This window comes from Gaetbulibacter sp. M240 (genome assembly GCF_043876815.1).
Lineage (GTDB): Bacteria > Bacteroidota > Bacteroidia > Flavobacteriales > Flavobacteriaceae > Gaetbulibacter_A.
Window position 1 is genome coordinate 1 of record NZ_JBAWKA010000003.1, and the last position, 57,671, is coordinate 57,671.

The window sequence follows — 57,671 nt, forward strand, 5'->3', positions numbered from 1 at the left end:
ACCAAAGAAGACGGTACTACCGATATCATCAACAAAGCCGATCTGACCGATAACTTAGATGGCACGTATACCTTTACCAACAACGATGGCACTGACGTGACCTTTAATGCGGGCGGTCTTGTAGATGCTACAGACGATAACGCAGCTACTGAGATCAAGAAGATTGCGACGATCACCAAATCAGATGGTACAGAGGTAGATGTTGAAGAAACGGTAACCAACCTTGTAGACAATGCTGATGGTACCTTTACCTATACCAAAGAAGACGGTACTACCGATATCATCAACAAAGCCGATCTGACCGATAACTTAGATGGCACGTATACCTTTACCAACAACGATGGCACTGACGTGACCTTTAATGCGGGCGGTCTTGTAGATGCTACAGATGATAACGCAGCTACTGAGATCAAGAAGATTGCGACGATCATCAAATCAGATGGTACAGAGGTAGATGTTGAAGAGACGGTAACCTCAGTAATACAAGCCATAGGTAATGAGGACACGGATGTGACCAACGGCGATGCCAAAACCATAGCCACCTATACCAATGAAAACGGTGATACAGCTACGGTGAACGAAACGACAACTTCCTTAAATCTGGTAACCAATGACAACACAACCCCGGGTGATTTGACGGACGATTTTGAAGAGCTGACCTATACAGATGAGAATGGAACGGCAAATGTGATTATGAGACGTACCACCGTAACAAAAATGGTGTTTAACGCAGAATATGCCGGCGCTGTAATACAGGCAGACGGTACAGATAACAGCCTGTCTATTAATACAACGAATTCAGGTGCCCCTACTTTTATGAATTACTACGAAGCGAGTAATTATAATCAAGACGGTGGTTTCAATGATTACAATGTTGTGTTGCGGGTAACCCTTCCTGATGATTTTGATAGTTGGTCTTCAGATACCGATGCTATAGTAATTGATTTTGAAGGTACGTCAGATGCCACTTTTGAAGCTGATATCTTTGAGGAGGGCAATGCTATGGTCTTGAAAGATAATATGCCAGTTTTAGGTACGGGTGTAGGCGGTTTTGGATTTGCCGAAACTACTATTGCGGTAGCTGGAGACCTGACCGACCTCGTAGCAGAAGATACTTTTGTGATTGTGATCAAGCTAACTGTTACTGATGTAGCCATTATGGGCGATAGTTTGATCCGTATTGGTGACATCACCCTAAACTACAATAGAAAAAGATTCTAACAACCTCCAACGTTCATGATGAATATACATATTACAGAACGAATATGGAGTGCTATTTTCTATAGTAGCACTTTTCTTAATACACTCAAACAAAGAACCCAAGGTCAGCTTTGGCTTGGTACCTTTGTCGTATTGATATGCCTGTTAGGCACAACTAGTGTTAGTGCCCAGGATAATGATGGTGACACAATTTCGAATCAATTTGATATTGATTCCGACAACGATGGTATCATAGATGCCATAGAGTTAGGATGTGAACCCAATTTTGTAACGGATGTAAGCAATGCAAATGAAGCCTATTGGCCTTTTGACAATAATACAAACGATGCATCCGGTAACTTACACAACGAAGTAGGCTCGGTGGGGGCAGTATATTCCACTAATGCAATACAAGGAACACACGCCATCCGCTTTGGTAGTGGTGCTACAACCAGTCCTATCCAGTATAGTGATGGTACTTTTATGAATTCAGGAGGTACTACCTTCAGTTATTCGGCCTGGATTTTACCCGACCCCGCTTCGTTTACTGGAAATGTAGTTATTATAGAGGAGGGGTCGAGTAGGCATGGATTAGCACTCTATTTAGATGATGGAAAACTGGCATTTTCAACCTTTAATTCCGATAACGGAGCTACAGTTATTCACTCGGGAACGGTTTTAAATACCTGGCATCATATAGCAGCCACTTTTGATAGCGGTATACTCACAGTATATTTAGATGGCGTACCGGAAACTAATACCGCGAGTTATAGCAATATTCCGGGTTATGGCAATCCCGGTGGTATTGGTGGGGTTATAAATTCATCGGCCGTTCCGGGAAATAATGGAGTTTTCTATGAAGGCTTAATAGATGCTTTCAGGTACAGTAGTTCGGAGGTTTGGAGTGCAGCTAATATTGATACAGAAAGTACTCTGAATTGTGCAGCCATAGATTCAGATACTGATGGCGTTCCAGATTATTTAGACCTGGATAGTGATGATGATGGTTTACCGGACAACGTAGAAGCACAAGCGACCCAGTTATATGTGGTACCCGGTGTTTTTTCTGACACCAATAGTAATGGTATGAATGATGCGTTCGAGGTGAGTAACCTGAGCATGGTACCTGTAGATACAGATGGAGATGGTATGCCCGACTATTTAGATCCCGATTCTGATGACGATGGACAATCTGACTTATTAGAAGGTCTTATTACCACGCCAACCGGTTCTAAAGGTTTAAATGGTTTATTTAATGATGCTGAAACTTCCGATGATTATAATGATGTAAACGGAAATGCTCATAATGATACGAGCTTCTTATTAAAAGACACAGATAGTGATACCAATACCAACGGAAGTAATGCAGATCCCGTCAATGATATTGATTTTGATTATCGCGATAAAATTTCCGATGTAGATACCGACAGTGATGGTATACTTAATCGCTTCGATACTGATGACGATAATGATGGTATTTCAGATGCCATTGAGTTAGGATGTGAACCCAATTTTGTAACGGATGTAAGCAGTGCAGATGAAGCCTATTGGCCTTTTGAAAATAACACCAACGATGCATCCGGTAACGGAAACGATGAAGTAGGTTCCGTAACAGCAGTATATTCAAACATGTCAATGCAAGGTCAGTATTCCATTCACTTTGGCAGTGGTGCCACAACCACCCCTGTGCAATTTAGTGACGGTACTTTTATGAATTCGGGAGGCTCTACCTTTAGTTATTCGGCTTGGATTTTACCCGATCCCACTTCGTTTACCGGAAATGTGGTTATTATGGAGGAGGGTTCGAATAAGCATGGATTAGCACTCTACTTAGATGATGGAAAACTGGCATTTTCAACTTATAGCTCAGATATCGAAGCTACAGTTATTCACCCGGGTACGGTTTCAAATACCTGGCATCATATAGCAGCCACCTTTGATAATGGTACACTCACGGTATATTTAGATGGTGTGTCGGAAACAACTAATACGGGGGGTTATACAAGTATTCCATCTTTTGCAAATCCCGGTGGCATTGGTGGGGTTTTAAGTTCATCGGCCGTTCCGGGAAACAATGGTGTTTCCTATGCAGGTTTAATAGATGCTTTCAGATACAGTAGTTCTGAAGTTTGGACCGCTGCCGATATTTACACAGAAAGTACTTTAAATTGTCCTTGCGTAGATACCGATACTGACGGTGTTACGGATGATTTAGATCTGGATAGTGATAATGATGGTATCCCTGATTCTATTGAGGGAAGCCTTGATAACGATGGCGATGGTATCTTAAATTTCAGAGACATAGATTCCGATAACGACGGCATACCTGATAACATAGAAGCACAACCTACCAAAGATTATATGCCATCATCTGGTAATGACATGGACGGTGATGGCTTGGATGATTTATATGATGCTACCCCAAATGGCGGTATTGCAGGTTCTAATGGTCTTTCACCGGAAAATACAGATGGAATAGACAGTCCAGATTACTTAGACCTGGATTCTGATAATGATGGTATTTTCGATATCATAGAATCCGGCAGTAATTTACCGGATGCCAATACGGATGGAATGACGGATGGTGTCGTAGGTATTAATGGTTTGGATAATACCGCAGAAAATAACGATAATTATGCCGATGTGAATGGTACTGCCTACACCACCCAATTTGAACTTTTAGATACAGATACCGATATCACCTTATTTTCTACCATTGGAACTACCAATACCATAGATCAAACGCTTGCCAATCGAAATGGCAATACCAATGTAGATCTGGATTATCGTGATACCATTGCTGATGTGAATACAGATGGAGATACTCATAGTGCAAACAACCATGGTTTATACGATCGTTTTGAAGACATCGACGATGACAATGATGGGATTTTGGATGTTACAGAGGATGCGACCTCTAATGGTGATGCAGACGGATTACCAAATAGATTGGATTTGGATAGTGATGATGACGGCATTCCTGACAATATAGAAGCACAACCCACAAGTGGGTTCATGCCAAGTGGTACTGATACGGATAGTGATGGTTTAGATGATACCTATGATGCTACCCCAAATGGTGGTATTGCAGGTTCTAATGGCCTTACACCAGAAAATACGGATGGAATTGACAGCCCTGACTATACTGATACAGATTCAGACAATGATGGGATATTAGATACTGATGAAACGACCTCTGATTTTGATAGTGATGGTGTACCTAATTATAGAGATATTGACTCCGATAGTGATGGTATAGTAGATAGTGAAGAGGGCGATCCTAATTATTTAAATACCGATTCCGATGGCGATGGTATCTCTGATAACGTAGAAGCGCAACCAACCATTGGGTTCAAAGCGCCAAGTGGGAATGATACGGATGGTGATGGCTTGGATGATGAATATGATGCTACCTCAAATGGTGGAATTGCAGGTTCAAACGGTCTTACAACGGAAAATACGGATGGGGTAGACAACCCTGATTTCACTGATACAGATTCAGACAACGATGGGATAAATGATTCTATTGAAACAACGATTGATACAGATAGCGATGGTATTTTAAATTATAGAGATCTAGACTCTGACAATGATGGTTTACTCGATCAAACTGAAGGTGAGGTGAATTCTGATACTGATGCGCTGCCCAACTATTTAGACTTAGACAGTGACAATGACGGGATTACAGATAACGTGGAAGCACAGCCTACCAATTCTTATAGAGCACCATCCGGAATCGGCGGTACGGTAAATTTCATTGATAGTAACTCCGATGGTTTAGACGATAACTTTGATGCAGGCGTTGGGGGTGGTGCTGCTAGCGGGGTTGGTTTTACACCTTACGATAATGATTCTGATGGCACACCGGATTACATCGATAACAATACTGATAACGATACAGGTAATGATATAGAGGAACGCGGTGACGGGGCTCCAACAAGCCTTACTTCAACATCAGACACCGATAGTGATGGACTTTTAGATATTTTTGAGGGAACTAATAATAATGACGGTTATGATGTAAACGATGAAAATATTATTGGTGATGACGGAGGTGCGGATGCTAATTTTGCTAGCTTTAATCTTCAGGCGAATTCGCAGTTGAATCCTAATGGTTCTAACGCCATAACCCCATTTACCAGAGATCTGTTGTTCAGACAATCCGGTTTAGACACAGATTCTGATGGTATAGCTGATATTACCGACATTGACGATGACAATGACGGGATATTAGATGTTACGGAAGGTATGGTTGACACGGATGGTGATGGGATAATTAACTCACTTGATCTGGATAGCGAGAATGATGGGATTACAGATAATGTGGAAGCTCAGGCCACCAATGCTTACAGAGCACCATCAGGCCTTGGAAGCACGGCAGATTTTATTGATAGTAACTCGGATGGTTTAGATGATAATTTTGATGCGGGTATTATTGGCGGAGGTGCTGCTAATAGCGTTGGTTTTACTCCTTACAATAATGACTCTGATAGCACACCGGATTACATCGATAATAATTCTGATAATGACACAGAAGGTGATGATATTCAGGAACGCGGTGATGGGGCTCCAACAAGTCGTATTTCAACAACAGATACCGATAATGATGGACTTTTAGATATTTTTGAGGGAACTAATAATAATGACGGTTATGATGTAAACGATGAAAATATTATTGGTGATGACGGAGGTGCGGATGCCAATTTTACCAGCTTTAATCTTCAAGCGAATTCGCAGTTGAATCCTACTGGTACTAGCAGCATTACGCCATTTACAAGAGACCTTTTGTTTAGGCAATCTGGTGTAGATACTGATTTTGATGGTATAGCGGATATTACAGATATAGACGATGATAATGATGGGATAACAGATGTTACCGAATCAGCTAATGTTGCTAGAACTGGTGTTGCATCACAAAGTAGTACGGGAAGTTTTCCTGCGAGTAGAGCCATCGATGGCAATACAACAAGTAACTTCGCTTCAACTACCGGGTCCACAACAACAGATTATTGGCAAGTAGACTTACGCAATGCCTATACTATCAATTCAATTAACATCATTAACAGGGATTGCTCGGAAGGCTGTAAGGATAGATTGAGTAATGTTTATGTAATGGTTTCAGATATGCCGTTTCCTTCGGATCTTGCCGGTTCTCTTGCTATTGCAGATTTTGTTTATCAGATTCCTGCTCCAACGGGAAATGTGGATGTGGTCGTTGTACCTGTTTTCGCCAATTTGACAGGCCGCTATGTTCGCCTTCAAAAATCGGGAAATAATGTGCCTGATAATGTATTGGCTACTGCTGAGGTACAAGTAATGTCACCTCGTGATTTTGATGGTGACGGTGTTTATAATCATCTTGATATAGATTCTGATAATGATGGTATCCCTGATAATTTGGAAGCTCAAAACTCAAGTTCATATACTGCGCCTAATCCTGATACTTCTTCGGATTATGTTACTAACTCCGGAATGAATTCAGCATATATTGGTATTGGTGGCCTGACCCCGGTAAACATTGATGCTGCTTTAACACCAGCCGACGTGTTTCCGGATTATCTGGATATTGATTCCGATAATGATGGTGTTTATGATAGAGAAGAAAGCAGAACAACAACAGTAGCATATGCCCTAGGTGATTCTGATCAAGATGGTCTGCAAGATGTCTTTGACATGGTAGTTCTGAGTAGCTCTACAATAAATTCTAATTCCAGCGAAGGAGTTACCAGTTTTGCTACTTCATTTTTGACAGATGAAGCTAATCCCGGTGTTGAATATGATTTTAGAAAACAATTAGATTCTGATCATGATGGCATACTTAATATGGTTGATATTGATGACGATAACGATGGTATTCTTGATGATAACGAATTTTTAGGTTCGGTTCAGTTAATCAATCATGCATTAAGTGGAACAGCAACCCAAAGTTCCACTAACAGTACATTTCTAGCCAGTAACGCCATTGATGGCAATACAGCAGGTACAAGTGGTGCCAGCAATATAGCTCATACTAGTGGCGCAACATCATCAGATTGGTGGCAAGTAGATCTGGGTAGTAATCAGAGTATTAGTAAAGTTGAAATTTTTAGTAGAGACGGTTGTTGTGATGATAGATTAGGTAATGTTTATGTTCTCATTGCTGACACCCCATTCCCCGCAGATCCTAATGATCTTGCCGGCTCTCTGGCTAATGCAGATTTTGCTTATCAGCTTCCTACTGTAGTAACAGGAGATGAGATTGTTGAAGTCCCCAAAACAACAGGCAGATATGTAAGATTACAAAAATCGGGAAATAACCCTGGTGGCAATGTATTAAATCTTGCGGAGGTTGAAGTATCTGGTCGTGTAGTTAATCTTGCAACAAATGGGAATGCAACCCAAAGTTCTACTCAGAGTACATTTTTTGCGAGTAATGCCATCGATGGCAATACCGCAGGTACAAGTGGTGCCAATAATATAGCGCATACCAGCGGGGCAACATCATCAGATTGGTGGCAAGTAGATCTGGGTAGTTATCATATTATTAGTACAGTTAACATCTTCAACAGAGACGGTTGTTGTGGGAATAGATTGAGTGATGTTTATGTTCTTATTGCTGATACACCATTTCCTGATGATCCTACTGATCTTGCTGGTTCTCTAACTAATGCAGATTTTACGCATCAAATTCCTTCTTCAATATCAGAGGAAGAGGACGTGGCTGTTGATGTCCCAAATATTTCAGGCAGATATGTAAGGTTGCAAAAATCAGGGATGAATACGCCTGATAATGTAATAAACATTGCTGAAGTTGAAGTGCTTACTAATATTCAACTTTTTGACATCGATGGTGATGGATATGACAATTCGGTGGATATTGATTCAGATAATGATGCTATACCCGATAATGTCGAGGCACAAAATACGCTGGAATATTTTGATTCTGATCTCGAAGATGATGATAATGACGGTTTGTTAAACAATTTTGATGAAACTCGCAGTAGTGGTGCTAGTGGCTCAATTGGATTAATACCTATTAACACAGATGAACTTGATCTACCTGACTTTTTAGATACGGATTCTGATAATGATGGTATTAGTGATAATGATGAAAGTGGTGAGGCCGGCATGCTCTCCAATTCAGATTCTGACAGAGACGGTCTCGATGATAGTTATGATGACGTACTAACCACAGGTGCCCCGTTTGATGTAAATGATAATATGGATGACCCTAGAGTTGATTTACCGGATGCAGACGAAGATTTATTTTTAGGAGGAGGGTCAGATTATAGAGATGATACTACTGATCCTATTCAAGATCATGATGGTGATGGAGTTAGAGATAATTTAGATATTGATGATGATAACGATGGTATATTAGATATCGATGAATGTGTTAACCCACGGCTTACCTCTCAATTAATCAATGGTAGTTTTGAAGAACCAATACTAGGTTATAGTTTCCCTCATAACGATGCGAGTCAAGTAGCAGGTTGGCAAACTACTGCTTTAGATAATAATATTGAAACGTTTGATAATTCCAGGTGGTCATCTTATACTGGAGTTACCAATACCGTTACAAGTGCTCAGGATGGACAATGGGCTGCAGAAATAAATGCTACACAGTTTTCTCAATTATATCAGGATATTCCAACGGTACCCGGTGATATTGTGGAATGGTCGGTATATCATTTGGCTAGAGAAAGGGGTGATGCACCTTTTAGAGATGCTATGGTTATTGAGTTTGGGCCGCCTTCAGGTCCACTTGTAGTGCAGGCCGTTGCTACTTCAAATAATCTTAGCTGGCAAAGGTATTCCGGTACGTATGTAATACCGGAAGGTCAGACGGTCACTCGATTTGGCTTTAGAGCTTTATATACAAATTCAGGTGGAAGAAGTACGGGTAATATCATTGATAATGTACAGTTTAATGTAAAGGAATGTTTAGACACGGATGGTGATTTGATAATTGACTATGAAGATCTAGATAGCGATGACGATGGTATTCCCGACAACGTGGAGGCACAAACTACTAAAGATTACATAGTTCCATCCGGTGCGGCTGGAACGGTAGATTTCATCGATAGTAACTCGGATGGATTGGATGATAATTTTGATGACGGTATAATTGGAGGTGGTGCAGCTAATAGTAAAGGTTTTACACCGGTAGATACCGATGGTGACGGAATCCCTGATTTTTTAGATGAAGACTCTGATGGCGATATGCTGACGGATTCGCTAGAAAGTGTTTCTCCGCATCCTTCAGGTTTAGTAGGAACCAATGGCTTGTTTAACAATGCCGAAGCCAACGATGATTATAGCGATGTAAACGGCAAGGCCCATGACGGCTCCCTGTTTATGCTTCTCAAAGACAATGTGATTTTAAATCCCGATGGTACGAATGCCATTCCTCTGATTACAGACTTCAACTATCGTCAGGGACTAGATACCGATGAAGATGGGATTGCAGATGTAGCCGATATAGACGATGACAACGATGGGATTTTGGATCAAATAGAGGGAATTCCAAATTTTTCGACTTATACATTTTTGGGAATTCGCAATGGTAGTGCCTACTATGTATCCAACAATACAACAAATTGGACGACGGCTAATAACGCAGCCACAACAGCTGGTGGTCATTTAGCAGCCATATCTAGTGCTGAGGAAAATGATTTTATTCGTCAGGCACTTAATAGTAATGGTTTTAGTACAGCTAGGGTTTGGATAGGATTTAATGATGTGGCCAACGAAGGCACTTTTGTTTGGACCAATGGAGAACCTGTAGTTTACACAAACTGGAATACAGGTGAACCTAATAATTCTGGAGGTGAACAGGATTTTGGTCAAATGCAAACAAGTGGTAAATGGGATGATGGCAGTGCTTCTACAATTCAAAGAGCTGTATTGGAAATAGCCATATTAGACACAGATGGCGATGGTTTAGCGGATGTATTAGACCTAGATTCCGACAACGATGGTATACCGGATATTATTGAAGCCGGTGGCATTGATACTGATCATGATGGTCGAGTAGATGATTCTACAGATACTGATGGCGATGGCTGGGCAGATACCTTCGATAGTGATAACGGAGGAATAGCATTAGCAGATGAAGATCAGGATATTGATGGTCTAGAGAATAGACTTGACCTTGACTCCGACAATGACGGTATACCCGATAATGTGGAAGCTCAAGCTACAAATACTTATATAGTACCTGCTGATGACAATAATATTACTTACGCGGCTAACAGGGGACTAAACTCTAACTATATAAATATTAATGGCATAAATGGTAATAATGGATTGACGCCTGAGGATACTGATTTAGACGGAATCCCCGATTATCTGGATACGGATTCTGATGACGATGGTTTTTCGGATCAATTAGAAAGTTTTGAAATAACTCCAACGGGTAGCTTAGGAATTAACGGTTTGTTTGATAATGCTGAAGATGGCGTTGACGATTATTCGGATGTAAACGGTAAAGCTTTTGACGGCATTAATTTTTTATTGTTGGATACGGATAACGATACTAATGATGATGGAAGTAACGCCGATAACAACTTGGGTATAAACTTCGATTTTCGTGATAAGTTATTTGTCGTACCTCCTGTAATGAGACACGGTAAGTACTTCGGTAATGGAGAACTGCAACCTAAGAAGCGTGGCAATCAATAAAAACACTTGAGTAATGATGAAAACTTTTAAGAAGTAAGGCCACATTTTTCATTAAAGATTATGAAAGAGACTAATTATGCTGATTCAATTTTTAGAAAAAAACAAACTATGGAAAGGATATTTAATTTAATAATATTTACAATGTTTTTCGGGGCAACAGCGAGTAAGGCCCAGACTAGTAATATAGGGTTATTTACGGTAAATCCTGATACACAACTTAGTGTTATAGGTAATTTTGATAACCAAAGTTCAGGGGCATTTATCAATGGAGGAGAGGCCTACTTTTATGGTCATCTAAATAATAATGGCATGGCAGATTATATTGCCAAAAGTGGGACTGTACACTTAGTGGGAACTTCCCAACAGCTTGTAACCGGTTCAGAGCCCTTTTACCTGTACAATTTGATAATCAATAATGTTTCAAACCTCGAGAATGCCATTAACATGTTTGGAATATTCAATGTTGAAAGTAACATAAATTTTCAGGAAGGTATTGTAAATACCATTGATCATGGTGGAACCCTCATCCTGGAGAATAATGGAACAGTTAGCAATGTGAGCGATTTTAGTTTTGTGGATGGTTTTATCTCCAAACAAGGTAACGATGAGTTCATCTTTCCTATTGGTGATGATGAATTATATCGCTTCGCTGGGATTAGTGCTCCATCTGGAATCAACTCAGTTTTTAATGCAAGATATGTCTATGAGGATCTTGAAAACCCCTATCCCGCAAATAATAGAATCGGTAATATAATTTTTATTGATGATAATGAATATTGGATTTTTGAGTCACTTGGGGGAATTGAAACAGTTGATGTTACCTTATCCTGGGACCAAGTAACTACGCCGTTTAAGATTTATTCTAATCCGGAGAGAATTCGTATTGCAAGGTGGGATTTTGAAGAGGGGGCTTGGACGAATGCTGGTGGTACTGTAGATATTGAAAACCAAACGGTAACATCCCGGCAAACGATTGATGGGGTTGCCATATTTACCATCGCAGGAGCGGATTTAAATATCATATTACCCGATGATGTGGTGATATGGAATGCTGTGTCTCCAAATAGCGATGGTAAAAACGATTACCTTATAATTGAAGATATAGAATTATTACCTAATAATTCGTTGGAAATATTTAACCGCTGGGGAGCAAAGGTCTTTTCTACCTCAGATTACGATAGTAATGGAAATGTGTTTAAAGGCTTTGCCAACGATAGAGCAGATAAGCTTTTACCAACAGGGACATACTTTTACATTCTTAAATACGATGGGTCTGATCAGCGGGTTGAAAAGGTAGGGTATTTATATTTATCAACAGATTAAACCAAAGTAAAAGTATGAAATATAATAACCAAAATTTGACACTTTTACTGGTAATCATTTGCATTTTGTTTGGTTGGGACCAAAATGACCTTAATGCACAACAGGACACCCAATATACCCAATATATGTATGCCGCTAATATTATTAATCCAGCTTATGCAGGGTCCAGGGGGGTTACTACTTTGACAAGTCAATATCGCGCACAGTGGACGGGTATTGAAGGAGCGCCGCGGACCATGAACCTGAGCTCCTCAGGGCCCTTGGATTACCGTTTCGAGCATATGGGGCTTGGTGTCAATATCATATACGAAACTATAGGCCCCTCAATTGAAACAGCCGTAGCAGGAGATTTCTCATACCAATTATATATAGATCGCTATACCTTTTTAAATCTTGGAATAAAGGCTGGCCTTGAGCTTATTAATGTCGATTATACTAAATTGGAAATTTATAATTCGACGGATCCTACCTTCCAAAATAATATCGTAAATCGCGTGAGCCCCATTATAGGTGCCGGTGCGTACATTTATAGTGACATTTGGTATGCAGGAATATCAGTGCCTGATTTCTTAACCACAAAATATTATAATGATATTTCGGTATCAACTGCAAAAGAACGCGCTAATATTTATGCCATGGGCGGATATGTATTTGAATTAAACCCTTATTTAAAATTTAAACCAACAGCACTTGTTAAATATGTTTCCGGAGCTCCTCTGGGGGTAGATTTATCAGTAAATTTTTTGTTCAATGATATCGTTACCGCAGGTGCCTCATTTAGGTTTACCAATGCTTTTAGTGCTATTACCGGTTTTCAGGTAAATAACAACCTGTTTATTGGTTACTCCTATGATATAGATACCACAGAAATAAGACAGTACAACGGTGGATCTCATGGGTTGTTTATGCGATTTGATATTGGAACAAATAGAGATTTGAGATTATTAACCCCTAGATTCTTTTAATAAGTATTAAATATGAAGTGCGATAGTAAAACTTATCTTTATGTTGGTTTTTTAATCTTCCTTACATCAATAACTTTTGCACAAAGGAAGGATAAAAGCATAGATGCCATTGATATTTACACAAGGGTTGTAGAGAGTGGTGTGGAAGATGAAAACCTGATTTACAGATTAGCCAATGCTAATTACTTTAATCGTGATTTTGTCGCTGCAGCAAAGTGGTACAAACGATATTTTGAGATGCCTTTGGTGCAGCCAAGCTTATTGGATAATTACCGATACGGACAAGTTCTTAAAACCCAAAAAAAATACAAAGAGGCCGATAGTTTGTTGCTAACCTATTATAATTTTAAAGGTGTTCGGTATGAAAGTATTTCTGATGCTAATGAAGGTATCATAGGAATTGATAATGATGGGGTTTTTGAACTTCAAAACGTTAATTATAACACACGATTATCAGAATATCCGGCATTTATTAATGAGAATGAGCTTTACGCTGTCGGTTATGGTTTAAACAGTAAAAAAAGAGTTAAGAAAAAAGATGTGACTTCCGACATCTATAAACTGTCTACTAACGGGCAGTTTCTTCCATTATCCGAATATATAAACTCTGAATATAACGAGGGCCCAATAGCCATAACTAATGATGGAAAAACCATGTACTTCACCAGGAACGCCTATTTAAAAGGACGAGTAGAACGAGACAGTAATGATTTGGTGACGATTAATATATACATTGCGGAATTCAAAAATGGTAAATGGAAAAACATTAGGGAATTTCCTTTTAATAGTCCAGAATATTCGGTAGGTCATCCTGCTTTAAGTAAAGATAATAAAACACTGTATTATGTATCTAATATTCCAGGAGGAAAAGGCGGGACCGATATTTATGAGGTACCCATTCTAAAAAATGGCCTTTTAGGGAAACCAAGAAACATGATTGAACTTAATACTGTTGGCAATGAAATGTTTCCTTTTATAGATCCTTATAATGAGAGCCTTTACTTTGCTTCCGATGGTTCGGAAAGTTTCGGGGGACTGGATATTTTTATTTCTAAAAAAAGCCCTGACAACACGTATAAACGAAGTTATAATCTTGGCCGGCAGATCAATAGTTCGTATGATGATTTTTCATTTATGATTGGGTCTGATCGAACGGGATATTATGCCTCCAATAAGGATAGCGGTGTTGGCTCAGATGATATTTACAGTTTTATGGTTCGAAGAGATTTTGAGGTGCTGCCCTATATTAATTTTAAGGGTATTGCCAGAGAATTTGATTCTAATCTGCCTTTGGCCCGAGTAAAATTAGCCCTATTTGATAAAAACGGGAACCTTATTGATTCTACTTTTTCCGGTGAAGATGGCTATTATGAGTTTCCGGAGATAAATGGTAATGAAGTGGACTATATTAGGATAGAAAAAGATCAATTTCAATATTCTGAAAAAAACATCACAAATGCCATGCGAAAAGGTAAAGAGCCACTCGTGATACGCCTGGTAAACCTAGAGCGGAATGTGCCTGATGAGATTGGTGTTACAGGAAAAATTATAGACAAAAACGCACGTAATACTTTAGCGAATGCAACGGTAACAGCTTTGGATATTGATGGTAATATCCTAGGGACTACCAAGACAAAATGGTATGGATTTTATACGCTAAAGAATGTGCCCTCTAAAAATATTGCCTTTCTAAGAATAGAAAAAAACAGTTACCAAACGGAGGAGGTCCCTGTGGGTCTAAAAGACTTGGACGAGAGCGGTTATTTAAAAATAGATCTCAATATGATCAAGAAAAATGTACCTCTTGAGCTTAACAATGATATTGCCTCTATCTTAAACCCTATCCATTTCGATTATGCCAAGAGCGAGATACGCCCGGATGCGAAAGTTGAACTGGATAAGGTTGTAGAAGTTCTTAAAAAGTTTCCGACTCTGAAAATTAGAATAGAATCCTATGCCGATAGCCAGGGAAGTTACCTCACCAACATCAAGCTATCTCATGCCAGAGCTTACGCCACATACAATTACATAATAAGTCAGGGCATAAGTCCGAGGAAACTTGAGTATAGAGGTTATGGCGAATTTTACTTGTTAAACAAGTGCGGCAATGGGGTAAAATGTTCTGATGAAGAACATCGAGTAAATCGCAGATCCAGCTTTAGGATTATAAAAATTTAATTGTACAATGCATTTACAGAGGTTGTGTTTAATAAAGTAAAAGGGTCGTTATGCCTACCTGCTGTTATTTAAGAACCTAATTTAGAAAATACAAACCAAACCGACTGAAAATCGGAAGCCCGTAAACAAGTAACAAACATTTGATTAGTTAAAGCCAACAATGTTTTAATACGGTGATGTGTATAGGCCTTTTTATTCCAAAGGATGTGCGTCATTTCTTTTTATCAGGAAACCAAGTGTCCCTTAAAATTTTCCATTCCCGATCATCTTTCTTCCAAACCAATAAATATCTTCCGCTACTTTCTGCTCCTCCGCTTTTGTGTGACCAAACCGCTTTACCTTCCTCTACAAGTAACTCATCATTTCCCCACAAATGTGTAGTTTCAAAAGTTCCTATGGTACCATTTTGAATCATTTTGCTAAAAACCTTGATTATATTTTCCCGACTCACTATTGTTGGAATTACTTCTGCATCTTCAGTGTACATATTTCCCAATGCTATTGAATCACCTGCTTCCAAGTAATTTTCATATTCACGAAGGCGTAATTCGATTTCTTTTTCAAGAATTGATAAATCAGTTCCTTTGGTACCTAGATTCTTTTCGGTGGATTTCTGATTGCAACTTGTACTAAAAATTAATGCCACTAATATTGCTAGAAAAACAGGCGATCTGTATTTTATTTTTTTCATTGTTAGACTTTGTTTTAATTATTTTCCAAATGCAGATAAAGGTACTTTTGCCGGACTAAATGAAATTCCTAAATCTCTAATTGATTAGTTATGTTTTTTCAAATAAAGGCTAATATCTAACTGTCCCATTTACTATTCTTAATTAAGTTTAATTCATTCGAATTATTTTCCAATTTCTCGGTTCTCATAGTCACTATTAGCTCTTGTTTTGCCTCTTTAGCTTTAAGCTTTCTCTAAAATATTTAACAGTTTTTCAATGCTATGTCTCATTTTGTTGTTTTGGTCGGTTCGGAAATAATAAGTTCGTAAAATAGTAAGTGCTCTATTGTTAAACAATCTGTATTGTTCTGATTTTAAATCAAACCTCCAGTCATCGAAGTTTTTGGATCCACCGGTAGGAGGATCACTAAATGAAAGCATGTCTACAGCATTTTCAAACTCAAGATTACTTAAAACCCACCTTTGCACCACTTCACCTCTGTTTTTTTGATAAAATTCCTGGTTGGCTTTAAATTCCAAGATGGTATGTTTAATTTCTTTGTTAAAAAGTTCCAGGTTTCCCGTATTAATAATATCATCAATAGTATAGGTAATACTTTGGAAGAAGTCCCCGTAATAGGTAACGCTATCCATACCCTTAATGACTACTTTGACTTCTCTTTCCGGCTTTTTAAAATATGAGAGATAATTATTGATTTTTCCCTGTTGAGCCCTGTTTAAACTGTCTAATGAATTCAACTGGATTAAATCAGTCTTGAGTTCAGTTATTAAGGTTTGTTTGTAGTTATTAGCTTTTTGTTTCTGTTTTGAAACTTCATTCGCATTGTTGATTTGTAGTGCAATCAGAATTCCTATAACGACTAGTATAATTTCTCCAAAGGCATAAATAATATATTGGCTGAATTTGTTTTCAGTCAGCATCTTTTGTCTAATTTTTCGGAAGAATTTTATCATTGATCGGTGGTTGGTTATAATGAAGTACAACAGTTTGGTTCTGATCCTGTTGCGACATTTAAGAACCTAATTTAACAAATAAAACCGAACCGTAGGAAATTCCGCGGAATTTTCAAGATAAGCGAAAACAAGCAATTACGTATAGCTGTTGCTATACTTTCGTTATTCATTATATAACATTATTCTCTTTTACTCCATATTTCATAGATTGGATCACCCTTGCTAGACAATCCTGAATGGTGCCAATTACCATCCACTAAATCAAATTCAAATTTTAGGCTTGCTCCAACTCGAGAATCATCCCTTGAAAAGAATTCAATATTTTCGGTATATTCTGAATTGGTAGTTGTATATGTTCCACCCCCTGTACCCATGAATTGTTTTGTTTCTGTATTATAGGCTATCCATTGAAAACGAGTTCCTGATAAGATTTTCATCGTTTTTCTTGGTCTACTTGTATCATTCATTTGTGTTTGGCCATCTTTTACTCTACCAGACATTAACCATGCGCCATTTAATTTTCCGGGCTCACCGTTATCTATTCTTTTAAATTTCCTGTCCCAACCAACGATTCCCATGATAGAATCATTTAGAAACACTTGAAAACTCACTTCTGTACCAACACGCTCGGGATGCATTGAATCGAATTCTGCTGTTTCTGTCATTGTATCGCCAGATAATTTCCAGGTTCCACCCTCTGTGCTTATAAACTTACCTGTTATTGAATCATAAGTGCTTATCACTTGATATCCTTCAGAAAAAATAACAATACTTTTAAGTTTATCTCCATTTTCAGAAGTATGATAACTTTCCCAGGCTCCAATAAAACTTTGTGCATTAAGTCCTAATGATAAGAATGCGCAAACGAATATTACAGTTATTTTTTTACTCACAACACTTCTATTCTTGTTTTTATATTCGTGATTTTTCTTTGAAAAGTTCATGAGTTCATATTTTTAAAATGTTATTCTTACAAAATTGGGAAGCTATTGGTTAAACATAATGAAGCACAACATTTATGTATAAGATAGGTTGTGTATTTTAACAACCTAATTTAACAAATAAAACTGAACCCTAAGAAGTTCCGCAAGATTTTCTATAGAAACAGTTACGAAGCTATTAAAAATACACAAGGATGTCTATAGCTCTATTTTAAAGGGATCTCGAATTTATTTCGTAGAAATAATCAGAAATTGTAATAAAGATATATTATTTAAACTATCTTATAACAAAGCCCTAAATCTGATAAATAGAGGGGGTAATAATAAATTAGAATGGAAACATTAAATCAAATTTTAGAATTTGAAATCTTTACTTTTCGGAGCTATACACTAAAAGCTTCTCAATTGGTTAGTATTTTGGTAATCATTGTGGTTACTAGATTAATTCTTTGGGTCCTTAAACAAGCATTTTTTCATAAAAAAAAATCTACCAAAATAAATACCGGAGGTACCTATGCCTTATTAAAAATTATTAAATATGTTGTATGGGTTATTGCAATTGCCTTGGTATTAGAATCCATTGGTATTAAAGTCACCTTACTCATAGCAGGTTCGGCCGCATTACTAGTAGGGATTGGTTTAGGGCTGCAGCAAACATTTAACGACGTCATATCTGGTATTATATTACTTTCAGAACGCTCTATAGAAGTGGGAGATGTTTTAGAAATCGATAATGATGTCGTGATTATTGAAAGTATAGGTTTAAGAACCTCCAAAGCCATGAATAGGGATGATATTTCTATTATCATTCCAAACTCTTTAATAACGACCAGCAAAGTAATTAATTGGAGTCATCAATCACATCAAACCCGTTTTAAAATTCATGTTGGTGTAGCTTATGGAAGCGATGTTGATTTTGTGATAAAAAATTTAGAAAAAAGTGCTTATGATCATCCTGAAATTCACAATAAAAACTTGATTGAAGCTCGTTTGTTGAATTTTGGAAGCTCATCATTAGATTTTCAGCTTTTATTTTTTACCTCGAATATTTTTAGGATAGGTAAAATGAAAAGTGACATTCGAAGATTGATCAATAAGAATTTCACTGAGAATAATATAGTAATTGCATTTCCTCAAATGGATCTGCATCTTAAGTCTAATAGCATCGAAAAAAAATAAGTGCTCATAAATAATCTTCAGAACTAATATTTTATGTCTTTATAGATTGTTTTTTGAGTGAATAGCGGTTTTTTTAGTAGTGAAGAACGGGTTGGCTATGCGCAGTAACCTACAGGATATTGTGTATAAATGTGTTGGCCAAGGTTTTTAGGGTCACTTTTTATTTATCCAATCAATTACAAAAGGCAAAAGATGTTGAGGGACAATATGACCTCCATCAAATGTTTTGTAAGTAACATCATATCCATTATCAATCAGAAGATCACGTGCTGCTTCAGCATATTTAATTGGTACAGCCGTGTCTTTTTCACCTTGAATAATCAGAGTTCTTACACCCTTGCCGTCTTCAATAGCATCTGTGCCTAGCCAATCTTCATCAACTACAGATGAGAAGATGATCATCCCATCAATTTTGTCATGATGATGGATGCCACTTAGGTAGGTAATAATGCCACCTTGAGACATCCCTAAAAAATAAACTTCCCCAATGTTGTACTTCGCTTTTAAATCTTCAATAACCTTATCCATCTGCTTTTCAGTGGTTACCCGCATAGCAGATATTTCTAATTCGGATGCAGGTCTTTCGAGCATGATAAAGGACGAGATATCATACAGAAACCACTCATAACCTAAAGTTCCGTCATTTCTTAAATAACTGTATGGTGCTTCGGGTGTTGCATAAATATATCCGGCATCGGTAAATGGTTTGCTTAAACTTTGAAAATGTTCAGCCGTACTGCTAAATCCATGAAGCCCTATAACTAGAGTATGGCTTTTTGTTGAATCGAAGCTATTTGGCAGCGTAACAATCGTAGGGGTAATGGCTTCTATCTTGCTCCAAATAACCGCAGAGTTACTCGTCGTGTCGGTTTGTGCATATACAACGCTGCATACTGCATTTAAAAAGAATAAGAGGGTAAACAATTTAAAGTGTTCTAACATATTTTGCCTATTAATTCATTATTAATTTGTAACCCAATCAAAATCCCAATAACAACAAGAATAATTTCACCAATAGCATATTTAAAATACGTTCCAGTTTTTCCTTCTGAAAGTAAGTTTTGACTAATTTTTCTAAGGAATTTTATCATTGGTTGGTTATTTCTCTAAAGTTAGTATAATTATTTAATTCCGTGGGAATGAGAAATACTAAACAGCTCAACTTCTCGGCTACGAGAGTTCTGCTGTTTAGTATTTAACTTTACAAGTAAACAAAAAACCGAAAATTCCTTAGGAATTTTCAGGATATACGATAACAAGCAATTACCTATAGCCGTTGTTGTGTGAAGGTAATTTTGTTTTTCCAAAATCAATTTTACATCTAAAATCGACTAACTTTAAAACCATCTGGGAAAGATCTACATTTTTAAATACTGTTTCCCAACCATTTGGAAAATGAGCTCCCGGAATATATCTTTTACACTTACAAACTTCTGATGATAGAAACGGTATTCGTAAGCTTATTAAACAATAAAATTAAAAAGTAAAACCTCCCTAGGTAATGATTAATAGCGTTACCAATATTAGAATGCATGTTAATAAAAACTAGCAGGCTTTTTAATTATGGTTTGTTCTGAGGAGCTGCGCATTATCTCATTTGAAATTTTATTTTAGTTAATTTTCTTAATAATACACACATAGCAAAGAAAAAAATTGCACGAATTTTGAGGTGATAATTTATATTAATTTAAGTCGACCAAAAACGCTTTGAGTGTTTAATGAAAAATTTATTAAAAACAGTATCCTATTAATTAGAGAGTTTTTTTAATAAAATTCGGGTAATTTTTTTTTAATTGTTTATTATTGGGTCTTGTTTAATTGAAAATGAATAGTGTAGATTCAAAAATCTTAAAACGTCTTCAAAAGAGCGATAAAAAAGCGTTAACAGAACTGTATGAAAGTTACTGGAAGCCCTTATTTATTTCGTCTTACAATCTTTTAAAGGACAAAGAACTTTCCGAGGAAATTATTCAAGATGTATTTATTGATCTTTGGAAGAATCGAGAAACACTTCAAATTAAAATTTCTATAAAATCTTATTTATATGCCTGTGTTCGGTATAAAGTTTTTGGAGAATTCAGAAAAAACAAAGTAAAAAATGTTGAGCTCTTTGAAGACCTGAACCAAAGATTTCAATATGCCACTCCAGAGACCAAACTCATGCACGAAGAACTCGTGAAGCAGGTAGATACCATTGTTAATACACTTCCTAAGAAATGTCGGGAGGTATATATTTTAAGCAGAAACAAACAACTTTCCCATAAAGAGATCTCCGAACAACTCGGAATATCTACAAAAACGGTAGAAAACCATATCACTATGGCACTTAAAGTGTTAAGGAAATCCCTTGGTCACTTATTGAGTATCGAGCTATTATACCACCTCTACTAAAAATCAACCCTTCATTTCGAATCGTATCTATCTATTTTTCAATAGTTTATATGATATAAAAAGAGTAAGCTTAAAAAAAAACGAAAAATTTATAACTTTTTTTTAGGGGATAAGCTCATTATTATACACTCTATAGATAAACCGGTAAACTGCAATTATTACTTCTATGGATAATAATGATATAAATAAAAAGTTTTTTCGAAAATTAATTGAAAGATATTTAGATGGAGAAACAACTGCTGACGAATTAAAGCTACTCGTTAATTATTACGAGAGTTTTCAAAAAGAAAATGAATGGGTTGAAGCTTTGGGGCCAGAGAATATAATAAAAGAGCGAATGCTTATTAATATTTTGGATGCCATCAAAGAAGAAGAGAAAGAGTCTTCAAAAGTAATTTCATTATTCACCAGAAACCTAATTAAGTATGTGGCAGCAGCATCTATAGCTGTTTTTATGGCTTTCTATTTTTTCATGGATAAGGGTACCACGATTACAGAACCCAATAATAATATTGTAAATACAAGTATAGAAGTTGGAACAGACAAAGCAACTCTTACCAGAGAAGACGGCTCTAACATTGCTCTTGAAAAGGGTAAGAATTATGCTTCTGATAATATGGTTAGCGATGGTAAGGCATTGGTTTATTCCGAAGCGAAACAAACTACGGCAGACGTTAAATACAACTATTTAACCATACCACGGGGCGGACAGTTTTTTATTAAGTTATCTGACGGCACTCAGGTATGGCTGAATTCAGAATCTAAATTAAAATATCCCGTAGCGTTTATAGATGGACAAACACGTGAGGTAGAATTACTTTATGGTGAAGCTTATTTTGACGTATCGCCGAGCTCGAAACATAAGGGTTCAAAATTCATCGTGAACAACAACAATCAGGAAATTGAGGTTTTGGGAACAGAATTCAATGTTAAAGCTTACAACAATGAACCTGAAGTTACAACCACTTTGGTTGAAGGGAAAGTAAGTATTAACTACCAAGGGGAAAATCATCTTTTATTACCCAATCAAAAATCTATTTTAAATACCACCTATAACACTATTGAATTTCAAGAAGCAAATGTTTTTCAGGAAACATCGTGGAGAAAAGGAATTTTCTCATTCGACAATAGCTCTTTAAAGGATATCATGATCGTACTTGCGCGATGGTATGATTTTGAAGTAGAATTTAAGAATAAAGCCGTTGAGAAAGAACTATTTATAGGAACCTTAGGTAAAAATGATAAGATTGAAAACATCCTTCAAAATTTAAAGGATATGGAGGTTATAAATGGTTTCGAATTCGATAACAAAAATATCATCATAGAATAAAAAAAAAGGGAACAAGGTCATAAACATTTGGCGGTGTTACTACCTCTTCCCTCTTGTATGTATTAATTAAATAATTGTCTAACTAACACAAAGCAAATTTATGAAAATTAAATTAACTAACTTCCGTTTTCTCTATCGAAAACGGTTACACCAATTAATTATGAGAATGATTATCTTCCTTTTGTGTACGACTGTTTTTAGCTTGACGCCTGAAACAACGTTTTCACAGGAAAAAGTAATTATAAATCAAGACCAAACGGTTTCTGCTAATGAGGTTTTTAACATCATACAGCAACAAACCAATTACCATTTTATTTTTCCAAAGCGTCTTTTTGCTAATGCTCCGGCTGTCTTATTGGAAAAAGGAGAAATATCAGCGATCAATTTATTGAAAAAGGCACTTCAGAACAGTAATCTAGAGTTTACAATAGATGACAACAACACCATTTTAATAAAGAAGGTAAAACCTGAGCAAACTAGACGTCAACAAAAGGTTAATATTTCCGGTACGATTACAGATGAAGAGGGAATGCCTTTGGCTGGAGTTACAATTTTAGAAAAAGGCACGACAAACGGGGTTGTCACAGATTTTAATGGAGCTTACACAATTACAGTTAGGGATGATGCTATTTTAGAGTATTCCTATATTGGTTTCGTATCGGCTACATTAAATGTAGGTGATTTAACATATTATACTAATGTAAATATTCAGCTAAAGGAAGATGTTAATGATTTAGCTGAGGTTGTAGTAACGGGGTATCAAATTCTTTCTAAGGAAAGAGCTACAGGATCGTTTGAGACGGTAAAAGAATCGCAATTACAACAGCGTCCTGCAGCGACGTTCTTAGAGCGTATTGTAGGACAGGTTCCCGGAGTAAACGTAAGTCCGGCAACAGGTAAAATTGAAATCAGAGGACGATCAACCTTACTGAATGGCGGTGATGATGTTTTAATTGTTGTTGATGGATTTCCATTAACAAGACAAGAAGACTACAACACCATTAACCCTGAGGATATTGAGACGTTAACAGTCCTTAAAGATGCCGCTGCTGCCTCTGTTTGGGGTGCTCGAGCTTCCAACGGTGTTATAGTTATCACAACTAAAACAGGAGATAAAAATAAAAAATTGTCTGTAGATTATTCTTCTTTTGTTGAATTTGAGAACAAAGTTAATCTAGATGACCTTAACTTCTTGGATGTTAATGGTGAAATTGATGCCGATCTTGAATTTATTGAAAAAAATTGGATCGATCCGGCCTTACTTGGTTCTGGAATTGGAAGTATCAATGATTTACATTTGGCTTATGTATATAGAAATGGCAATGCTCCAGACGGTACACTTTGGTCTCAAAACACATTCGATAACTATATAAATAACTTAAGAAGCAGAGAAGATGTAACCAAACAGCTTGAAAAATACCTGTTCAGAAATGCATTCAGACAAACACATAACCTAACCTTATCAGGAGGCGGAGAAAGAAATACCTACTTCGCATCGATCTCTTATACCGATTATCAAGCAGCTACTATTGGCGATGAGGATGACAGGTTAACCTTTAATCTGAGAAACACATTTGATTTTTCTGATAAAATTAAGTTTACTGCAGGTATTACTACGGTTCTTAGAACTCAAAAAGCTAATGGAGTAGATACAGGTAGACTTAGAGAATTACAGGCTTATGATGAAATTGTAGATGAAAATGGTCAATATGTACAGAAATATGCAAGCTACAATCCTTGGTTATCACAAGAACGAGAAGCTATTGTTGGTTCCCCGCACACCTTCAATATTCTGGAAGAACAAAGAAATTTAGATAACAGCAGTCAGTTTTTGGATCTGCGAGCAGATTTTAAGATGGATGTTGAACTATTTGATGGTTTTGTAGTCACACCTTCTTTCCGCTATGAGCGTGGTGCTGGTATTGCCGATAATTATAGAAATATGTCATTACCATCACATCGAAATTTAATCAATTCATTTTATAAAGATGGAACGTACCAAATACCTGTAGGTTCAGATTATGAAAGAGAACAGGAGTATTATAAAGGTTGGACTATGCGAAACACCTTTAATTATGATAAAACATTTGGAAAGCATGATATAACACTATTTGGTGGGGTTGAGTATAACAGACGTTATAGAGAAAGTGATGTGAATCGTGCTTTTGGTTATAATCGACAAGCTACACTTTACGTGGTGTACGATGAATTTGATCTATTCAGACGGCAAATAACCGATTTTAATAATTTCTCAATTGATGCTAACATATACAGAGCAAATAATTTTCAAAGGGTTAGCAATAGCGATAATCGATTTGTAGCTTATTTTGCGAATTTGGGTTATACTTTCAATAATAAATATTTGCTTAACGCCAGTTACCGAGTAGATCAGGCTAATATTTTTGGTAGCGACCCAGATTTTAGATATAAACCACTCTGGTCTGTTGGTGCAGGGTGGAAACTTTCAAAAGAAAGTTTTATGAACAATGTGGACTGGGTTGATAACTTAACTTTAAGAGCAACTTATGGTCTTAATGGTAATACACTTGTTAATGCATCTCCATATGCCACGGCAAGTTCCAGAACAAACACATATAGAAATTCTTATTTCTTTTCCAGATTGTTCCGTCCGGCAAACCCGGGCTTAAAATGGGAAGAAACAGCTACTCAAAATTATGCTTTGGACTTTGGATTATTCAATAATAGATTATCTGGCTCTATAGAATACTATAAGAGAATAAGCACAGATGTATATGGTAGTACCTCGTTAGACCCAACGGTAGGCTTTACAAGTGCTTTGGTAAATTATGCATCGATTGAAAATACCGGATGGGAATTTCAACTAAGCGCTAATATCGTAGACAATCAAGATTTTGGATGGACTATTCGTGGTAATTTTAATTCAAATGACAATGTTATAACTGATATTGAATCACCTTTTGACACGGCTCAGCGACTAGCGCAAGGTCTTGAGCGTGCTATTGGAGATCCCGTTAATAACTTTTATAGCTATAATTTTGCAGGACTAGATGCCAATGGAGAAGCTACGTTTTTCGATCGCAATGGCGTCGCGACACATTGGGCTGATGCACGTAATAATTTCACAAAAGAAGATGTTGTTTTCAGCGGAAACAAAACACCTCAAGTATACGGTGGTTTTTCCACTACAGTGCGTTACAAAGGCTTCGATCTCACCGCGAATTTAAATTTTGCTGCTGATTTTGCATATAGATATGATACGAACAGATTAAATACTGGTGCAGGATCTTACAATGCTGATTTCTATGGACTTGAGTTTAGCAACATCAGATTGGATAAAACATGGGGTAACCGTTGGAGAAACCCAGGTGATGAAAATATAACCAATGTACCAAGAATGTTCTATGAGGGTCTAAACCCACGTACAGGAGAAAATGAACGTTCATTCTTTCAAGCCCGCCAGGATTTAATGTGGTCTTATTCCACGGTTAATACGCATAAAGGCGATTATATAAGAGTACAAGATATCATTTTAGGATACACCTTCTCTGAAAAGCTTTTAAACACAACATTTTTGAATAATTTAAGACTTACAATGCAAGTCACTAATCCGTTCTTATGGGTTTCAAATGACTTAGGCATAGATCCAACAATATCTACATCTCAGGCTGCTTATAGTAATCTAACAAGATTCACATTTGGATTACGAGCTAACTTTTAAAAATAAAAAATTATGAAATTAAGTAAAATATACATATTAGTTTTTGTATTGGGGATGTTCTCTTGTCAGGACCCCGATGAGTTTCTGGATGTTATTCCTACAGGAACAACAATCCCATCAACGTTAGAAGATTTTAATAACCTTCTGAATACGCCTGATTACTTTTTTAATCGATCTAGAAATATTGCACTTATGGATCCGGATGTGTTTATGAACGATCTAAGTTTTAGTACAATTTCAAATGACCTCATAGATGTTAATGCCTACACCTGGCAATCTGATTTAACAGAGGAAGATCAAAGTGATAACGATTATATATCTATCTACAAATTCATTCATTTAAGCAATTTTATATTAAGCGAAATTGATGACGCAGACCTAGGGTCTTTCAATGAGGCTGACAGATCTAATATAAAAGGTGAAGCTTATGCGCAACGTGCCATGGAACTGTTCTTAGGAGTTACAGAATATGCTCCGGCATATGACCCTAATAATAGAGATATTCCTGGAATACCAATTCCCCTAAATTTAGATTTACGGGCTGCTTACGGAAAGTCATCGCTAGGCCAAGTTTATGATCAGATACTTTCAGATTTGAATAATGCATTAGAGCTATTCACTGATTCTTATCCAGATATTAATGTTGTTGGTAACTGGAGACCTGGCAGAGCTTCTGTTTATGGATTATTAGCCGAAGTTCATTTACACATGGGTAATTTTGAAGAGGCCAAATTAAATTCTGACAAAGCTCTTGAACTTTATGACTTCTTACACGATTGGACGACCTTCGAACTGGCGGATACAAGTAACATATATGCAGGTTATACAAATGATGATTACCAGTATAGAGATGGTAATACTGAGGCCATTTGGAATCGCTTTAATAGAGAAGACTACGCGTTTAGTTCTTACCAATTATATCACCCTGATTTCGCACAATTATTTGATCAGGCGAATGATAGGAGATGGTACTTAAGAGCCACTCAAGAATCTCCTGGTGGAGAGGATTTAAGCCCGTATTACGTTTTCTTTTTTCCTAGAACACAAATAGGTCTAACGGTACCACGATTACTGTTAACCAATGCTGAAGCAAAAATTAGAACAAACGATGGGCCTGGAGCCATGGCGGCTTTAAATACATTATTAGAGAATAGGATAAGTAATTTCACACCTTTTGTTCATACGGATAATGCCACAACCTTGACTATCATTAAAAATGAAAGAAGAAAAGAGCTACATGGTTCTGGATTAAATCTATACGATTTAAAGCGATACCATGTTTACGGGGACAATATCCCAACGTTCACCAGAACAAATCCATTAACAGGCGAAACCTTTACTTTGGAACCGGGTAGCGAACATTATTACGTAAAAATACCACGCGCTGTGCGTAGTATCAATCCAAATTTAAATTAACACTTAACTCCTGTATGACAAAGTCATACATAACATAAAACATATAGAAATGAAAAAATTAATATTAATATTAATGGTGATCTCATTTGTGCCATTTTTAAATTCTTGTGAGGAAGATGTTCTGGATGTTAAACAACCCGAAGCTTATAATCCTACATGGATGGAAAATGCGACACTGACATTTTCCCCACAAGGAGAAAGTAAAAATTTTGTTTATAAAATCAACAATGGTACGGGAGAGGAATTTTGGGGAACCACAGAACTGACGTTCAACGTGACCTTCGAATCTGAATCTACAACTATTGAAAACATAGCCAAGATTGATTTTTATGCCTTCGCAGAAGAAAAGATAGGTGAGGACTACAATTATATTGGTGGTAGTACAGGAAAACTTTTAACTAGCGTTTCCAATCCAGCAAAAACATTTGATATCGTTATTTCTAAGGATATGATCTACAACCTTTTTGAAAGTGAATTTTCTTCCACAACAAGAACAGATGTTAACACGGGTGATCTGTACGAACTCAAATGGGTTATTACAGGCAAAGATGGGAACATAGTTGACACCAGAAGAGATTGCTTTGGTGTGGGTTGTACCTATGCCTTTGAGGCCGAATTAGCTATTGTAGATACATGGATAGGTGTATTTGATTACAAATGGATCGAAGTAGGAACGGGTACAGTTCGTTATTCACATGCAAAGATTAATGTGGGTTCTACAGGAACAGTAGAATTTGTGCCAGGGGCTAATGAAGGCGAATATGACTGTCTTGACATGTCATTCGGAGGTGCTTATGGCGGTCCGAGAGGTGGGACTTTAAAATTCGACGCTTCTAACAACGTCCTTACGATCATTTCAGCAGAGTCTTATTACGATAGTGAATGGGAAGTCGTTAGTGCTACAGACGATGTTTTAACCCTTTATTGGACCAATAGATTTACTGCCTTATATTCAGAATACGGCACTATTGAGATCAGAAGGTCTGATGGACTGCAGTGGCCAGTACCTCTATCAATTGTTAAACTTTAATTCTTAAGGCTAGAAAAAAGGAGGTTCGGTTTTTAACCCTCCTTTTTTCTTGTCTCATTAAAAACACTATAGAAAATGAAAAATTTAATTCGCTTATTTATCCTTCTTTTTTTCATTACATCGATATATCAATGTAAATCTGAAGGAGATTCTCAACCAACAGAAACATCAAACACTTTTACCATGTCTGTCGATCTTAAAGGTTTAGACGAGGATTATTTGATATACTGGGAAAAGGATAACAAATACCCAAATGGCCTTAGAGTTGATACCCTTAGGGTAACTAATGGAAAGTTCACGTTTACCGATTCCTTAACAGGATATAAAATATATTATTTGGCCGTTACAAAGCCTAGATCCTGGACAACCGTTTATAATGGTAAGGAATATTCTTCTAGCACAAAGGCAGATGTAAACAGACTATGGTTTATTGGTTATCCGGGAGCGACTATTACATGTACAGGTGAAGTTAAAGACTATAGCGTGGAAGCTCAACTTTCAGATGAGAAAGGCGTGAACAACGATTTATCGAAAATCCATTTGCAAACATTCCCTTTAATCGATAAGGCACACGCGTTATCTGTTAGAACTTACAAAGAAAAATTAAATGAAAGTGTTTTAGGTCAATTAAGAGACTCTATCCAAGCACTGCGAAAAAAAGCTATTGAACTCAAAAAGGAATTTATTAGTAATAACCCTAAATCTATAGCAGCTACTTATATATTTCGTGATGCCTACTACCGAAAATACTTTGATCACAAAGAGGCTAAACAACTATTTAACAGCTTAGATAGTGAAATTTTGGCGGGAACTTCTTTTTACGATGAGATAAAAAATCGATTAGAAGCTGTTGAAAGAACAATGATTGGTATGCAAGCCCCTGAATTAAGCACGAAAAACACCTATGATGGTTCAGATTTTGATTTATCATCTTTAAAAGGGAATTACGTTCTTTTGGATTATTGGGGGCTATGGTGCGGGCCATGTATGGCGGAAATCCCAAAAATTAAAGAATATGCCGATAAATATTCCGAAAAGAATTTTGTAGTGGTCGGGATCAATTCTGGAGATGCAACAAGCAAATGGAAAAAGGCTATTGAAGACCGTGATTACAGTTGGACACACGTACAAACTACCAACGAAAACGATCTCTTAATACCTTTTAATGTTAATTCTTTTCCAACAAAAATATTAATAGATCCTGAAGGTAAAATAATCTATAGTTCGAAAAATCAAGAAAAAGTTGATATGTATCAAATGATAGACAACATTTTCTCAAAATCCTAAGTAATTGAGTTAGTTTTTTGAATATTTCATATTGAGTAAATGGAGTATGCTAATTGGGCAATTCAAAAAAATTGCCCAATTTTTTTACTATAAAATGTTCAAAAAACGATATAGATAGGATATCTAGACACCTATTGAAAATAATTAAATAAGACATTCCTTCCTTCTCAAGCAGTGATCGAAGTAACACACAAAACACATATTATTATGAAAAAAATATCACTAATCCTGATTCTTCTCATTCTTACAGCCTGTAAGGAGACTACACCAGAGTATGCTCTAATAAAAGGGCAAATAAACAACAATGAAGCTATCAGCAACCTCTCCTTAACAAATAATGATCGGGATTTTAAATATGAAATCACTTTAATGGCGGATGGACGCTTTCGAGATTCGCTTGCCATTGAACCTGGCTTATATACCCTGTCTGCGGGGCGCCGAAAATCAACCCAAATAGTATTCTTTAAAGGCGATAACCTGACGATAACCTGTGATGCTAATGATTTTGAAGGCTCCTTGACATTTCACGGGAAAGGTTCCTCAGAAAACTATGAACTTCAAACTATTAATAAAAGTATACAGGCCTATGAAAAAGAAAGACCCAAAGACTATTTGCTTGGAGAAACAGACTTTAAAAATTTGGTTCTTAAGCAACAAAATGAGCTATTGTCATTGTTAAATAGTTCCCACGAGCTCAATCCTTTATTTAAAACCAAGTTGACGCGCCATCTAAAATACTGGCGCCTTAATAGTTTTTCATATTATCCTGTCAATCACAGATATTATGCCAAGGACCCAGATTTTAATGTATCCGACGATTTTTTAGAAGAAACAGATCATTTAGATTATGAACGCGATGACGATTATAAAGAATCGAAGTATTACCAAAGTTTAGTGAGCAGAAGGCATTGGGAAAATATTGATAGCCTCTTAAACATTGGAAAACTTACTAAAGCGATGGCCCGAATTGAGGCAGCAAATTTGTTTAAAACAGAATTTATCCGTAATGCTCTATTACGCCAAACCATTATGGGTATATTGATTTCAGAGAACACCTTCAAACCAAGCTTGGAGGCCTACATGAAATTATCTACTAACCAAGATCATAAAAAAAAGGTAGCACAAAAATATCAGGAGGTAAAATCATTAGAAAAAGGAAATCTATCGCCTAAGTTTGTGAATTATGAAAATTATAAGGGAGGTGTAACATCCCTCGACCAATTAAATGGAAAATATGTTTATATCGATGTTTGGGCAACATGGTGCGGACCCTGTAAGGCTGAGATACCTTTTTTAAAGGAAGTGGAAAAAAAATACCATGGCAACAAAAACATTGAATTTGTAAGCATTTCGGTAGATAAGCAGAAAGATTACGATAAATGGAGGACCATGATAAAGGAAAAAGAGCTGAGTGGTGTTCAATTAATTGCCGACAATGCATTTAATTCCGACTTTGTAAAATCCTATCAAATAAGAGGTATTCCTCAATTCATTTTAATAGACCCGCAAGGTAATATTGTAAATCGAAGTGCGCCTCGGCCTTCCTCACCGGATCTGATCGATTTATTCAATGATTTAAATATTTAAGCTATCTATAGGTCTAAATTTTAACATTTTATTAATAGGGGCAAGCCGATTATAAAGCAACTAGGAATAAAAAGATCCACTACTAAGTTTTTCATATTTGAATTAGTCACTCTATTATGAAGAATTAGCAGAAGGGCTGTCTTAAAAAACAGCCCTTTTTACTAAAATAAATTAGGGTTAGAGGAAATTAGAAGTTCAATTTAAACACAAAACATCTTATGAAGCGTTACATTATTGTTATTATTCTTAGCCTAGCTTTTAACATAAAGGCAGGCGCGCAAACCATTGATCTTGGGAGTGCACTACCTGTAGACCAATCAATTAAAAAGGGCGTACTTCCAAATGGCCTAACCTATTATATAAAAACCACCGACGTTGTAAACGACGCGGCGAGCTATTACATCATCCAAAATGTAGGTTCAGTTCTGGAAAATGAAGATCAACAAGGACTTGCACATTTTCTCGAACACATGGCGTTTAATGGCACTGAGCATTTTCCTGGAAAGGGTGTTTTAAATACCCTCCAGAAACACGGTGCCGTTTTTGGAAAGGATATTAATGCTTACACCAGTTTTGATGAGACCGTTTACAATTTAAATAACATCCCTACTAAAGATGGTTTGGTTGACACCTGTTTAACCATTCTAAAAGATTGGTCTAATTATTTACTCTTAACCGATGAGGAAATCGACGCTGAGCGTGGAGTTATTAAAGAAGAATGGCGTACACGCCAAAGTGGGCAGATGCGTTTATTTAAAACTAGTTTACCAATTAAATATAATAATTCAAAATACGCCGACAGATTACCAATAGGATTAATGGATATTGTAGAAAATTTTGATTATCAAACCCTTAGAGATTTCTACCACGACTGGTACAGAACCGATCTGCAGGCTATTGCTATTATTGGTGATGTTGATGTAGCAGAAATAGAAAATAAGATCAAGGCTCAATTTTCTGAAATACCTGAAGTTAAAAACCCAAAGGAACGTATTGTGATTCATATTCCTGAAAATGAGGACATGCTATATAGTTTAGGTACAGACCCCGAAGTATCAACGGCTTCTTTGGAATTTGGTATCCGACATGAAAGATCCTTAGAACCAGAAACGGTTGCGGACCTAAAGCGTTCCCTACTGGAGTCTATGGCGGTAAGTTTACTATATGAAAGAGTTTTGGAGAGCTCACGAGAACCAGAAGCCAGCTTTTTAGCTGCAAGAATGGGCTACGGGCAATTGGCCAGAACATCCAACGCTTTTAGTTTGAGAATTTTTCCAAAACCTGACCAACAAAAAGAGGCTTTTAAAGAGGTCTTGACGGAAGTGGTTAAAGCCGTGAAATATGGCTACTTGCCCTCTGAGTTAGATCGGGCCATTGCTAAATTTACAAGCTCCTATGAGAACCAAATAGCTAAAAGGAACGATATGAATCATGCGCTCATTGAGAGAACTATTCAAAATGATTTCTTGAACAACCGTACCATGACTGATATTGAAAAAGAATACAACCTTGCCAAGGAGATATTCAAAGGAATTAGCACGATGGAGTTGCATGCTACAATAAAAAGATTATATACTAAAAAGAACAGATACCTGAATGTAACCGGTGTAGAAAATCAGGAAAATTTAACCGAGGATCAGGCAAAGCAAATTATTTTGGAAGTTGAAAATGATACAAGCTTAAAACCTTACACTGAAGCGCTAGCTGGCAAATCATTGGTATCAGACCTTCAAATAGAACCAGGAAAGATTTTAAAAACGACAATTAATGAGGACATAGGGGCGACAACCTTTTATTTAAGTAACGGAATTAAAGTCCATTACAAATTTGTTGATAAAGAAAAGGATAAAGTTTATTTAAATGCCCTGAGTTATGGTGGAAAATCATTGCTAAATGATCAAGATCTACCTTCCGCAGAGGTTTTAGAGGACCTCGTTCGAATGTCTGGCTTAGGTGATTTTTCAGCAACCGATCTGCAAAAAATTCTAGCAGGTAAAACGGCTAATGTTAGCATCAATTTGGAACAAATAAATGAGTCGCTTTTTGGGAATTCAAACACCAAAGATGTTGAGACCATGTTGCAGTTGGCACATGTCTATTTTGTTAAACCTCGTTTTGACGAATCGGCTTTCCAAGTATTAAAAAGCAATATGAACAATTACCTCATCAGAAGAAGTAAAAATATTGGTGAAAAAATGCGAGATAGTTTAACGGTTTCGCTATTTGGAAATAATAATCCGAAAGAGCGCATCTTTAACCAGGAATATATAAACGATATTTCTTTCGAAAAAATAAGAGCTATTTATATGAATCGTTTTGGCGATGCCTCCGATTTCGAGTTCTTTATTGTTGGTGACCTTAGCGAACAACAATTAAAGCCACTTCTGGAGAAATATGTTGCGAGTTTAACAACGAAGAACACCAGAGAAACCTTTAAGAATAACGGATCAGAATGGGTTTCTGATAACATAGATAAAGCCATTTATTTGACTATGGAGGATCCTAAGGCAACCATAAATATTGTTCATAAAAAGGAGATGCCTTACTCAAAAAGTAATGAAATATATACGGAGGCACTTGGCGACATTTTGCAATTACGAATTAACGAAACTGTAAGAGAAGCTGAAGGCGGGGCCTACAGCCCAAGAGCTATGGCGTATTTTTTAAGAGAACCAAAATCTCAGGTTTATATTTCCTTTAGGTTTGATTGTAACCCTGATATGGCCGACAAATTAGTTGATATTGTAAATTCAGAATTACAAAAAATAGCACAGGGTGAAATCAGTGATGCCGATCTAGATAAAACGCGGGTTAATTTTATTAAAGAACGCCAGCAAGCGAAGGATAAAAACGAATATGAACTTCAAGTTCTCACAGCCTACTTTAGATACAACGAAAATATGAATGACCCAAAAGACTTCGAAAATATAGTGAAGACCATGTCTAAAAAGGACATTCAAAATATCGCAAAACAAGCGCTTGAAAATGGAAAATCCTATGAGGTTGTTTTCAAACCAAAACAGTAATTACAGTAAAAAAAGCTAATCATTATGAAAAAAATCATTTTACTTTTCGCTTTACTCAACATAACGCTGGCGCGTGCACAAATATTTGAGCCTGTAAAGTGGTCTACCTCTGTAGAGAAATTATCAGATAAAGAATACAAGCTAATTTCAAAAGCTACCATTGATACAGGATGGCACCTATATTCTCAAAATGTCCCTGAAGGCGGCCCTATACCCACCACATTTACCTATAATATGTTGAATGGACAAGCAAACTTAGTTGGGAATACAATTGAGGAAAAAGGTCACACGGTAAATGATCCAGTTTTTAAAATGACGATCAAATTTTTCGAAAACAGTGCTAGTTTCATACAAAAGGTTACAGTGGCTCCTAATGTAAGCGCCATTAAAGGAACTGTAGAGTTCATGGCTTGTAATGATGAAAGGTGTACACCTCCAAACGAGGCGGAACTGGTATTCAACTTGGATAGCTCAATAGGAACGAGCAGTATTAAAGAACCTGGACCTATTGTAGACAATAATGAAGTAAATAGTGAGCTTTATGGACTCTCTCCAAAAGATATCATCAAACCTGACGCATCCCAGGAGAATCCTGAAATAATTGTATCAAACGCTAAGAGTACTAGCAAAACATTGTGGAGTATTTTCGGACTTGGTTTCTTAGGGGGGTTATTGGCCTTATTAACACCCTGCGTGTTTCCAATGATACCTTTAACTGTGAGCTTTTTCACAAAGAGCAGTGGGCAACGTAAAAGTTCAGGAATATCTAAAGCCTTGCTTTATGGCTTTTTTATACTAGCTGTTTATATCCTTTTAAGTGTGCCATTTCATTTACTGGATTCTGTGAACCCAGATATTTTAAATGAAATCTCCACGAATGTTTGGTTGAATGTCATTTTCTTTGCGATTTTCTTATTCTTTGCCTTTTCATTCTTTGGTTATTACGAATTAACCCTGCCTTCGAGTTGGACCAACAAGACCACAAAAGGTGAAAATGCAGGTGGATTAATAGGGATCTTTTTTATGGCCCTAACCTTAGCAATCGTTTCTTTTTCTTGTACTGGTCCTATTTTAGGCTCTTTGTTGGCAGGATCATTAACTGCTGATGGAGGTGCTTGGCAGTTAACCGCTGGAATGACAGGCTTTGGTGTATCATTGGGCTTGCCTTTCGCTCTATTTGCCATGTTTCCAAATATGATGAATGCCTTACCAAAATCGGGAGGTTGGTTAAATACAACCAAAGTTATTCTGGGATTTCTCGAACTTGCTCTGGCATTTAAATTTTTGTCAAATGCCGATCTGGTTCAACACTGGGGTATTTTAAAAATTGAGCCATTCCTCATTATTTGGATTGTTATTTTTGGAGGACTAGCCTTGTATTTATTTGGAAAAATCAATTTTCCACATGATTCCCCAATTAAAAAATTGTCATTTTCAAGAATAGCCGGTGGAGTTTTGGTAGCATCGTTCGTCATTTACTTAGCCTCAGGTTTTATGGTAAACAAAGAAACTAAAACATTCTCCTCCTTAACGCTATTGAGTGGTTTGGCGCCACCTGTGGGATATAGCTTTTTGTATCCGAACGATTGCCCGAACAATTTAACGTGTTTTAAAGATTTAAAAACGGGTATCGCCTATGCTAAAAAAGTCAATAAACCTATCATGTTGGATTTTACGGGTTACGCCTGTGTAAATTGTAGAAAAATGGAAGAGCATGTTTGGTCAAATCCAACTATTGATAATTATTTAAGAAATAATTATGTGTTAATTTCATTATATGTGGATGATAAGAAAGTACTTCCTGAAGACCAGCAGATCATGGTGAACAGGGTCAATGGAGGAACTAGGCAATTAAAGAACTTCGGACATAAATGGGCAAACTTTCAAACGCAGTTCTTCCAGACCAACTCACAACCTTATTATGTGTTGCTAAGTTCGGATGGGAAAGAAGTTTTAAACGAGCCCGTAGGATACACTCCCAATACTGATAATTATGCTAAGTTCCTCGAGCAAGGCTTAAAGATTTTCAATAATAAGTAATTAAGGATGAGAACTGTTTCCGAGGTATCGAAGCTTGAGCTCTATTTTTCAAAGTTCAGAAAGAATATTATTGGTATTGATACTGAATTTGATACGCCCTATGGCAGGAAAAAAATAGTTTATTGCGATTGGACTGCAAGCGGCAGACTGTATAGGCCGATAGAAGATAAATTAATGAATGTCTTTGGTCCCTTTGTTGCCAATACCCATACTGAAACGTCAACCACAGGTGCCGCCATGACCTTGGCATATCACGAGGCCAGAGATATGATCAAACAACATGTGAATGCTAATGAAGATGACGTTTTGATCACCTATGGCTCCGGAATGACAGGCGTTGTTAATAAATTCCAGCGTATACTTGGATTAAAGGTTTCTGAGAACCTCAAGGATCATACTAAGATCCCTGAGGAAAAACGTCCCATAGTATTCATTTCTCATATGGAGCATCATTCTAATCAAACCTCTTGGCTGGAGACCATTGCCGATGTTGTGGTTGTACCCGCCAAAGAAAATGGTTTGATCTGTTTAGAGGAGTTCGAGACTTGTTTAAAGAAACATGAAACCAGACCACTTAAGATAACGTCTATTACAGCTTGCTCCAATGTCACAGGTATTAAAACAAATTATCATGATATCGCGGCACTTACGCACAGATACAATGGACTTTGCTTTGTAGACTTTGCCTGCTCGGCACCCTATGTAGAAATTAATATGCACCCAGAAAATAATGAGGGTTATTTGGATGCCATATACTTCTCACCCCATAAGTTTCTTGGTGGCCCTGGAAGTTCTGGAGTATTATTATTCAACAAAAAGTTATACAAGAACCTGGTGCCCGACAACCCTGGAGGAGGGACAGTAAGTTATACCAATCCATGGGGAGATCATGATTATTTCGATGATGTTGAGATGAGAGAAGATGGGGGTACACCTGCATTTTTGCAAACCATCAAGGTTGCCTTATCTATGCAGTTAAAGGAAAAAATGGGCGTAAAGAATATTCATGCAAGGGAAGCAGAGATTAATCACAGAATCTTTAATACACTAGAGCGTTTAGATAAAGTATCAATATTAGCTTCAGAGCATAAAGATAGGCTAGGGATCTTTTCATTTTATTTTGAAGACTTTCATTTTAATTTAGTCGTAAAGATTCTAAACGATAGGTTCGGAATTCAAACCAGAGGAGGTTGCTCCTGTGCGGGTACCTATGGCCATTATTTGTTAAATGTTGATCAACAAACGTCAAAAGCAATTGAACAACAAATCTTGGAGGGCTGCAATACCGAAAAACCAGGATGGGTTCGTTTGTCTATACACCCTACCATGACAGATGATGAAATTAATTTTATCTGTGAGGCTTTGGTTGAACTGGATGCAAATATTGAGGAATGGTCAAAGGATTATAAGTATGATCCTGATAAAAACGATTTCGTTCATATAAGCTTTAAATCTATTGAACCAGAAATGGTTAATACGTGGTTTAGATTTTAAATCTATACAAGCAAAACTTTTGAAAAGTAGTCCTGTAAACGATTTAATACAATGAATGTGGCTAAAACAGTTAGCAATTAAATTGCTTGCAAATAATTTGAAAGATTTTTTCTAAAACTAAATGGCTCAAAGCTATTTTAAATTTCAATTTATTTAAAAATTAACTATTTTAGTTGAAAAAAAAACATATTATGAAAAAAATTCTTACTATACTAATCTTTTTACCAGTATTTGGTATAAGTCAAACACAAATTGGTACTTCAATTTTTGGAACAACCAGCGGTGATGCATTTGGTTGGTCGTTAAGCAATAATAATTTAGGTGATATTATGGCAGTTGGCTCTCCTAATTCTGATGTAAACGGATCTAATTCAGGGCAAGTACGTGTTTATCAGAATCAATCAGGTTCCTGGGTTCAATTAGGCCAAAACATTAATGGAGAAGCTGCAGGCGATGAATTTGGGTGGTCCATTAGTTTAAGTTCAGATGGTAATGTACTAGCTATTGGGTCTCCAAATAATGATACAAATGGAAACGATGCTGGATATGTAAGGGTTTTTCAGTATCAATCAAATAGTTGGGTGCAAATAGGTCAAAATATTTTAGGCACTGCGGCCGGTGATGGATCAGGGTATTCCGTAAAATTGAATTCAGATGGAAGTATTTTAGCTATAAGTTCATATTTAAATAATTTAAGTACTGGGCGAGTACGTGTTTATCAGAATCAATCAAGTACTTGGGTTCAATTAGGAACAGATATCACAGGAATAAATTCAGGAGATGAGTTTGGTAGATCAGTAAGTTTAAGTGGTGATGGTAGTATCTTGGGTGTTGGTGCAACCGGAAGCAGTACAAATGGTTCACGGGCAGGTCAAATTCGAGTATTTCAGAACCAGGCTGGTAATTGGACACAAATAGGCTCTACTATCAATGGGGCTAACGCCGGAGACCAACTAGGTCATGCCGTTAGTTTAAATAATGCCGGCGATATTATGGCTGTTGGCGCAAATCGATTTGATGGTTCTGGAATAGATTCTGGTTCAGTAAAGGTTTACGAAAATCAAGCGAACAACTGGATCCAATTAGGTCAGGATATTTTTGGGGAAAGTGGAGGTGATCGATCTGGTCAGTCCGTTAGTTTGAACAGTGATGGTTCTGTTTTGGCTATCGGATCTAATCTAAACAGCAACAACGGATCAGCCGCTGGAAATACACGGGTTTTCCAGTTCCAATCTACTAATTGGGTTCAAATTGGACAGGATATTGATGGTGACGCATCTGGAGACGTATCCGGATGGTCTGTTTCGCTAAGTGGTGATAATCAGATCCTGGCCATTGGTGCGCCTGCAAATGATGGTAATGGCGCCGGATCAGGCCAGGTTAGAGTTTATGATCTAAACGAAACGCTTGGGATAAACAATCAAGACTTAGCCTACCTCAATGTTTACCCTAATCCAACGAAAAATATAATTAACATAAAGTTACCGAATAATGTTACACTTAAAAGTTTACGAATTGTCAATAATTTGGGAAAATTGGTGTTAACTCCGGAAAGTAAAATAATTAATACTTCCACCTTATCGACAGGTTTATATTATCTTATTATTGAAACAGATCAGGGAAATACTACGAAAAAACTGATAATAGAATGATCGAAAAAATGGTTAGAATTTATATACAATAAACCTATTAAAAATTCTCAATCCTTAATGATTGTTCGAAACCCGAAAAGCACAAACTGGCCTGTTAGAAACGATATCGCTCACATAACCTTTATTCCTAATAGGATTGAGGAGGCTAAAAAGTGGTTTATCCTTTAGCTTTCGGATAACGTTAAATACCGAATAAAAAACAACTTTTTAAAAATGAATATAATGAATATTGGAGTTCCTATTGAGATTAAGAATAATGAAAACCGTGTGGGGATGACGCCTTCCGGTGTTTTTGAATTGACGAAACGAAATCACACGGTCTACATTCAGAAAAATGCAGGTAATAACAGTGGTTTTTTGGATGACGATTATAAAGAAGTTGGTGCTATTATTCTTGATACTATTGAAGAAGTATATGCATCTGCCGATATGATCGTAAAGGTGAAGGAACCTATTGAACCTGAGTATAAATTGATCAGAGAAGATCAGGTAGTTTTTACTTATTTCCATTTTGCTTCAAGTGAAGTACTTACCAAAGCGATGATAGAAAGTAAAGCGGTTTGTATCGCTTATGAAACTGTTGAAGATAAAGACGGTAGTTTACCATTATTGATCCCGATGTCTGAAGTTGCCGGGCGTATGTCTGTGCAACAAGGTGCAAAATATTTAGAAAAACCTATTATGGGTCGTGGTATCTTGTTGGGTGGCGTTCCTGGAGTACCTCCTGCCAAAGTTCTTATTTTAGGAGCGGGTGTCGTAGGGATTCAAGCAGCACGTATGGCAGCCGGATTGGGTGCTAACGTATTTATCATGGATATCAACATGAAAGCTTTACGTTATGTTAGTGATATCATGCCTAATAACGTGATCAGTGAATTTTCAAGTGAATACAACATCAGAAAACATATCAAAGATGCTGACTTGATTATTGGAGGGGTCTTAATTAAAGGCGCTAAAGCACCGAAGTTGATTACCCGTGATATGTTGAAAGAAATGCAACCCGGAACCGTCATGGTGGATGTTGCTGTAGATCAGGGGGGTTGTTTCGAAACCACGGTGCCAACCACGCACCAGGATCCTACGTATATTATTGATGATGTCGTACATTATTCCGTTGCGAATATGCCGGGAGCTGTACCTTACACCTCTACGATGGCGTTAACGAATGTTACCCTTCCTTATGTGATCAGGTTAGCTGATATGGGTTGGAAAAAAGCGTGTAAAACGGATAAGTCTTTATCGAAAGGCTTAAACATCGTAAAAGGAAAAATTGTTTATCCTGAGATTGCTGAAGCTTTTGATATGAGTCTAAACTTAGTTTAAAAAAATTCTTATTAATTAAAAAAGGTTACCAATTAACATCGTATATTAAGAGTTAAAAAGAAACCTAGGTCATACAATAATGTAATTTGTATGACCTTCTTTAATGCCATCATTAAACGATGGAAAATTCAATATCAGAAATTCAAATAAGTTATACCCCAAGAAAATTATCTATAAACTTTATATTACATTTATTTATCAGGCATGTTGGCTTTTTTTATGTAATTGGAACCAATCTCTTGATACCTTTAGTTATACATGCTATAGTCCATTACCATTATAAGGGGATCTATTTAGCATCCTTTAAAACAAATTTTCATAGAAGTTTGAAAGATGGTGTTTTCAAGCAAAAACTTATGTATTGTACATAAATCCTACATTTATAAAAACAAAAAATCCGTAAATCATTGAATATCAATTATATTACGAATTTTGTCTGTACTCAAGGTGGGAATCGAACCCACACTTCCGAAGAAACTGGATTTTGAATCCAGCGCGTCTACCAATTCCGCCACTTGAGCATTTCGGGCTACAAAAATAGATATTTTTTCTAAATCTCCATTAAAAATTAAAGACAATATACTTTCAAGGTAAAAATAAATGTCTAAATTTGCACCTCGTTAAAAAACAGACCGTTTTAACGCTAGAAAACAAGTTAATAGCCATGCCTATCGTAATAACAGAAGCTAAAATTTTTGCGTGTACGCAGAGTAAAGTGTTAGGAGAAAAAATAGCCAAGGCTTTTGGCGTGGATTTAGGTAAGGTGATCACCTCGACCTATAGTGATGGTGAATTTCAACCGTCATACGAAGAGTCTATTCGTGGTACCCGAATTTTTATTATCGGATCTACAAATCCCGGCCCCGAAAATTTAATGGAAATGCTTTTGATGATCGATGCAGCGAAGCGCGCTTCTGCCAGACACGTCACAGCAGTATTACCTTATTTTGGTTGGGCCAGACAGGACAGAAAAGATAAACCTCGTGTGCCAATCGCAGCGAAATTAGTAGCAAAAATGCTTGAAGCTGCCGGTGCAACACGTATTATTACCATGGATCTACACGCCGATCAAATTCAGGGCTTTTTTGAAAAACCCGTAGATCATTTGTTCGCGTCAACGATCTTTTTACCATATCTAAGAGAATTGAATTTGGATAACTTAACCATAGCCTCACCGGATATGGGAGGTTCTAAAAGAGCTTATGCTTATTCTAAAGCCTTACAAAGTGATGTGGTGATCTGTTATAAACAACGTGCCAAGGCCAATGTGATCTCGCATATGGAGCTTATTGGTAATGTAGAAGGTAAAAATGTGGTGTTGGTAGATGATATGGTGGATACTGCGGGAACCTTAACGAAGGCAGCCGATCTGATGATGGAGCGTGGCGCATTAAGCGTAAGAGCCATTTGTACCCATCCTATTTTATCGGGGAAGGCCTATGAAAATATAAATAACTCAAAATTGGAAGAATTGATCGTTACAGATTCTATTCCTGTGAAACCATTAAGTGATAAGATCAGAGTATTGAGTTGTGCGAATTTGTTTGCTGAGGTGATGGAGAAAGTACACAACAACCAATCGATAGCATCCAATTTTATAATGTAAACCCTGCGGTGTTTGCCAAAAATGTATTTAATTAAATTATATAAATAAACAATGAAGTCAATTACAATCAAAGGATCTCAAAGAGAAAGCGTGGGCAAAAAAGCAACAAAAGCCCTACGTAATGCTGGTCAGGTTCCTTGCGTATTATACGGAGGAGATAAACCATTGCATTTTTCAGCTTTAGAAAATGAATTCACACATCTGGTTTATACGCCAAACGCGCATACCGTTGTGATTGAATTAGAAAGCGGCGAAAAATTACATGCCGTTCTTCAGGACATTCAATTTCACCCTGTGACGGATAAAATCCTTCACATCGATTTCTATCAGTTATTCGAAGACAAAGAAATCTCAATGAATATTCCGATACGCTTGGTAGGTAACTCCAGAGGTGTAAAAAATGGTGGTGTACTAAGACGTAACAACAGAAAACTACGTGTTAAGGCGCTTCCTGCTAATTTACCTGATTTTATCGAAGTGGATATTACACCATTAAAAATTGGTGATAACGTTCAGGTGGGTGAATTACCAACTGATGGATACCGATTCTTACACACTGATAATACAGTTGTATGCCAGATTAAAACGGCTAGAACTGCTATTGTTGATGAAGAGGAAGAAGACGATGAATTGCTTGAAGGTGAAGAAGGAGCAGAAGGAACTGCTGCGGAAGGAGCTGAAGCATCTACTGAAGCAAAGTCTGAAGAATAGATCATTCTTTAACATAAATAAAAAAAGCATTCTGTTATCAGAATGCTTTTTTTATTTTTACCAAAACACCCAACTATGTTTTGGTTTTTTAAACGCAGTTCCAAATACGATTCGACAGAAGACAACATGAAAAAGTTTCTCATTGTAGGTTTAGGAAATATTGGTGACAAATACCATAACACACGGCATAATATTGGGTTTAAGATCCTTGATTTTTTTGCTGAAGCAGAAGGTCTCACCTTTGAAACTCAAAAATTAGGTGATATTGCAAATCATAAAATTAAAGGGCGTAGCCTTATTTTATTAAAACCCAGCACTTATATGAACCTTAGTGGGAAAGCAGTTTTGTATTGGCTCACCAAAGAAAAGATCCCTTTAGAAAACCTTTTGATCATCACCGACGATCTCAACTTACCATTCGGAACCTTACGTCTAAAAATCAAAGGTAGTGATGGTGGCCATAACGGTTTGAAAGACATTCAGGATAAACTGAATACCATCAAATACAACCGCTTCCGATTCGGGATTAGTGATGCTTTTAGTAAAGGACGGCAGATCGATTATGTGTTAGGTGAATGGTCTGAGGAAGAAGTTGAAAAACTTCCCGAACGACTTACCAAATCTTCAGAGCTCATAAAGTCTTTTGTTCTTTCTGGGGTGAACACTACGATGAATGCCTTCAACGGAAAATAACCCTTTTAATTAACTAGGATTTTTTTAATTACCGAACGCTTGTTGTCGTCAGAAATTTTAATGAGATACATTCCCGAAGCTACCGCATCCAAATGAATCTGCTCATTAAATTGAGATCGGTCTGAAAACCGTTGGTTATAAATACTGCGACCACTCACATCAAAAGCTTCAATTTGAATGAATTCCGATTCGGCTCCGTTTAAGCTTACCGTAAAATCACCGGAATTCGGATTCGGATACACGCTCAGATCAGCAAAAGCCGGGGTGTCATCCATACCCAGTGTAACCGTGGCAATACAAAAATCTAGATACCAGTTGTTTAAAGTGCCTACGTCACCGGCATAATTATCCATTACCGTGAGTTGCCAGGTTCCTGAAATATCCATGCCTTCAAAGACACTTAAAGGTTCTACAGGGGTATATGTCCCTGTCGTGGGTGTGGCACAAAAAACAGCAGGGGCACCGTCTTCAAAAATAATATCAAAATCATTATCTCCGGTACCAAAACAATTCTCATCCCAAAGGGTAACACTGGTATTGTTGGGAGATTTCAAAACGACTTTTAAGTCACTAATATACGTATGGGTTACATCTACATTCACCTTCAAACTACTTATCATGCCATTGTCCGGAACGGTTATAAAGCTTGTGGTGGTATTTCCATCTCTAATAGCGAGATTTAAATTGCTGGCCGATGAATATTGTTGATTACAGGTCGTTGTTACATTGTAACCTATTGCAAAATCAGTGCTATTTACGGCATAAAAAATATTGTTTACCGGTTTTACCATAATACGGCAAAATGGTGCGGCTAGGTTTGGTACGGTAATTTGTTCTGATCCATCGTTTGGGGTATTTGATTTCAATACCGTGTTGAATGTTAATCCGCCATCGGTGGAAAGAAAGATATTGACGTTCTGAGTGTTTACACCTGCCTGATCATTTGTATTAGCAACATCCCAGGTAATGGTTTCTGTGGTATTTTGGGTCCAGCTAATATTGGTGCTAGATTGTGATGTCACCATAAAGGGCCCTACGGGATTTGAAGGCGTACCATCGATAACCTGTATTTGCATGGTATCGAAACTTGATTGACCACTGATTGGGTTAGACGGGCTCCGATCTCGAACTGTTAAGGCCCAGTTTAGGACCCGGTCTACAGTAGCCGCTGTTTCCCAATCACTACCCAGCCCCGGATTGGTTTGTGTCACCTGGCCATTCAGAACACTGGAAAGTCTGGGGATATATCTATAAGGTGAACTGCTTGGTGGTAGCGAACGATTCATGGGTTCGGTTGTAAGTGTTGGGCCAAAATTCAGGTAATTTGTTATGCCGTTATCGATTTGTTCCCAGCAATAGGTTAAATTATCATTAATATCAGCATCTGTGGCCAATCCTTTCAGCAGATAGGGCGTACCCGCTGGAATAATATAATCGATACCGGCATTACTTAGGGGAGGATTATTTGATATAATCTGGGTTGTCTGGCAGCTTTTGGTGCTCAAATTCGTTAAGATCTGCTTGATGCTGTGATAGTGAAAATAGTCATCGCTATCCGGTTGCACATCGTTTTCACCCGTTATGCCGGCATATGCCATAATCGTGGAGCCACTTCCGGGTTCCGATTGTACATTATTAGTTGGTTCATCCTCGAAAGCAAAAGTATGGCGCGCACCCATTTGATGACCTATCTCATGTGCCACGTAGTTAAGGTCGAATGTGTCACCCTCAGGAATACCATTGGCAGGTGATGAAAACCCACTGCCTTTATTATGGTCTGTGGGAGCCACAGTGTCATTATTACAAACGCAACCTAAGCAGCCGGCATTACCGCCGCCACCAGAAGCGCCAAATAAGTGTCCGATGTCATAAGCGTTATTGCGTTCGTTTAGGTTAGCGCCCAGTACATTGGTCGTAGATAAGGTGTTTTGTAATTGAAGACTCCAACCATTTTGTGAATTAGTATTACTACTACTGGCACCAATATCTGCATCGGAATAAGGATCATTTGCGGCATTATTAAAAATTAAACCGGGAGCATCAACAAGCTCGAAGGTCACAGCCATATCGGTTTCAAATAGTTCATTTATTCGGGACAGCGTAACATTTATAGCTGCCAGTGCATCAGAGATCGCATTACCGTTTCCATTATCACCATCATCATGATACGCCGTGTATTCAGAGGTCGTAGAAATAACAATTCGAAATTTTTGTAAAGTTTGGGTATTAGCTCCGCCTTCATCTAACTTTGCTATACTTGTTTTACTCACATTATCTTGGAGGTTTTCTATGGTTGCACAATTAAAAAGACCGCTATTGTCCAGCTTCATATTTTTGTTATAAACCATGTATTCGGGGGACCCTTTGGCCACAGGTTGCATAAACACGGTTGATTTGTCAGGAGCCGACATCATGCCATGCAAGCCTTGCGGAGAAACACTAAGACGTACCCGGGCCTTACTTCCATCGGTTGCAAAACCAACATATGATTTAATATAGGGATATTTGGCTGCTAATGAAGGTGAAAAAACGGAACGCTCTACAAGCTGAAACGGGTGTATTGTTCCAGAGGCATCAGGAAGATAAATAGTGGTGTCATCCGGTAGGATATTTTCTTGTAATTTCCATAGTATGTTAGGATCGGTTAAATTATAAACGGCAGCTTTTTGAGGATTAATATGAAGATCTACAAGTTTTTGTGGCACTTCATCCAACCCTTGTAGTTTCCAGTAACCATTTTGCGATAAAGCGGAAAAGCTGATCAAAAATATGGTTATTGATAAAACAAAATGTAGATTTGTTTTCAAATTAAAATAAGGATTCCTTAGCATTAAGCTTTTTTAACAAAACTAACTTATTTTAGTGATATTAACAATCTGAATTCCGGATGAGTAAAGTAGAAAACCTCCAAGATTATACCTCCGAAAATCCTACAGCGGTTACGATAGGAACCTTTGACGGTGTTCATATCGGGCATCAAAAAATAATTTCACGTCTTATAAAAATAGCTAAAAAAGATGGATTAAAGTCCGTTGTATTAACCTTTTTTCCACACCCGCGAATGGTACTTCAAAAGGACACCAACATCAAACTTATAAATACCATTGATGAGCGTACCTCTATTCTAAAAGCAACCGGAATTGACTTTTTACTGGTTAAAACTTTTACCAAGACCTTTTCCAGATTAAAAGCTGAAGATTTTGTGAAAGAGATTTTGGTGGATACGCTTCACGCTAAGAAAGTGATCATTGGGTATGACCATCGTTTTGGTAGGAATCGTAATGCTGATATTATGGATTTAAGGAAATTTGGTGAAACCTATGATTTTGAAGTTGAAGAAATTTCAGCTCAGGATATTGATGACGTGGCGGTAAGTTCTACGAAGATCCGTAATGCACTAATGGCCGGTGATATTCAAACAGCTAATGCCTATTTGGGTTATAAATTTATGCTTTCTGGTACCGTGGTGAAAGGTAAAGGCATGGGTAAGGACCTCGGTTTTCCAACAGCAAATATTGCTGTAAAAGAAGACTATAAACTCATTCCAAAATATGGTTCCTATATCGTAAGTTCTGAAATTGATGGAGCCATTGTTTATGGGATGATGAATATAGGGGTGAACCCAACCTTTCAGACCAATAAGGAATCCATTGAGGTCCATTTTTTCGATTTTAATAAAATCATTTACAGCAAAACAATTCAGGTCGATCTTATAGCTCGCCTTCGTGAAGAACAAAAATTTGATTCTGTAGAGGCGCTAAAAGAACAACTTCAAAAGGATAAAGCTGCAACACTTCGCTACCTAAAAGATCATTAAAAATAAGAACAGGAATAGCCTTGGGATTTTACATTCGAAATAGTTACTGACTATCTGAGTAATTCCTTAAATTTGTGGCTTAAATTTTTAAGTATGTTACAGGTTTCTTTTATTAGAGAAAATAAAGATGAGGTTATTAAGGCACTTGCTAAACGCAACATGGATGCTACTTCAATGATCGATGAGGTGGTGACCTTAGATGAGGACCGACGAAAAATCCAAACAGAATTGGATAATACCTTGGCAGAATCGAACACGCTTTCAAAAGAGATCGGAAACCTGTTTAAATCCGGTAAGGCACAAGAAGCCAATGTACTAAAAGAAAAAACCACCCAATTAAAAGAAGCTTCTAAAAGTTTGGGCGAGGCGCTGAATAGCACGGCGGACAAACTTAATGATCTGCTTTATAAAATTCCGAATATCCCTAATACTATTGTCCCTAGTGGAAGCACGGATGCGGATAATGAAGAAGTATACCGAGAGGGAGACATTCCAACACTGCATGATGGGGCGATGCCACATTGGGACCTGGCCAAAAAGTACGACATTATCGATTTTGAGTTAGGAAATAAAATTACAGGTGCTGGTTTTCCGGTTTACAAAGGAAAAGGAGCGCGGTTGCAACGCGCTTTGATTGCCTATTTTTTAGATAAAAATACGGAAGCAGGATATACAGAATATCAATTGCCACATTTAGTGAATGAAGCTTCAGGTTTCGGAACTGGACAACTACCGGATAAGGAAGGCCAAATGTACCATGTGACTGAGGATAACCTTTATCTCATCCCTACGGCAGAAGTACCAGGAACCAATATTTTTAGGGACGTTGTTTTAAATGAAAATGACCTACCCGTTGCCATAACCGGGTATACGCCATGTTTCAGACGCGAAGCGGGAAGCTACGGGGCACATGTACGAGGACTTAACAGGTTACATCAATTTGATAAAGTTGAAATTCTACGCGTAGAACATCCTGATAGTTCCTATGTAGCACTTGATGGTATGGTGGAACATGTAAAAACTATTCTGAAAGAACTTAAATTACCCTATCGTATTTTAAGATTATGCGGTGGCGACCTGGGCTTTACTTCTGCGCTAACCTATGATTTTGAAGTGTTTTCAACTGCTCAGGATAAGTGGTTAGAAATTTCTTCAGTATCTAATTTTGAAACTTTCCAGGCGAATCGCCTGAAATTGCGTTTTAAGAATAGCACCGGAAAAAATGAACTGGCACATACCTTAAACGGGAGTTCACTGGCTTTACCACGAGTTTTAGCTGGTATTTTAGAGAACTACCAAACACCGGATGGCATCCGTATTCCAGAGGTGTTAAAACCCTATACCGGTTTTGATATTATTGATTAATTTGTAAGAAATAAACTTCAAATAAATTATTCATTTTAATAAAATATCGATAAAGTGTCAATTTATTACGCTGTTTAACGATTTTTTTTGGTAAAATTTTGTTTTTAGGAAGATTGTTAGGAAGTTTATACCACCTAAACCAATCAAACCACCTAGACCATGAAAAACCTTAAACGCATTTTACTATTAATTGCCTTAATTTTTTTCGCAAGCAAAGTACTTTTTTCAGATTTTGATGCTTCAAGATCTTCAGAGAAAACTATAGTAGTAGCTCATAAATAGTAGATTCCAAGACAGGGCAAATGTTTGTTGGATCTTTATTTTATCAGCATAATAATATACTTTTTTAAGAGCTGTCCCCAATCTAGTTAACGTTTATCTACTTTCAGTAAGTTGATATACATGTATTTTGGTTGGTTAGTGCCCGAATTTTATTCGGGCATTTTTTTTACGCCTATTTTTCAATCGCTCCACACACAATTGTTATATTTACCATATGAAATCCCTGATCCTTTTATGTTGTTTTATGGTAAGCCTCGGTTTTGCTCAAGAAGACCGCCTGGCCAGAAGTTACTTTGAGAATGGGGAATATGCCAAAGCAACAGTAGAATATGAAAGGTTGATTGACCAAAGTCCTAATAACCTCAATTATATCGAGAACCTCGTTGACGCCTACCAGCAGTTGGAACAATACCAAAAGGTCGAAGATTTTATCAATAAATTATTGAAACGGGTGCCTTATCCGGGATTCTATGTGTATTTAGGGTACAATTATCAGCTTCAGAATAACCAGGAACAGGCCGACCATTATTATAACGAGGCTATTACCAGTGTTGAGAATGGTGTTAATAATGTGTATGGCGTTACCCGAGCGTTTAAAAAATACGCTTTAATAAAAGAGTCTATTACCGTCTTTGAAAAGGCCATGGAAATTAATCCTGATTTTAATTTTAATCTCCAATTGGCCCAACTCTATGGCGAGCAAGGCAATCTTCATAAAATGTTTAACAGCTATTTCGATTTTGCCGAGAAAAATCCGGTTTCAAAAAGCACCGTAATACGTGCTTTGACTGATTTTATTTCAGAAGAACCCGAGGGAGAAAACAATCAACTTTTCAGAAAGACCCTGCTAAAAAAAATGCAGCAAACACCTAATATTTTATGGAATGAAATGTTGAGCTGGCTATTCATTCAACAAAAAGAATACAATAAGGCCTTCATACAGGAAAAAGCGATTTTTAAGCGGCAGCCTGAAACGTTGTTTCGTATTCAGGATCTGGCCGAGATCGCTGCCTCTGATGGCGATACAGAAAGCGCTAAAAACATATACAGTTATTTAACAGAGACGGCTCAGGATATAGACACAAAACTGAACGCAGAATATCATTTATTACAACTTGAGGTAAACGAGAATGATGCCTCACTTTACGATGCTGTGAACAAAAAATATCTAGCCCTGCTGGACGCATATGGCCGTTACCAGCAAACACTGGATTTGCAAATGGCCTACGCTCATTTCCTAGCCTTTAACTTTAACAATATTGATCAGGCAACCAAACTGCTGGAAACAGCCTTGGACTTGCCCCTTTCAGAACAAGAAAAGGCTAAAGTAAAAATGGAACTCGCCGATATTCTGGTGTTGCAGGAACGCTTCAATAAAGCTTTGATCTATTACACACAAATCCAACGTAGTTTAAAAAATAGTGAAATCGCTCAGGAAGCCCGATTCAAAGTGGCTAAAACCAGCTATTTTAAAGGCGATTTTAAATGGGCCGAAGCGCAGCTCAAAATCCTAAAATCATCAACTTCGCAATTAATGGCAAATGATGCCCTGGAATTAAAATTAGTGATCTCAGACAATAAGTATGAAGATTCAACCCAAACGGCTTTAAAGCTTTATGCAAAGGCTGATTTACGTAAATTTCAAAACAAACCAAAAGAAGCCATAGCTATTTTAAACACCATAATCGAAAACCATAAAACAGAGCCTATTGTAGCTCAGGCACTGTACAAACAAGCCCAGTTATTTGAAACTGAAAAACGTTTTAATGACGCCGCTAGAAATTATCAATTGGTTCTCGATAATTATCGTGATGGAGTATTGGCTGATGATGCTTTATACTATTTAGCCAGACTTTACGATGGGGTTTTAAACCAGCCACAACAAGCGAAAGCCTTGTACGAGCAAATTCTGTTCGATCACGAGGATAGTATTTACCTGGTAGAAGCACGCAAGCGCTATCGGGCTATGCGGGGTGATCTGGTGAATTAAATAGATCTAAATTTAAAAGAGAAAGTCATGGTTATATATAATGTTACAGTTAATGTTGATGCCTCCATTCATCAGGATTGGCTGGTATGGATCAAGGAACACATTCCACAGGTATTAAGTACAGGGAAGTTCAACCGGGCAACCCTTACCCGGGTACTTTTGGATGATAACTCCGGGGCTTTCACCTATTCTATTCAATACCGGGCGCATTCACGGGAGGCACTGGATGATTATTACAAGGATCACGCTGAAGGCCTCAGAAAAGCTGGAGCCGAAAAGTTCGCCGATAAAATGCTTGCCTTCCGCACGGAACTCGAGTTTATCGATGAGTACAGCGTCGATTTTGAGTAACCCCATTAGAACCACCATAACACTATGAGCGTTAAAGCCAAAAAACATTTAGGACAACATTTTTTAACAGATGAATCCGTAGCGGAAAAAATTGCCGATTGCCTAAGTTTACAAGGTTACGACGATGTACTGGAAATCGGTCCAGGGATGGGCGTGCTTACAAAATACCTGTTGAAAAAGGAGACTACAACACACGTTATCGAGATCGATGCCGAATCGGTGGAATACCTGAAAGCTCATTACTTGAGTTTGGCACCAAGGATCATCGAAAAGGATTTTTTAAAATTCGATCTGAATACGGTGTTTAACGGAAAACCCTTTGCCATCATTGGAAATTTCCCCTATAATATTTCTACCCAAATAGTTTTTAAAGCTTTGGAAATGCGTGATCAGGTACCCGAGTTTGCAGGCATGTTCCAAAAAGAGGTTGCTCAACGCATCTGTTCAAAGGAAGGAAGTAAAGTTTACGGGATCCTTTCAGTATTAACGCAGGCCTTTTTTGAAGCCGAATACCTTTTTACGGTTCCGCCGGAAAAATTTAACCCACCGCCAAAGGTTGATTCCGGTGTTCTGAAACTCACCAGAAAAGCTAATTATCAGTTGCCTTGCAACGAAGCCTTATTTTTTCGAACTGTAAAAACAGCGTTTCAGCAACGGCGAAAAACCATTCGTAACAGTTTAAAAACATTCAATTTATCTGATAATTTAAAAGCAAATAGTATATTTGGCAAACGACCGGAACAATTAAGCGTCTCAGAGTTTATACAGCTCACGCAATCCATCGAGAACGATAGTTAAACTTTAAAAACCTCCCTTTTGTCAGAAGAAAACGAAAACATACAATTCGAACTCACTGATGAACTTTTAGATCAGGTTCGGCAACTCGTAGAAAAACAAAGTAATAAGGAACTTCATAAATTACTTGAAGATTTCCACTACGCCGATATTGCCGAAATTCTTGATGAACTTAACCTGGAGGAAGCGATCTATGTTATAAAGTTACTCGATTCCGAGACGACTGCCGATATCCTTATGGAGCTCGATGAAGACAATCGAGAAAAGGTACTTCGTAATCTATCAGCTAAAGAAATTGCTGAAGAGGTTGAAGAGCTGGATACCGATGATGCTGCCGATATTATTGCCGAACTCCCTGAGGAACGTCGCCAAGAAGTGATCTCCAATATTGAAGACGAAGCACATAAGGCCATTATCAGGGAATTACTCTTGTATGATGAGGATACGGCCGGTGGACTTATGGCGAAGGAGTTAGTAAAAGTATATGAAACCTGGACCGTAGCCGGCTGTATGCGTCGCATTCGCGGTCAGGCCAAAGATGTTACCCGTGTACATTCCATATATGTGGTCGATAAGAACAATCGTCTCATAGGACGCCTCTCTTTAAAAGATCTTATCACCGCGAAAAGCGATCAAAAAATCGCTGAAATTTCTAATTCGAATGTTGATTCGGTAAATGTTCACGATGAGGCTGAAGATGTAGTGCGTATCATGCAAAAATACGATTTGGAAGCCATCCCTGTAGTCGATGACAATCAGGTGCTACTCGGCCGAATTACCATCGATGATATCGTCGATGTTATGAAGGAAGAAGCCGAGAAGGACTACCAGTTAGCCGCAGGTATTACAGGTGGCGTGGAGGCCGATGATAATATCTTCCAACTTACCAAAGCCCGGTTGCCTTGGCTGCTAATAGGAATGTTTGGAGGTATTGGTGCCGCTAGCATCATCAATGGATTCAGTGACGCCTTCCTGAAATTCCCAATACTGCTTATTTTTATTCCGCTCATTCAGGCCACCGCCGGAAATGTTGGAGTGCAGTCCTCGGCCATTGTGGTGCAAGGGCTCGCCAACGACACCATCGACGGTAAAATATTAAGTCGCTTATTTAAAGAGTTCATCCTCGGTTTGGTCAATGGCCTAGCCATTTCCATTATTGTTTTGGGCATCAGCCATTTCATCTTTCATACCACCTATTTAGAATCCTTAACCATTTGTATCGCGCTCATTACGGTCATCATAATGGCTGCACTTATAGGAACATTCATCCCCATTTTTCTCGACAAAAGAGGGATTGATGCCGCAGTCGCTACAGGACCATTTATCACCACGAGCAACGATGTATTTGGGATTTTCATTTATTTCCTGATCGCGAAACTCATTCTCGGGTTTTAAATATTTTTCAGGGCGTTCCCATGCGGGTCGAGCTTTCCGTTATATCTTTTTTTCATACTTCAAAAAAGGATGCCACTACAATCCCTAACGCGTGTACCGTCATGGCGAACAAAGTGAAGCAATCTCTTCATTGTAATTCCAGTTGTCATTCAGAGCGGCATGAAATGAAGCGAAGAATCTCAAAAAATAATCTGTTATAAATTAAAATTGATTGTAGTTTCCATCTTAACTCCTTGGCAGAAATAAATGCATTAAAATAAAAATAATGATAATTAAAACTCCGAGAACTATCCAAAATTTTTGGTTATCGTTATCAAATCCGGAAATTATTCGTAAGATAAATTTCAGAAAATTTTCCAATTAAATATTCTTTTAATAAACCCTTTATTTTCTGGATTAGACTGTTTTAGGTAAGATTCAATATCCGGATTATCAATACCAACTGATTCTAAAATTGCTTTTAATTTGTCTTTATCACAACGTTTTTGAGCCTTTTCGAAAGCCTCCAATTTTCCACTAAGCACTAAACGTTCGTTAAGGGTTCCTTTATTGTTCTGCATTGTTGATAAATTGTAACATTTAAATAACGTAAAATTATTCAACAGTTCAAAACCTTTAATAAGATTACCACTTCGCTGTGCTCCTCGTAATGACGTTCCATTCCGTCATTGCGAACAAAGTGAAGCAATCTTTCAATTAGCATTGCAACTGTCATTCAGAGCGACATGAAATGAAGCGAAGAATCTCTAAATATAGTTAACCAGATTCTTCAGTCACTCCGTTCCTTCTGAATGACAAAACATTTTGTCATTGCGAAAGAAACGAAGTAATCTGTTCAAAACGAATCCAAATGTCATTCCTGCGAACGCAGGAATCCATAAAAAGATTGTAATTTTACCAACACAAAACGCGTACAATACCGGCCATGAAAATCCTGCATCTCGACACCAATCACCCGCTGTTACTAGAACAACTCAATGGTCTGGGTTTTACCAATCACGAAGATTACACAAGTTCCAAAGAAGCCGTTGAAGCCAAAATAGCCAAATACGATGGGATTATAATCCGCAGTCGGTTTACCATCGATAAAACCTTTTTGGATGCCGCTAAAAATCTAAAGTTCATTGGCAGGGTAGGTGCCGGGGTAGAAAATATCGATGGCGACTACGCCCGAGAGAAAAACGTTACCCTTATTGCAGCACCCGAAGGCAATCGCAATGCGGTGGGCGAGCATACACTGGGCATGATCTTATCACTTTTCAACAAACTCAATAAAGCCGATCATGAAGTGCGCTCCGGAAAATGGCTGCGAGAGGCCAATCGAGGTATCGAACTCGATGGCAAAACGGTTGGTCTTATTGGGTATGGGAATATGGGTAATGCCTTTGCCAAAAAACTTCAGGGCTTTGAGGTTGAGGTTCTGTGTTACGATATTAAACCCAATGTTGGTAATCATTTTGCCCGCCAGGTTAGCCTCGAAGAATTTCAGGAAAAGGTTGATGTTGTGAGTTTACACACACCGCAAACACCGCTTACCATGCATATGATCAAGTCAGAATTTATTTCCGGATTTGCAAAACCTTTCTGGTTCTTTAATACAGCGCGCGGTAAAAGTGTGGTTACTTCCGATCTGGTTTCAGCCCTAAAATCAGGAAAAATCCTGGGCGCCGGACTCGATGTTCTGGAATACGAAAAAGCTTCTTTTGAAAGTTTATTCACCACCGAAATGCCCGAAGCCTTTCAATATTTAATTCAAGCCGATAATGTATTGCTCACGCCACATGTGGCCGGTTGGACGTTAGAAAGTAAAATAAAACTCGCGCAAACGATCGTTGATAAGATCAAAGCAAAATTTTTCTAAATTAGTAGAAATCAATTTACTAATGTCATGCCAAATACTGTTACTTCCGTAGATGCCTATATCGATCAATTCCCGGTCGAGCGGCAGGAAGTCTTGCAAAAACTCCGAACCCTCATTAAGACCAAACTCCCAGAAGGTTTTGAGGAAGGCATTCAGTTTAATATGATAGGCTATTATGTACCACATAGCTTGTACCCAGACGGTTATCATTGTAATCCCAAAGAACCTTTACCATTTTTAAATCTGGCATCTCAAAAAAATTCGATCAACCTGTATCATATGGGGCTCTATGCCAATAAAGCGCTTTACGATTGGTTTGTAGAAGCGTATCCAAAACATTCAAAAACAAAATTAGATATGGGGAAAAGCTGTATCCGCTTTAAAAAGATTGATCAAATCTCACATGACCTGCTCGGAGAATTAATGCAAAAAATCACGCCTCAAGATTGGATTACTACCTACGAAGAGGTATTCAAAAAAAAATGATCCGCTTCTACAAATTGCATTTATTGTGCTAACTTTGCCAGCAAATTTGAGCATTTGTCCTTTCCAGAAATTTTACAAGCCTATGATCTGACGCTATTAAAGTGGGTGGCTATGGCCATAGCTTTCTTTGTTTTGGGCATAGCCAAGGCTGGGATCAAAGGTTTTGGAACCATCATTGTGGTTATTTTAGCATTCGTTTTCGACGAAAAGGCCTCAACCGGAATTTTATTACCCATGTTAGTGGCCGGAGATATTATGGCGGTTACCTTTTATAACCGACACGCAAAATGGGATTACATCTGGAAACTAGTACCGTGGATGGCTGGAGGTGTATTGCTCGGTGTATGGATTGGTAATGCGGTTTCCGAAGCCATTTTCAAGCGTCTTATGGCTATTATAATTATTGGTTCAGTGGTCGTTATGTTCTTTACCGAAATGCGAAAATCCAATGTTGTACCACAAAATAAATGGTTTGCCAGAATCGCGGGTTTTACCGCCGGATTCACTACTATGGTAGGTAATTTGGCCGGACCCATAGCCAACATTTATTTTCTGGCCATGCGTTTTCCTAAAAATGAATTTATCGGTACAGCCGCATGGGTGTTTTTCATTATCAACATTTTTAAATTACCCTTCCACGTATTCGTTTGGAACACCATCGATGGGGAAAGTTTCCTTCTAAACCTCGTTATGTTACCTATTCTGATCATCGGATTTTTAATAGGTGCACAAATTGTAAAGCGCATTTCCAATCTCAGTTACCGGCGTTTTATTTTGGTTGTAACCGCTCTTGGTGGTCTGGTATTGTTATTCAGATAAATTTATTATCAGTCTTTTGGGCGTTACCCTTCGGGTCGGGCTATCCGTTACAAGTCCTCGCGCACAGCGCTGTGGGCTTTCCACTGCTATCCCTAACGCAAATTCGGTAATTACGAACCACGTGAAGCAC

37 protein-coding genes and 1 tRNA gene are annotated in these 57,671 nt (G+C 37.5%); 30 read left to right on the plus strand and 8 right to left on the minus strand.

Translation table 11 applies throughout. The features are described from left to right. From V8G61_RS09275 to V8G61_RS09295, 5 genes are all read left to right on the plus strand, one after another. Positions 1–1,221: hypothetical protein (locus V8G61_RS09275; RefSeq protein ID WP_394875305.1), on the plus strand; the 1,221-nt coding region annotated here is incomplete at its 5' end. 15 nt (positions 1,222–1,236) lie between these two features. After that, positions 1,237–10,863 carry a discoidin domain-containing protein gene (locus V8G61_RS09280; protein ID WP_394875306.1) on the plus strand — a complete coding sequence of 3,209 codons (9,627 nt, stop codon included), beginning with the start codon at positions 1,237–1,239 and terminating at the stop codon, positions 10,861–10,863. Between the two features lie 108 nt (positions 10,864–10,971). Continuing rightward, positions 10,972–12,186 carry a gliding motility-associated C-terminal domain-containing protein gene (locus V8G61_RS09285; protein WP_394875308.1) on the plus strand — a complete coding sequence of 405 codons (1,215 nt, stop codon included), beginning with the start codon at positions 10,972–10,974 and terminating at the stop codon, positions 12,184–12,186. 14 nt (positions 12,187–12,200) lie between these two features. Continuing rightward, entirely contained in the window at positions 12,201–13,151 is a 951-nt protein-coding gene (locus V8G61_RS09290) for a type IX secretion system membrane protein PorP/SprF (RefSeq protein WP_394875309.1), read from the plus strand. A 12-nt stretch (positions 13,152–13,163) separates the two neighbouring features. Next, a complete protein-coding gene (locus V8G61_RS09295; protein WP_394875310.1) occupies positions 13,164–15,329 on the plus strand; it encodes an OmpA family protein in 2,166 nt (721 codons plus the stop codon). A gap of 211 nt (positions 15,330–15,540) precedes the next feature. Here the strand turns inward: V8G61_RS09295 and V8G61_RS09300 are convergent, their stop codons facing one another. The 3 genes from V8G61_RS09300 to V8G61_RS09310 form a co-directional block, all read right to left on the minus strand. Beyond that, the gene (locus tag V8G61_RS09300) at positions 15,541–16,020 is read right to left on the minus strand and encodes a YybH family protein (protein ID WP_394875311.1); all 480 of its coding nucleotides are present in this window, start codon (positions 16,018–16,020) and stop codon (positions 15,541–15,543) included. Positions 16,021–16,242: 222 nt separating this feature from the next. Continuing rightward, on the minus strand, positions 16,243–16,974 hold the full coding sequence (locus tag V8G61_RS09305; protein WP_394875312.1) for a DUF6090 family protein: 732 nt from the start codon (positions 16,972–16,974) through the stop codon (positions 16,243–16,245). A 179-nt stretch (positions 16,975–17,153) separates the two neighbouring features. Beyond that, a complete protein-coding gene (locus tag V8G61_RS09310) occupies positions 17,154–17,918 on the minus strand; it encodes a membrane or secreted protein (protein ID WP_394875313.1) in 765 nt (254 codons plus the stop codon). A 330-nt stretch (positions 17,919–18,248) separates the two neighbouring features. On the opposite strand from V8G61_RS09310, the gene V8G61_RS09315 reads away from it, so the two are divergent. Further along, positions 18,249–19,094, plus strand: coding sequence for a mechanosensitive ion channel family protein (locus tag V8G61_RS09315; RefSeq protein WP_394875314.1), 846 nt, complete (start codon positions 18,249–18,251; stop codon positions 19,092–19,094). A gap of 153 nt (positions 19,095–19,247) precedes the next feature. On the opposite strand, the gene V8G61_RS09320 is transcribed toward V8G61_RS09315, so the two are convergent. After that, positions 19,248–20,036: an alpha/beta hydrolase gene (locus V8G61_RS09320; RefSeq protein ID WP_394875315.1), complete on the minus strand. Its 789-nt coding sequence runs from the start codon at positions 20,034–20,036 to the stop codon at positions 19,248–19,250. Next, the gene (locus tag V8G61_RS09325; protein WP_394875316.1) at positions 20,030–20,185 is read right to left on the minus strand and encodes a hypothetical protein; all 156 of its coding nucleotides are present in this window, start codon (positions 20,183–20,185) and stop codon (positions 20,030–20,032) included. Before V8G61_RS09325 ends, V8G61_RS09320 begins: the two co-directional genes overlap by 7 nt. Positions 20,186–20,918: 733 nt before the next feature. On the opposite strand from V8G61_RS09325, the gene V8G61_RS09330 reads away from it, so the two are divergent. From V8G61_RS09330 to ald, 12 genes are all read left to right on the plus strand, one after another. Beyond that, positions 20,919–21,485, plus strand: coding sequence for an RNA polymerase sigma-70 factor (locus V8G61_RS09330; protein ID WP_394875317.1), 567 nt, complete (start codon positions 20,919–20,921; stop codon positions 21,483–21,485). A 166-nt stretch (positions 21,486–21,651) separates the two neighbouring features. Then, positions 21,652–22,815, plus strand: a complete 1,164-nt coding sequence (locus V8G61_RS09335) for a FecR family protein (RefSeq protein ID WP_394875318.1) — start codon at positions 21,652–21,654, stop codon at positions 22,813–22,815. 160 nt (positions 22,816–22,975) lie between these two features. Beyond that, positions 22,976–26,515, plus strand: a complete 3,540-nt coding sequence (locus V8G61_RS09340; RefSeq protein WP_394875319.1) for a SusC/RagA family TonB-linked outer membrane protein — start codon at positions 22,976–22,978, stop codon at positions 26,513–26,515. A gap of 12 nt (positions 26,516–26,527) precedes the next feature. After that, positions 26,528–27,931 (plus strand): RagB/SusD family nutrient uptake outer membrane protein, encoded by a 1,404-nt coding sequence (locus tag V8G61_RS09345; protein WP_394875320.1) that lies wholly within the window; start codon positions 26,528–26,530, stop codon positions 27,929–27,931. A gap of 49 nt (positions 27,932–27,980) precedes the next feature. Beyond that, positions 27,981–28,961, plus strand: a complete 981-nt coding sequence (locus V8G61_RS09350; protein WP_394875321.1) for a hypothetical protein — start codon at positions 27,981–27,983, stop codon at positions 28,959–28,961. A 75-nt stretch (positions 28,962–29,036) separates the two neighbouring features. Continuing rightward, positions 29,037–30,248 (plus strand): redoxin family protein, encoded by a 1,212-nt coding sequence (locus V8G61_RS09355; protein ID WP_394875322.1) that lies wholly within the window; start codon positions 29,037–29,039, stop codon positions 30,246–30,248. 207 nt (positions 30,249–30,455) lie between these two features. Further along, positions 30,456–31,835 (plus strand): TlpA family protein disulfide reductase, encoded by a 1,380-nt coding sequence (locus V8G61_RS09360; RefSeq protein ID WP_394875323.1) that lies wholly within the window; start codon positions 30,456–30,458, stop codon positions 31,833–31,835. Positions 31,836–32,053: 218 nt separating this feature from the next. Further along, positions 32,054–34,861 (plus strand): M16 family metallopeptidase, encoded by a 2,808-nt coding sequence (locus V8G61_RS09365; RefSeq protein ID WP_394875324.1) that lies wholly within the window; start codon positions 32,054–32,056, stop codon positions 34,859–34,861. 24 nt (positions 34,862–34,885) lie between these two features. Beyond that, positions 34,886–36,901 carry a cytochrome c biogenesis protein CcdA gene (locus V8G61_RS09370; RefSeq protein ID WP_394875325.1) on the plus strand — a complete coding sequence of 672 codons (2,016 nt, stop codon included), beginning with the start codon at positions 34,886–34,888 and terminating at the stop codon, positions 36,899–36,901. 6 nt (positions 36,902–36,907) lie between these two features. Next, positions 36,908–38,395, plus strand: coding sequence for an aminotransferase class V-fold PLP-dependent enzyme (locus V8G61_RS09375; protein WP_394875326.1), 1,488 nt, complete (start codon positions 36,908–36,910; stop codon positions 38,393–38,395). A 191-nt stretch (positions 38,396–38,586) separates the two neighbouring features. After that, positions 38,587–40,047: a T9SS type A sorting domain-containing protein gene (locus V8G61_RS09380; RefSeq protein WP_394875327.1), complete on the plus strand. Its 1,461-nt coding sequence runs from the start codon at positions 38,587–38,589 to the stop codon at positions 40,045–40,047. Between the two features lie 222 nt (positions 40,048–40,269). Next, complete coding sequence (gene ald / locus V8G61_RS09385) at positions 40,270–41,370, plus strand: alanine dehydrogenase (protein ID WP_394875771.1); 1,101 nt, start codon at positions 40,270–40,272, stop codon at positions 41,368–41,370. Positions 41,371–41,809: 439 nt separating this feature from the next. Here the strand turns inward: ald and V8G61_RS09390 are convergent. Then, a tRNA-Leu gene (locus tag V8G61_RS09390) sits at positions 41,810–41,891 on the minus strand. Positions 41,892–42,034: 143 nt separating this feature from the next. Here V8G61_RS09390 and V8G61_RS09395 point away from each other — a divergent pair. The 3 genes from V8G61_RS09395 (at position 42,035) to pth (ending at position 44,380) form a co-directional block, all read left to right on the plus strand. Then, positions 42,035–42,976, plus strand: coding sequence for a ribose-phosphate pyrophosphokinase (locus tag V8G61_RS09395; protein ID WP_394875329.1), 942 nt, complete (start codon positions 42,035–42,037; stop codon positions 42,974–42,976). Positions 42,977–43,027: 51 nt separating this feature from the next. Beyond that, positions 43,028–43,687: a 50S ribosomal protein L25/general stress protein Ctc gene (locus V8G61_RS09400; RefSeq protein WP_394875330.1), complete on the plus strand. Its 660-nt coding sequence runs from the start codon at positions 43,028–43,030 to the stop codon at positions 43,685–43,687. Positions 43,688–43,762: 75 nt separating this feature from the next. Then, positions 43,763–44,380 carry an aminoacyl-tRNA hydrolase gene (pth, locus tag V8G61_RS09405; RefSeq protein WP_394875332.1) on the plus strand — a complete coding sequence of 206 codons (618 nt, stop codon included), beginning with the start codon at positions 43,763–43,765 and terminating at the stop codon, positions 44,378–44,380. 5 nt (positions 44,381–44,385) lie between these two features. Here the strand turns inward: pth and V8G61_RS09410 are convergent, their stop codons facing one another. Next, complete coding sequence (locus V8G61_RS09410) at positions 44,386–47,187, minus strand: reprolysin-like metallopeptidase (RefSeq protein ID WP_394875333.1); 2,802 nt, start codon at positions 47,185–47,187, stop codon at positions 44,386–44,388. An 80-nt stretch (positions 47,188–47,267) separates the two neighbouring features. Between V8G61_RS09410 and V8G61_RS09415 the strand changes: the two genes are divergently transcribed. From V8G61_RS09415 to mgtE, 6 genes are all read left to right on the plus strand, one after another. Then, entirely contained in the window at positions 47,268–48,197 is a 930-nt protein-coding gene (locus tag V8G61_RS09415) for a bifunctional riboflavin kinase/FAD synthetase (RefSeq protein WP_394875334.1), read from the plus strand. Positions 48,198–48,290: 93 nt separating this feature from the next. Next, positions 48,291–49,562, plus strand: a complete 1,272-nt coding sequence (serS, locus tag V8G61_RS09420) for a serine--tRNA ligase (RefSeq protein ID WP_394875335.1) — start codon at positions 48,291–48,293, stop codon at positions 49,560–49,562. Positions 49,563–50,058: 496 nt separating this feature from the next. Then, complete coding sequence (locus V8G61_RS09425; protein WP_394875336.1) at positions 50,059–51,834, plus strand: tetratricopeptide repeat protein; 1,776 nt, start codon at positions 50,059–50,061, stop codon at positions 51,832–51,834. A gap of 27 nt (positions 51,835–51,861) precedes the next feature. Continuing rightward, positions 51,862–52,185 (plus strand): DUF4286 family protein, encoded by a 324-nt coding sequence (locus tag V8G61_RS09430; RefSeq protein WP_394875337.1) that lies wholly within the window; start codon positions 51,862–51,864, stop codon positions 52,183–52,185. 24 nt (positions 52,186–52,209) lie between these two features. Next, on the plus strand, positions 52,210–52,983 hold the full coding sequence (gene rsmA / locus V8G61_RS09435; RefSeq protein WP_394875338.1) for a 16S rRNA (adenine(1518)-N(6)/adenine(1519)-N(6))-dimethyltransferase RsmA: 774 nt from the start codon (positions 52,210–52,212) through the stop codon (positions 52,981–52,983). 18 nt (positions 52,984–53,001) lie between these two features. Next, on the plus strand, positions 53,002–54,375 hold the full coding sequence (mgtE, locus tag V8G61_RS09440; RefSeq protein ID WP_394875339.1) for a magnesium transporter: 1,374 nt from the start codon (positions 53,002–53,004) through the stop codon (positions 54,373–54,375). A gap of 344 nt (positions 54,376–54,719) precedes the next feature. On the opposite strand, the gene V8G61_RS09445 is transcribed toward mgtE, so the two are convergent. Continuing rightward, positions 54,720–54,935, minus strand: coding sequence for a hypothetical protein (locus V8G61_RS09445; RefSeq protein ID WP_394875340.1), 216 nt, complete (start codon positions 54,933–54,935; stop codon positions 54,720–54,722). Between the two features lie 365 nt (positions 54,936–55,300). On the opposite strand from V8G61_RS09445, the gene V8G61_RS09450 reads away from it, so the two are divergent. From V8G61_RS09450 to V8G61_RS09460, 3 genes are read left to right on the plus strand one after another with little or no spacing between them, the layout of a single operon-like run. Next, on the plus strand, positions 55,301–56,236 hold the full coding sequence (locus V8G61_RS09450; RefSeq protein WP_394875341.1) for a 2-hydroxyacid dehydrogenase: 936 nt from the start codon (positions 55,301–55,303) through the stop codon (positions 56,234–56,236). A 27-nt stretch (positions 56,237–56,263) separates the two neighbouring features. Next, positions 56,264–56,722, plus strand: coding sequence for a DUF1801 domain-containing protein (locus tag V8G61_RS09455; RefSeq protein WP_394875342.1), 459 nt, complete (start codon positions 56,264–56,266; stop codon positions 56,720–56,722). A gap of 54 nt (positions 56,723–56,776) precedes the next feature. Next, positions 56,777–57,541: a sulfite exporter TauE/SafE family protein gene (locus V8G61_RS09460; protein ID WP_394875343.1), complete on the plus strand. Its 765-nt coding sequence runs from the start codon at positions 56,777–56,779 to the stop codon at positions 57,539–57,541. Positions 57,542–57,671: the final 130 nt, after the last annotated feature.

Coding starts and splice junctions, on each gene's coding strand:
- V8G61_RS09280 (WP_394875306.1), top strand. CDS start 1,237: ATGATGAATATACATATTACAGAACGAATATGGAGTGCTATTTTCTAT.
- V8G61_RS09285 (WP_394875308.1), top strand. CDS start 10,972: ATGGAAAGGATATTTAATTTAATAATATTTACAATGTTTTTCGGGGCA.
- V8G61_RS09290 (WP_394875309.1), top strand. CDS start 12,201: ATGAAATATAATAACCAAAATTTGACACTTTTACTGGTAATCATTTGC.
- V8G61_RS09295 (WP_394875310.1), top strand. CDS start 13,164: ATGAAGTGCGATAGTAAAACTTATCTTTATGTTGGTTTTTTAATCTTC.
- V8G61_RS09300 (WP_394875311.1), bottom strand. CDS start 16,020: ATGAAAAAAATAAAATACAGATCGCCTGTTTTTCTAGCAATATTAGTG.
- V8G61_RS09305 (WP_394875312.1), bottom strand. CDS start 16,974: ATGATAAAATTCTTCCGAAAAATTAGACAAAAGATGCTGACTGAAAAC.
- V8G61_RS09310 (WP_394875313.1), bottom strand. CDS start 17,918: ATGAACTTTTCAAAGAAAAATCACGAATATAAAAACAAGAATAGAAGT.
- V8G61_RS09315 (WP_394875314.1), top strand. CDS start 18,249: ATGGAAACATTAAATCAAATTTTAGAATTTGAAATCTTTACTTTTCGG.
- V8G61_RS09320 (WP_394875315.1), bottom strand. CDS start 20,036: ATGTTAGAACACTTTAAATTGTTTACCCTCTTATTCTTTTTAAATGCA.
- V8G61_RS09325 (WP_394875316.1), bottom strand. CDS start 20,185: ATGATAAAATTCCTTAGAAAAATTAGTCAAAACTTACTTTCAGAAGGA.
- V8G61_RS09330 (WP_394875317.1), top strand. CDS start 20,919: ATGAATAGTGTAGATTCAAAAATCTTAAAACGTCTTCAAAAGAGCGAT.
- V8G61_RS09335 (WP_394875318.1), top strand. CDS start 21,652: ATGGATAATAATGATATAAATAAAAAGTTTTTTCGAAAATTAATTGAA.
- V8G61_RS09340 (WP_394875319.1), top strand. CDS start 22,976: ATGAGAATGATTATCTTCCTTTTGTGTACGACTGTTTTTAGCTTGACG.
- V8G61_RS09345 (WP_394875320.1), top strand. CDS start 26,528: ATGAAATTAAGTAAAATATACATATTAGTTTTTGTATTGGGGATGTTC.
- V8G61_RS09350 (WP_394875321.1), top strand. CDS start 27,981: ATGAAAAAATTAATATTAATATTAATGGTGATCTCATTTGTGCCATTT.
- V8G61_RS09355 (WP_394875322.1), top strand. CDS start 29,037: ATGAAAAATTTAATTCGCTTATTTATCCTTCTTTTTTTCATTACATCG.
- V8G61_RS09360 (WP_394875323.1), top strand. CDS start 30,456: ATGAAAAAAATATCACTAATCCTGATTCTTCTCATTCTTACAGCCTGT.
- V8G61_RS09365 (WP_394875324.1), top strand. CDS start 32,054: ATGAAGCGTTACATTATTGTTATTATTCTTAGCCTAGCTTTTAACATA.
- V8G61_RS09370 (WP_394875325.1), top strand. CDS start 34,886: ATGAAAAAAATCATTTTACTTTTCGCTTTACTCAACATAACGCTGGCG.
- V8G61_RS09375 (WP_394875326.1), top strand. CDS start 36,908: ATGAGAACTGTTTCCGAGGTATCGAAGCTTGAGCTCTATTTTTCAAAG.
- V8G61_RS09380 (WP_394875327.1), top strand. CDS start 38,587: ATGAAAAAAATTCTTACTATACTAATCTTTTTACCAGTATTTGGTATA.
- ald (WP_394875771.1), top strand. CDS start 40,270: ATGAATATTGGAGTTCCTATTGAGATTAAGAATAATGAAAACCGTGTG.
- V8G61_RS09395 (WP_394875329.1), top strand. CDS start 42,035: ATGCCTATCGTAATAACAGAAGCTAAAATTTTTGCGTGTACGCAGAGT.
- V8G61_RS09400 (WP_394875330.1), top strand. CDS start 43,028: ATGAAGTCAATTACAATCAAAGGATCTCAAAGAGAAAGCGTGGGCAAA.
- pth (WP_394875332.1), top strand. CDS start 43,763: ATGTTTTGGTTTTTTAAACGCAGTTCCAAATACGATTCGACAGAAGAC.
- V8G61_RS09415 (WP_394875334.1), top strand. CDS start 47,268: ATGAGTAAAGTAGAAAACCTCCAAGATTATACCTCCGAAAATCCTACA.
- serS (WP_394875335.1), top strand. CDS start 48,291: ATGTTACAGGTTTCTTTTATTAGAGAAAATAAAGATGAGGTTATTAAG.
- V8G61_RS09425 (WP_394875336.1), top strand. CDS start 50,059: ATGAAATCCCTGATCCTTTTATGTTGTTTTATGGTAAGCCTCGGTTTT.
- V8G61_RS09430 (WP_394875337.1), top strand. CDS start 51,862: ATGGTTATATATAATGTTACAGTTAATGTTGATGCCTCCATTCATCAG.
- rsmA (WP_394875338.1), top strand. CDS start 52,210: ATGAGCGTTAAAGCCAAAAAACATTTAGGACAACATTTTTTAACAGAT.
- V8G61_RS09445 (WP_394875340.1), bottom strand. CDS start 54,935: ATGCAGAACAATAAAGGAACCCTTAACGAACGTTTAGTGCTTAGTGGA.
- V8G61_RS09450 (WP_394875341.1), top strand. CDS start 55,301: ATGAAAATCCTGCATCTCGACACCAATCACCCGCTGTTACTAGAACAA.
- V8G61_RS09455 (WP_394875342.1), top strand. CDS start 56,264: ATGCCAAATACTGTTACTTCCGTAGATGCCTATATCGATCAATTCCCG.